Below are 42,107 nucleotides of genomic sequence, written 5' to 3'. Positions count from 1 at the left end.
GCGCCGGAGTACGCCCACGGCCTGCCGGAGGCCGTGGCGCCCCTGGTGGCGCGGCTGGCCGGGGAGGGCTACGGCCATGTGCTGGCCGCCGCCACCAGCTACGGCAAGAACCTGCTGCCGCGCGCCGCGGCGCTGCTGGACGTGGCGGCCATCTCCGACATCCTCAGCGTGGAGGGTGAGGACACCTTCACCCGGCCGATCTACGCCGGCAACGCCATCGCCACGGTGCGCTCGTCCGACCCGGTGAAGGTGATCACCGTGCGCACCACCGCCTTCGAGGCGGCAGCGGCGCAGGGCGGTTCGGCGTCCATCGAGACGGTGGACGGCACGGGCGACGCCGGCACGGCGCGCTTCGTCGGCCAGGAGCTGACGACGTCGGAGCGGCCGGAGCTGACGCAGGCGCGCGTGGTGGTGTCGGGCGGGCGCGGTATGGGTTCGGGCGAGAACTTCGCGCTGCTGGAGGCGCTGGCGGACACGCTGGGGGCGGCGGTGGGGGCGAGCCGGGCCGCGGTGGACGCGGGGTTCGTGCCCAACGACTATCAGGTCGGGCAGACCGGCAAGATCGTGGCGCCGGAGCTGTACATCGCCGTGGGCATCTCCGGCGCCATCCAGCACCTGGCCGGCATGAAGGACAGCAAGGTCATCGTTGCCATCAACAAAGATGAGGAAGCGCCCATCTTCCAGATCGCCGACTACGGCCTCGTCGCCGACCTTTTCAAGGCGGTGCCGGAGCTGACGGAAGCCCTGGACAAGGTGCGTTAAGCAAAGCCAATAACCCACCAAACGATCTGCGGGAAAAGCTCCATGTCCACGATCACGAAGATTGGCATCATCGGCGCCGGCCAGATGGGCAGCGGTATCGCCCATGTCTGCGCCCAGGCCGGCTACTCCATTGTTCTCAACGACATCAGCGAGGACGTGCTGACCAAGTCGGTTTCCCTCATCGCCAAGAACATGGACCGGCAGGTCCAGAAGGGCAAGATGAGCGAAGCCGACAAGACCGCGTCGCTCGATCGCATCAAGACCGGCACCGACATGGCGCTGTTCGGCGATTGCGACCTGGTGATCGAAGCAGCGACCGAGAACGAGTCGCTCAAGCGCGACATCTTCAAGAAGCTGGTGCCGAACCTGAAGCCCGAGGCTCTGATCGCCACCAACACCTCCTCGATTTCGATCACCCGCCTGGCGGCGTCGACCGATCGCCCCGCCAAGTTCATGGGCATGCACTTCATGAACCCGGTGCCGGTGATGCAGCTGGTCGAGCTGATCCGCGGCATCGCCACCGATGAGGAGACGTTCTCCGCGGTGCGTGAGCTGACGGCGAAGATCGGTAAGACCGCGGCCGTCGCCGAGGATTTCCCCGCCTTCATCGTCAACCGCATCCTGCTGCCGATGATCAACGAAGCGGTCTACACCCTGTATGAGGGCGTGGGCGGCGTGGAGGCCATCGACACCGCGCTGAAGCTGGGGGCCAATCACCCGATGGGCCCGCTGGAACTGGCGGACTTCATCGGCCTCGACACCTGCCTGGCCGTCATGCAGGTGCTCTACGAGGGTCTGGCCGACTCCAAGTACCGCCCCTGCCCGCTGCTGGTGAAGTACGTCGAAGCCGGCTGGGTCGGCCGCAAGGCGGGCCGCGGCTTTTACGACTATTCCAAGAACCCGCCTGTCCCCACCCGCTGAGCGGAGCGGACCACCGACGGACCTCTTCGGAACCCGCCGCGGCACGGCCGCGGCGGGCTTCGTCGTTCGGGAACAAGCCCCGGCGAATGCTGTTCGCGCTGGCAGATACCGCACTGCCAACGGAGCGTCTTCATGCGCCGACTCCTTGCCGCGGCCTGCGCCGTGGCACTGATCGCCGGACCGGTTCTCGCTCGGCCGGGGGATGCATCAGGGGGCAACCTCGCGCTCCAGGATCGCAACTTCCTGAGAGAAGCCGCGGTCCTTCACATGACCGGCATCCGCAGCGGGAAGATGGCGCAGGACCGGGCGGCGGACGAGCGTGTCCGAACGTTCGGGCGCGCCCTTGCCGACACGCACGCCAGGGCCATAGACGACTTGCAGACCCTGGCGGCCGATGCGGGCGCCACCCTGCCCGATGAGGTGGACCGCGTCACCCGGGGGCGCCTGGAGGCGCTGGCGGAACAGGACGGCGACCGCTTCGACCGCCGCTTCATGGATTTCCAGGACGAGATCCATGCCGCCGCGATCAAGCTGTACGAAGCGAAGGCGGACGGTGCCGACGACGACCGGGTGCGGCGCTACGCCCGCACCACCCTGCCCGACCTTCACGCCCATCACGACCGGGTCCGGGCCACCATGACCGCCCTGACCCGCAGCGCCACCGGCACCCCGCCCCCAGCCCCGGACGCCTCCATCCGCTGATCGCTTCCCCCCAAAAAAAACCGGCGCCCCCGCGAAGGGGCGCCGGTCCGGATGGTATCAGTAGGCGTTCGCCCGTCAGGTGCCCTGCGGCTCCGGATCGAGACCACCCGCTTCCTTGCCGCCGGTGGTCGGCGGGACCGACGCGCGGCGGCCGGGGCCGGCGGGCGCCTTCGGGGTCTGCACCGTCTCCTTGCGGCCGCCGTCCTCGTCGCGGATCAGCGGCTCACCACGCAGCAGCGTGTTGATGTCCTCGCCGCTCAGGGTCTCATACTCCAGCAGGCCCTTGGCCAGCGTGTGGAGCTGATCGATGTTCTCCGTCAGGATGCGCTTCGCCTCGCCGTAGGAGTCGTCGACGATCCGGCGGATCTCCTCGTCCACCACCTGGGCGGTGTGATCGGACATGTTCTTGTGCTGGGTGACGGAGTGGCCGAGGAAGACCTCCTGCGTCGGCTCGCCGTACAGCAGCGGGCCCAGCTTGTCGCTCATGCCCCACTCGGTGACCATACGGCGTGCCATGTCCGTGGCCATCTTGATGTCGCCCGAGGCGCCGGTGGTGACCCGCTCGCGACCGAAGATCAGCTCCTCGGCGATGCGGCCGCCCATGGCGACGCGCAGGTCCGCCTGCAGCTTCGCCTGGCTCAGCGAGATGCGGTCACCCTCCGGCAGGCGCATCACCATGCCCAGCGCACGGCCGCGCGGGATGATGGTGGCCTTGTGGACCGGATCGCTGTCGGGCTGATGGATGGCGACGATGGCGTGGCCGGCCTCGTGATAGGCGGTCAGCTTCTTCTCGTCCTCGGTCATGACCATGGAGCGGCGCTCCGCCCCCATCATGACCTTGTCCTTGGCGCCCTCGAACTCCGCCATGCCGACCACGCGCTTGCCCATGCGGGCGGCGAGCAGGGCCGCTTCGTTCACCAGGTTGGCGAGATCGGCGCCGGAGAAGCCGGGCGTGCCGCGGGCGATGATCTTCGCGTCCACGTCCGGGGCCAGCGGCACCTTGCGCATGTGGACCTTGAGGATCTTCTCGCGGCCCAGCACGTCGGGGTTGGGCACCACCACCTGCCGGTCGAAGCGGCCCGGACGCAGCAGCGCGGGGTCGAGCACGTCGGGCCGGTTGGTCGCGGCGATGAGGATGACGCCCTCGTTCGCCTCGAAGCCGTCCATCTCGACCAGGAGCTGGTTGAGGGTCTGCTCACGCTCGTCGTTGCCGCCACCGAGTCCGGCGCCGCGGTGGCGACCCACCGCGTCGATCTCGTCGATGAAGATGATGCACGGCGCGTTCTTCTTGCCCTGCTCGAACATGTCGCGCACGCGGCTGGCGCCGACGCCCACGAACATCTCCACGAAGTCGGAGCCGGAGATCGTGAAGAACGGCACGTTGGCCTCGCCCGCCACGGCACGTGCCGTCAGCGTCTTACCGGTACCCGGCGGACCCACGAGCAGCACGCCCTTCGGGATCTTGCCGCCCAGGCGCTGGAACTTCTGCGGGTCCTTCAGGAACTCCACGATTTCCTGAAGCTCCTGCTTGGCCTCGTCGATGCCGGCCACGTCGTCGAAGGTGACGCGGCCGACCTTCTCGGTGAGCAGACGCGCCCGGCTCTTGCCGAAGCCCATAGCCTTGCCGCCGCCCGACTGCATCTGGCGCATGAAGAAGATCCAGACGCCGATGAGCAGCAGCATCGGGAACCAGGACAGCAGCACGCTGAACAGCGAGGGGACGTTGCTGTCGTCCGGAACGGCGCTGATGCGCACGTTGCGCTCCGCCAGACGCTCCACCAGGTTGGCGTTCGGCGGGACATAGGTGCTGAACGACCGGCCATCGGTGAAGTGCCCGGTCACCTGGTCGCCCTTGATGGTCACGTCGGCCACCTGCCCGCGATTCACCTCGGCGAGAAGCTCGCTGAACGGCACCGTGGTCTGCGGGCTGCGGGTGGAGGAACTCTGGAACAGGTTGAACAACGCCACCAGCAGGAGGCCGATGATGATCCAGAGCGCGAGATTTTTGCCGAAGTTGTTCACGTTACACGCCTTTCTGCGAACCCTGCTCCGATCGGATTTCGGACCCGGAGGCCCACCCCCAATCCCACGGGCACGTCCACGAGATTAGATAATGCCGGACCCGTCTTTAACAACCGGAAAAGCTGGCCCTCCCAGGGGCATCCGCGGAGTGAACGCTACGTGTGCGGTCCAGTTCAACGGACCGCGGCGAACCCCTACCGACGGGACCGCCACCACCCCTTCGGCGTCCCACAGAGCGGGTAGCGTGACCCGCACGGCACCCGGCAGGGCAAGACGCTCCACCTCCGGCCGGAGAGCCCGCGCAGCCCGCCACCCGGCGGTACCGGAGCACGCCACCGTCAGCCCCGGCGGCGCGTCGGGCGACAGGACGACGCGGAAGCGGTCATCCCACAGGACGACCTCCCCCGGCCGTGCCGGAACGGCCCCCGCCGTGGCCCGCGGCTCCCGGGCGATCACAGTTTTTCCACGGTGGGACAGGACGATGCAGCCGGCCAGGGTGCGCCCGGCGGGAAGGCCGCCGGCGATCTCCGCGTACAGCCGTTCCAGCCGTTCGGCGCGGGGCGGGTACGGAGCGCCGCCGACACAGGCGACGGCGGCGGAGAGCGCGCGCAACCCCACCTCGTCCGGTGCCGCGGCCAGGGTGGCGGTATCGAGGCGCAGCCAGCCTTCCGGGAACACCTCCGCCGCATCGGCGAGCAGCACGGCCGTCGCCTCCTCCAGCGCCCGGCGGGCGCGGGCGGCGCGGCGGGCGGTGTCGCACAACCGATCGGCGCTCAGCCCCTCCGCCGACAGCAGCGGGGCAACGGCGCGCAGACGGCCCCGCGCATAGGCCGCGGAGCGGTTGGACGGATCCTCGATCCAGGGCTGGCCGAACGCCCGGCATGTGGCCTCCAGGGACGTCCGGGGCACGTCCAGCAGCGGGCGCACCACGCGCACCGGCCCCTCCCAGCGCAGCGGCGCCATGCCGGCCAGACCGTCGATGCCGCTGCCGCGCGACAGGCGCAGCAGCACCGTTTCGGCCTGGTCGTCCCGGTGGTGGGCCAGCAGCAGGTGCAGGATGCCCTCATCCCGGCAGCGCTCGGTCAGCAGGCGCCGCCGCGCCGTCCGGGCGGCGTCCTGGATGCCCGCGGCGGGCTTGCCGCCCTGCCAGCGCAGGGTGGCGTGGGCAATGCCATGCGCCGCCATCCAGCCGGCGACCCGAACGGCCTCCTCCGCTGACCCGGCGCGCAGGCCGTGGTCGACGGTCAGCGCCAGCACGGCGCCGCCGCGCGCCGCTGCCCAGCGCTGGGCGAGCACCGTCAGGGCCAGACTGTCGGCGCCGCCGGAGACGCCGACGGCAAGGCGCGGCCGCGCCTCGAAGCCGCCGATCCGGGCGAGCCGGTCGGCGAACCCGGCGTCGGAGAGGGGGGAAACCGTCGGCGCTGCGGCGTTCACGCCGCGATCAGCCCGGACAGTTGAGCTTCTTGCGCTCCTGGTCGGCGCGGCGCTTGACGCTGGCCGCCGCCTCCGGGAATCGGGTGACGAGCTGGGTGAAGGCGGTGCACGCCTCCTGCTTCTTGTTCAGCTTCGTCAGCGACATGCCCAGCTTGAGAAGGCTGTCGGGAGCCTTGCTCGACTTCGGGTACTTCTGGAACGCCTCGGCGAAGGCGACGGCCGCTTCCGCATGCTTGTCGCGCACGTAATAGGTTTCGCCCAGCCAGTATTGGGCGTTGGCGGCGTACTGGTGGGACTTGTTCTTCGCCAGGAACTGGGTGAAGGCGGCCTCCGCCTTGGCGTATTCGGACTGGCGAAGCAGTTCGAAGGCGTGCTCGTACTGCCGCACCGGGTCGGCGTTGGCGGGCAGGGATTGGGTCTGGGCCACCTGCGGGCCGGCCGGCTTCTGCCCCGGCGGCGGTCCCCCCGCAGCGGGAGGCGACGCGGGAGCAGCCGCGGCCGGGGGTGCTGCGGGCGCCGGAGCGGCGCCGGCGCCGCCACCCGACGAACCGCCACGGCCGCTTTCGATCTGCTGCAGGCGGAAGTCGATGTCGCCGTTCATGCGGTCCAGCCGGTCCCGGAGCTGGGAGAGCTGGTAGGTCGCCTCTTCATACTTGCCGGTCAGTTCCGACAGGGCGCGCTCCAGGCGCTGCAGGCGGATCTCGAAATCGGCGGCCAGCGACGGCGGAATGGCGGCACCGCCCTGCGCCACATCGAAAGCCTGTGCCACCTCCATCCGCACGCCCGCCGCGGCGACGCCGGCCTCCAGCCGGTCCAACCGGTGGGCAAGGGAGTCCGAGTCCTGAGCCGACGCGGGCGCGGCCAGCAGAAGGCCGCCCAGCAGCAGCGCGGCAAACGACGTCGACGTCTTCGATCCGGATCTCATGACCACCGTTTCCCCTGCACGCTCCGCCGGCGCGAACCGCTCCGCCGGCGACCCTGCGCGACCACGGGGGCGAAAATATGGCGCCGCCGCCGCGAAGGAAAGCGGCATTTTGGCGGTGCGGTCCGGCACCCCTCTCATGCGAAACGCCGCCCCGGGTTGCCCCGGAGCGGCGTTTGCAACACGGTCCCGTCGGGACGCGGCCGGTCGTCAGTCGACGACGGTCACGCCGCGGCGGTTCTGGGCCCAGGCCGCCTCGTTCGAGCCGAGGACCGCCGGGCGCTCCTTGCCGTAGGAGATGGTCTTGACGCGGGCCGGGTTGATGCCCTGCGCGACCATGTAGTTCTTCACGGAGTTGGCGCGACGCTCACCGAGCGCCAGGTTGTACTCGCGCGTGCCGCGCTCGTCCGCATGGCCTTCGACGGTCACGGTGACGTTCGGGTAGGTCTTCAGCCACTGGGACTGGCGCTCCAGGGTGGCGCGGGCCTCCGGCGACAGGTCGTAGCGGTCGAAACCGAAGAACACGCGGTCGCCGACGTTGACGACCAGATCCTCCTGCGAGCCCGGACGGATCTGGCTCGTCTGGGCGGTGCCGGTGCCGGTCGCAGCCCCGGAATCCTGCGGCGCGGTTTCGCACGCGGCGACGAGGGCGACGGCGGCGATCAGGCTCAGATACTTCATACGCATGTGATGGACCCCCTTGTGCGAAACACTGATAGCTTCGCGGTAGAACATTCGCGCTGGACGCTGACTTTCTCGCGCTGCGCCGCCAGACCCCGACGGCTCAGCGTATTTACTTCCGAGCTTGGTAACCGCGTCGTCACGCGGCGCGGAAAATAGTGCTACTCCTTTAGGGAATCAAGGGCGACCAAGCGGGATCCGAAGCATCCAGCGGCGTCGACACCCGCCGTTCATTAATGCCTGTGACATCAATGGAATGAAGCTTCGCGACGCGCCCGCGGCCGTCGCCCGACGGGGTCTCCTTGAAGTACATCAGCACGCGGCCGTTGGGGGCCCAGGTCGGTCCCTCCACATGGAAGGCCTCGGTCAGGATGCGCTCACCCGTGCCGTCGGGCCGGATGACGCCGACCGCGAACGAGCCGCCGCGCTGGCGCGTGAAGGCGATGAGGTCACCGCGCGGCGACCACACCGGCGTGCCGTACCGGCCGTCGCCGAAGGTCAGCCGCTTCACGCCGGAACCGTCGGCGCCCATGACGTAGAGCTGCTGGCTGCCGCCGCGGTCCGATTCGAAGACGATGCGGCTGCCATCGGGAGAATAGCTGGGGGCGGTGTCGATGCCGGGGCTGTCGGTCAACTGCGTCTGGCGGCGGGTGCGCAGGTCCAGCGTGTAGATGTCGGTGTTGCCGTTCTGCGCCATGCTCATGACGACGCGGTTGCCGTCGGGCGAGAAGCGCGGTGCGAAGGTCATGCCGGGGAAGTCGCCCAGCACCTCCTGCTTGCCGGTGTCGATGTTGAACAGGTACACGCGCGGCCGCTTGTTGAAGTACGACATGTACGTGATTTCCTGGGCCGTCGGCGAGAAGCGCGGCGTCAGCACCAGGGTTTGGCCGTCGGTGAGGAACTGATGGTTCTCGCCGTCCTGGTCCATGATGGCCAGGCGCTTCTGGCGGGCGTTGGCGGGACCCGACTCGGCGATGTAGACGATGCGCGTGTCGAAATAGCCGTCCTCGCCGGTCAGCCGCTTGTAGATGGCGTCGGCGATGATGTGGGCGATGCGGCGCCAGCTGTCGTGGGTGGCGGTGTAGGACAGGCCCGCCATGTACTGGCCGGCCACCACGTCCCACAGGCGGAAGTCCACCTTCATGCGGCCGTCGCCTGTGGTCTGGACGCTGCCGGCCACCAGGGCCTGGGCACCGATGGCGCGCCAGTCGGCATAGCGCGGCTCACCCGCCTGCAACTGCTCGGGCGATTGCAGGAACGCCTGGGGGTTGACCGGCCGGAACAGGCCGGAACGCTCCAGGTCGGCGGCGATGACGCCGGACATGTCGCGCCCGACCTGCACCTCCCGCCCGCCGGCGCCGTGGAAGCTCGTCACCGCGATGGGCAACGGCTCGGTCACGCCGCGGGTGATGTCGATGCGCAGCTCGGCGCGCGCCGGTTGCGGTGCCGCCACGCCGAGGGCGAGCAGCAGGGCCGCGGCGACGCCGGCGAGCCGCAGCAGAGGCCTGAATGTCGTCTTCATGGTCAGAACATGTCCCTCGGGTCGAACTTGAACACGATGGTGCGCCACTTGTCGTACGTATCCGGCGTGAACTCGCCGGGCAGCAGGTCGAGCGGGCTGGACCGCATGATCGCCCGCACCGCCGCATCGGCGGAGGCACGGAACGCCGCGTCGGAGCGGTAGCGGGGCAGGTACTGGGGATCGATCTCGGCCCGCACGACCGTGCGGTCGCGCGCCACCTCGATGCGGATCTCCACCACCATGCTCGCCGAATCCCGGCGGCCCGGGTCGAAGTTCCAGTTCTTGCTCACCTGGCCGCGGATGGCGTCGATCGCCCGGCCGGACGGCTGGAACGGCTTGTCGGGACCGGCCGCCGCCACCCTCGCACCGGACGGCGCCGGAGCGGGAGCGGGCTGCGACGACGGCTTGGGAAGGTCCTTCTTCAGGTCGTCGACGCTCGCCAGCAGGCTCGCCAAAGGATCCTCGGGCTTCTTCGGCTCGGGCTTCTTCGGCTCCGGCTTGGCAGGCTCAGGCTTCTTCGGTTCCGGCTTCGGCGGTTCGGGCTTCTTCGGTTCCGGTTTGGGCGGCTCGGGCCTGGCAGGCTCGGGCTTCGGCGGCTCCGGTTTGGGAGGCTCCGGCTTCGGTGGCTCGGGCTTCGGCGGCTCGGGCCTGGGCGGCTCGGGCTTGCGCGGCTCCGGCCGCGGTGTCGGCACGGGCGACGGTTCCGGTGTCGGAGGCGGCGGCGGCGGGGGTGGCGGCTCGGGTGCGCGGCGCGGCGGCTCCGGCTCGCGCGGCGGCGGCGGAAGCTGGGCGAGCTTGGGCGGCTCCGGCGCCTTGGGCGGCGGCGGGGGCGGCGGCGGGGCCTCGGCCACCGGCTCGGGCGGCGGCGGGGCCGGCTTGCTCTCCGGCACCACCGGGCGCGGCGGCTGCGGGCGCGGCTCGCCGCGGTCCACCCGCGCCGCCTGCGTCACCTCGCCCAGGTCCACGATCTCGATCGGGATCGACGGCGGGATGTCAAGGGTGCGATCGCTGGGCGGCAGGCCGAGCACGACCAGCGCGATCAGCGCCCCGTGCAGCACCGCCGATGCGATCAGGTGTTGGCGCATGTGCGATCCCGTCGTCTCAGCGCACCGGTTTGGCCGCCGGCGTGCCGACCACCGGGCCCTGCGGCCCGGCAACGGCGTTCGGCAGCTCGGCCACCAGGCCGACCTTCTTGAATCCGGCGGCGCTCATGGTGCCCATGACCTCCAGCATCTTGCCGTAGGCGATGGCGCCGTCCCCGCGCACGAGGATGCGGGCTTCGGGGTTGGAGCCGGTGATCGCCACCAGCAGCGGCACCATGGCGCCGATCTCCACCCGCTGCTCCTGCACGAACACGGTGCCGTCGCGCTGCACGGTGACGAACAGCGGGTCCTTCTGCGCCTCCAGCGGGGCGGCGTTGGTCTTGGGCAGATCGACCGGGACGCCGACCGTCAGCAGCGGCGCCGCCACCATGAAGACGATCAGCAGCACCAGCATGACGTCGATGAAGGGCGTCATGTTGATGTCGGACATGGCGCGGTAGGCGCGCCGGCGTCCGCGGCCGTGGCTGCCCCTGGCTGCGAGCTGGGCTCCCATCTCAGGCGGCCCCCCGTTCCTCGAGGTAGCGCGACAGGATGGACGAGAACTCGCCGGAGAACGCCTCCAGGCGGTCGGCGTAGCGCGCCAGGTCGGTGGTGAACTTGTTGTAGGCGACGACCGCGGGAATGGCCGCCAGCAGGCCCATGGCGGTGGCGAACAGCGCCTCGGCGATGCCCGGCGCCACCACGGCGAGGCTGGTGTTGTTGGACGCGGCGATCGAGGTGAAGGAGTTCATGATGCCCCACACCGTGCCGAACAGGCCGATGAAGGGCGCCACCGAACCGACCGAGGCGAGGAAGGTCATATAGCGCTCGGCGCGCGCCATCTCGCGGCCGATCGTCACCGACATCACCCGCTCCACCCGCTGCTGCAGCGACGCCTTCATGGCGCTGCCGAAGCCGCGGTCGGCGGCGTGCCGCCATTCCCGCATGCCCGCGGCGAAGGTCGCGGACATGGGGTCCTCCGGCCGCTGGCCGATGCGGTCGTAGAGCTGGTCCAGCGAACCGCCGGACCAGAAGCTCTCCTCGAACGCGTCGGCCTGGGCGTTGAGACGGCGGATGCGCATCACCTTCTCGATGACGATCGCCCAGCACCAGACCGAGGCGAGCAGCAGCAGCACCATCACCGACTTGACCACCAGGTCGGCCTGCATGAACAGGCCCCACATGGTGATATCGTGAACCTGGGCAACCGCGCCCGCGGCATTCATGGCTTGCTCCATCGCTGTCAGTCTCGTGTCTGGCGTTGGTACAGGTCGAAAAGCGCCTCGCGCACGGCCGCCGGCAAGCGGGCCGGCCGTCCGGTGCGATTGATCATCGCGATCGTCAGATCCGCCCGCGCGAGGAGATGCCCGTCGCGACGGACCGATTGTGCTACTGCGAAGGAGGCGCCGCCGATATCGGTGATCCTCGTCTCCACTTCAAGCGTGTCTTCGAGCCGGGCGGGAGCGACAAAATCGATCTTCACCCTGCGTACCGCAAATGACACACCCGCCTCCCCGGCGAGCGCGCCGTGGCTGAGGCCCAGCCGGCGCAGCATCTCCGAGCGTGCCCGTTCGACGAAGCGCAGATAGTTGGCGTGATAGACGATGCCCCCGGCATCCGTGTCCTCGTAATAGACGCGCAAGGGGAAGCGGTGCGTCCCGTCCGGGGCGAAGAATCCCGACAGATCAGGCATCGTCGCCTCCCCCGTCCCGATCTCCGTCCCCGTCCGCCGGCGGCAGCCGGTCCAGCAGGTCGAACTGGCGCGCCGGCGCGGCCGGCGGGTTGAGGCCGAGATAGCGGAATCCCTGGTCGGTCAGCATGCGCCCGCGCGGCGTGCGCTGCAGGAATCCCTGCTGGATCAGGTAGGGTTCCACCACCTCCTCCAGCACGTCGCGCTGCTCGCCCAGCGCCGCCCCCAGCGTCTCCACGCCCACCGGGCCGCCGCCGTAGTTCTGCGCGATGATGCCGAGATAGCGGCGGTCCATGCTGTCGAGCCCCAGGGGATCGACCTCCAGCCGGGTCAGCGCGGCGTCGGCCGCCCGCTTGTCCACCTCCTCCACACCGGCCACCGAGGCGAAATCGCGCACCCGGCGCAACAGGCGCCCGGCCACGCGCGGCGTCCCGCGCGAGCGGTTGGCGATCTCCCGCGCCCCCTCGGGCGTGATGGCCATGCCGAACACCCCGGCGGCGCGGCGCACGATCAGCTCCAGCTCGTCCGGCTCGTAGAATTGCAGGCGCACGGGGATGCCGAAGCGTTCGCGCAGCGGCCGGGTGATGAGGCCGGAGCGGGTGGTGGCCCCCACCAGGGTGAAGGGCGGCAGGTCGATGCGGATGGAGCGCGCCGACGGCCCCTCGCCGATGATCAGGTCGAGCTGGAAATCCTCCATCGCCGGGTACAGCACCTCCTCGACCGCGGGGTTGAGGCGGTGGATCTCGTCGATGAACAGCACGTCGTGGGGTTGCAGGTTGGTCAGCAGCGCCGCGAGGTCGCCGGCCCGCGCGATCATCGGGCCGGAGGTGGCGCGGAACCCGACGCCGAGTTCGCGGGCGACGATCTGCGCCAGCGTCGTCTTGCCCAGCCCCGGCGGGCCGAACAGCAGCACATGGTCCAACGCCTCGCCGCGGCCGCGGGCGGCCCGGATGAACACCGACAGGTTCTCGCGCGCCTGGCGCTGGCCGATGAACTCCGCCAGGGACAACGGGCGGATCGACGCCTCCGCGGCGTCGCCGCTGCCGGCGCCGGTCTGCACCAGCCGGTCGTTCCCGGGGCCGGCGGTCATTGGCTCAGTTCCTTCAGGGCGATGCGGATCAGGTCGCCGACCGCGGCATCGTCACCGGCGGTGCGCAGGGCAGCCACCGCGGCGCCGTACGCCTCGGACCGGCCGTAGCCCAGGTTGACCAGCGCCGACACCGCGTCGGCCATGGCGCCGCCGCCGGCCGCCGCGGCCGGCGGCGCCCCTTTGGCCGCCGCACCCGCCGGGGCGGCGGCTCCGGCGGCGATGGTGCCCACCTTGTCCTTGAGTTCGTTGATGATGCGCGCCGCCAGCTTCGGCCCGACGCCGTCGGCCCGGCTGAGCGCCGTCTTGTCCTGCGCCGCGATGGCGTGGGAGAGCTGGTCGGCGTCGAGCACCGACAGGATCGCCAGCGCCGAGCGCGCCCCCACCCCCTGGATGGCGGTGAGCATGCGGAACCAGTCCCGCTCGCCCGCGTCGGCGAAGCCGTAGAGCACGATGCGGTCGTCGCGCACGAACGTCTCGACCACCAGCGCCGCCCGCCCGCCGCGCTCCAGCCGCGCCAGCGTGCGGCCGGAGCAGGTCAGCAGGTACCCCACCCCGTTGACGTCCAGCACCACCCAGTCGGCCCCGGACGAGTCCACGCTGCCCGTGAGTTTGGCGATCACGAAGAACCTCCCTGCAAGCCGTTACCCTCCCGCCGCCACACGGCCCAGGTGTTGCGGTGATGGGCGTGGCAGATGGCCACGGCCAGCGCGTCCGCGGCGTCGGGGCTGGTGATGGCGCAGCCGGGCAGCAGGGCCCGCACCATGGTCTGCACCTGCGCCTTGGCGGCGCGTCCGGCGCCCACCACGGCCTTCTTCACCATGTTGTTGGGGTATTCGGCCACCGCCAGCCCGGCCTGCGCCGGCACCAGCAGGGCCACGGCGCGGGCCTGGCCCAGCTTGAGGGTGGAGACGGCGTTGGTGTTGACGAAGGTTTCCTCCACCGCCGCCTCGTCGGGCCGGTAGTGCGCCACCACGGCGCTCAGCGCCTCGTGGAGCTGGCACAGCCGCTGCGCCAGCGGACAGCGGTCGTCGGAATGGACGGCACCGTCGGCCACGTGGCGCAGGCGGTTGCCCGCCACGTCCACGATGCCCCAGCCGGTGTGCCGCAGCCCCGGGTCGATTCCCAGGAGCCGCAGCGCGGGCGTTTCCGCCATGGCCGCACCTCTGCCCTGCCCCACCGGCGGCTCCTTCGGATCAGGCGGTCAGCCGCTCCATGACGTCGGCCGGGATGTCGAAGTTGCCTTCGACCGTCTGCACGTCGTCGTTGTCTTCCAGCACGTCCAGCAGCTTCAGCAGGCTGGCGGCGGCCTCCTCCGACGGGGCGACGGTGTTGAGCGGCTTCCACGTCAGGCGGGCGCTCTCGGCGCCGGAGAACTTCTCCTCCAGCGCGTCGCGCACGGCGGCGAAGTTTTCCACGGTGGTCGTGACCTCGTGGCCGTTCTCATCGGATTCCACATTGTCGGCGCCCGCCTCCAGCGCCGCCTCGAACATGGCGTCGGCGGAGGCGGCGGAGGCGGGGTAATAGACCGCACCGACGCGCGAGAACATGAAGCTGACCGAGTTGGTCTCGCCCAGGGACCCGCCGTACTTGGTGAAGGCGGAGCGCACCTCGGCGGCGGTGCGGTTGCGGTTGTCGGTCAGCGCCTCGACGATCAGCGCGACGCCGCCCGGACCGTAGCCCTCGTAGCGGACCTCTTCATAGTTGGCGTCGTCGCCGCCGCCGGGCGTGCCCTGCTTGATGGCGCGGTCGATGCGGTCGCGCGGCATGTTCTGCGCCCGCGCGGCCAGGATGGCGGCGCGCAGGCGCGGGTTCGCGGCCGGATCGGGCAGGCCCCCCTTCGCGGCGACGGTGATCTCGCGCGCCAGCTTGTTGAAGATCTTGGACCGCTTGGCGTCCTGCGCGCCCTTGCGGTGCATGATGTTCTTGAACTGTGAATGACCGGCCATGCGTCGGACGAGCCTCGATCAAGGTATTGAAAGAAATGCCGGACGGGGCACGCGCCGGACACTGCATGTGGTGGACGCCCCCGCCCCTTCGGGGGCGACACGAACACCCTCCGGCTTAGAAAGTCAATATGGCGAGATTGCGGCCGTCCGGCCCCGTTCGCGGTAGGCCCCACCCGAAAGCGGCACGCCGCCCGTGACGGTGCCGCGGCCCTACGCCACCCCGTGCCGGTTGGCCGGCCACCAGTCCTCGTCCAGGATCTGCCCGATGGTGTAGGGGCAATCGGCAGGGACGGCGTCGTCGCTAATGGTGTCGGTCTTCAGACTGCCGGTGGCATCCTTGCGCCCGCGCGCCCATGCCGGATCCAGGATTTCGTCGAGCTTGGCCCGCAGGCTCGGGCTGTCGTTCAGGATATCGATGGCGGCACGCCGGCCGTCGACGACCGACAGCTTCCAGCCCCGGCGCGGGAGGCGCGCCGGCGAGTGCTCCAGCTTCAGCAGGTGTTCGAGCACCCGCGCCAACTGGTTGCCAAGCGCCCGCCGGTCGCTGCGCCCCATGCTTTCCACCTCCTCGGCCAGATTCTCCCAGTCCACGGGGAGGTTGGCCCCCGACGACGCCGCCTCGCGCAGACGCGCCGCCTGGTCGACGGTCCAGGCGTAGAAATCCTCGTCGTACCGGGCGGTGTGGCCCATGGGGACCTCCGGGGGCTTGTCAGCGTCGCGACGGCATATGCTGGCTCAACCGGCCGCCCAGGCGCAACGGTTCGATATGGGTGGCCAGGCCGGTCCGATCGTCGGTTTCCACATAGACGCCGCACACGGTGGCCTCGCCCTCGGCCGGGCTCAGCCGCTCGGTCGGCAGCTTGCGGATCAGCTTGGCCATGGCGACCTGCTTCTTCATGCCGATGGCGCTGTCGTAGTCGCCGCACATGCCGGCGTCGGTCATGTAGGCGGTGCCGCCCGGCAGGATGGTGTGGTCGGCGGTGGGCACGTGGCTGTGGGTGCCGACCACCAGGGACACGCGGCCGTCCAGGTGATGGCCCATGATCATCTTCTCGCTGGTCGCCTCGCCGTGGAAGTCCAGCACCACCGCGTCCACCCCGCCCGGCCCCATGCGGTGGGTGCGCAGCACCCGGTCCACCGCCGCGAAGGGGTCGTCCAGCGGGTCCATGAACAGGCGCGCCATGGCGTTCATCACCAGCACCGAGCGCCGGCCGCGGGTTTGCAGCAGCACATAGCCCCGCCCCGGGGTGCCCTCCGGATAGTTCAGCGGCCGCAGGATGCGCGGGTGCTGGTCGATGGTCGACACCAGTTCCTTCTGGTCCCAGGCATGGTTGCCGGTGGTGACGACGTCGACGCCCGCCTCGAAGAAGTCCGTGGCGATGCGGACGGTGATGCCGAAGCCGCCGGCGGCGTTCTCGCCGTTGACCACCAGAAGGTCGGGGTCGAGCGTCTCACGGATGCGCGGCACCGCCGCGATCACCGCATCGCGCCCGCTGCGCCCGACCACATCACCCAGGAACACCAGTCTCATCACACCGCCTTGCATCTCAATCCGTCGTCGTCCCGCCGATCCGCAGCGCCTCGCGCTCGGTCACGATCCAGTCCAGGGGCTCGTCGTGGGGGCCGTGCGGCACCTGCCCCACCTCCTGCGCCGCGAAGCCCACGCCCACCGCCAGCGCCGGCCGCCCCGCCGCGCGGAGCCCGGCCAGGGTGCGGTCGTAATAACCGGCGCCATAGCCCAGCCGGTGCCCGCTGCGGTCGAACGCCAGGAACGGCACCAGCAGCACCGCCGGCACCACCTCCGGCACGCACTCCGCCGGTTCGCGGATGCCATAGCGGCCGTCGTGCATGGGGGTGTCCGGCCCCTGCCAGGCCCGGAAGCGCAGCGGCGTCCCGCGCGGGCCGGACACCGGCAGCGCCGCCGTGCGCCCGCCCTCCACAAGATGCAGCAGCAGCGGCCGCACGTCGAGTTCGGAACCGAGCGGCCAGTACCCCGCCACCGGCCCGTCGGGCAGCGGCACCTCGGCCGCCACCCGGTCGCGCACGGCGCGGGCCAGGCGGCTGCACGTTTCGGGGTCGGTGATGGCGTCGCGCAGCACCCGGGCGCGCAGCCGGGCCGCGGCCTTGGCCTCGCCGGGGTCGCTCATGGCGTGCCGGGGGCAGCGGGGGGAAAAGGGCGGAAGGTGCCGCCTCGGCCGTTGGTCATGTGCCTATCCTCCACGGCCTGCCTGAGCAGGTGGGCGCCGTATTACCGAGACCACGGCCTCGGCAGGGACAGCTCCCGGGACTTTAGGGTTATCGGCCCTGGGGATTAATGCGACCTGACGCACCAGGCAGCGAGCCTTCCTGTCCCAATACCTAGGCGCGTTCGAGCCGCGCTGCAACCTCTTCGATGCGCCGGGTGATGCCATCGACCGCTTCGACCATCTCCGCCTCCTCCGACGGGCGCAGCAGGGCGGACGGCGCCACGGCGCGGCCGGCCAGCAGATCCTGCAGCTCGTCGGCCAGCACCAGGCAGGTCATCACCAGCATCGGCGCCTCCGCGGCGGAGCGCCCGCCCCCCGTCAGCTCCTTCAGGCGCCGGTCCACATAGGCTGCCAGCTCGCGCAGCCGATCCTCCTGGCCCGGTTCGCAGGCCAGCAGGTAGGCCCGGCCGTTCACCTCGATCTCGACGCGCTTCATGGGGTTTCGTTCTCCAGAACCGCTTCCAGCCGGCCGATGGCGGCCTCCAGGCGGTGCGACACCGCTTCGGCGTTGGCCCGGGCCGCGTCCCGCTCGCTGCGCGCTTCCCGCAACGCCTCGCTCAACTCCGCCTCGCGGCGCCCGGCCCGGCCCTCGCGCGCCGCGGCCGCATTCTCCAGCCGGTCCACGGCCTTGCCGAGACGGAACAGCGCGTCCTTCAGGGCGTCCATGCGGGATCCGGGCCTTTCGCAGTTGCACAATAAGGGGACCCCCTACAGTTGGGACGGTTCGCGGGCGGCGTCAACCGGAAAAGGGGTGCTTGCCCGACGGCCGGAGGAACCCGACCCACCCGTTCGTGCATGGCATTTCCTGCCCATTCGCGTGTTGACCACGGTGCCGCGTATCTGCATGGTGCGGCCATCCGGCGGGGTCCCGGCGCGGCCCCGGCGGGAACGTCGTGTGAAAACGCCGTCGCGCCGTTCTCGGGAACCCAGAAAACATGACCGCACCCACCGCAGACGTATCCCTGGAGACCATGGCCAGCGCCATCCGCGCCCTCGCCATGGACGCCGTCGAGGCCGCGAAATCCGGCCATCCGGGCATGCCCATGGGCATGGCCGACGTCGCCACGGTGCTGTTCTCGCGGTTCCTGAAGTTCGATCCCGCCCACCCCACCTGGCCCGACCGCGACCGCTTCGTCCTGTCGGCCGGCCACGGCTCGATGCTGATCTACGCGCTGGCCCACCTGACGGGCTACGAGCGCATGACCATCGACCAGCTCAAGGCGTTCCGTCAGCTCGGCAGCCTGACCCCCGGCCACCCCGAGGTGGACCCGGAGATCGGCGTGGAGATGACCACCGGACCGCTCGGCCAGGGCATCTCGACCGCGGTCGGCATGGCGCTGGCCGAGCGGATCGCCAACGCCCGCTTCGGCGGCGACCTGGTCGATCACTTCACCTACGTCATCGCGTCGGACGGCGACCTGATGGAGGGCGTGAGCCACGAGGCGTGCTCGCTGGCCGGCCACCTGAAGCTGAACCGGCTGATCGTGCTGTGGGACGACAACCACATCTCCATCGACGGCTCCACCGACCTCAGCTTCACTGACGACACGCAGGCGCGCTTCCGCGCCTACGGCTGGGACGTCCGGGCCGTGGACGGCCACGACATCGCCGCCGTCGCCGATGCCATCGCGGCGGCGCAGGCCAGCGACAAGCCGTCGTTCATCGCCTGCCGCACCATCATCGGCAAGGGCGCGCCCAACAAGCAGAACACCCACGGCTGCCACGGCTCGCCGCTGGGCCTGGACGAGGTGAAGGCGACCCGCGACAACATCGGCTGGCCGCACGAGCCGTTCGTGATTCCGCAGGAGGTCGTGGACGCCTGGCGCGCCGCCGGCCGCCGCTCCGCCGACGCCTACGCCGCGTGGGAGGGCCGCCATGGCGCCCTCGACCCGGCCGCCCGCTCGGCCTTCGACGCGGCCATGAGCGGCGGCGCCCCGGCGGCTCTGCCGGAGGCGATCGAGTCGTTCAAGGCGAAGGTGTCGGCCGAGAAGCCGAGCTGGGCCACCCGCGTGGCGTCGGGCAACGTGCTGGAGGTGCTGGTCCCGGCGGTGCCGGAGCTGGTCGGCGGCTCCGCCGACCTCACGCCGTCCAACAACACGAAGGTGAAGAACACCGCCGACGTGCAGGCCGGCAGCTACGGCGGCCGCTATGTGCGCTACGGCGTGCGCGAGCACGGCATGGCCACCGTCATGAACGGCATGGCGCTGCACCGCGGCGTCATCCCCTACGGCGGCACCTTCATGCAGTTCGCCGACTATTGCCGCCCCGCCATCCGCCTGGCCGCGCTGATGAAGCAGCGCGTCGTCTTCGTGATGACCCACGACAGCATCGGCCTGGGCGAGGACGGCCCCACCCACCAGCCGGTGGAGCATCTGGCCGCCCTGCGCGCCATCCCCAACCTGCTGGTGATGCGCCCCGCCGACGCGGTGGAAACCGCCGAGTGCTGGCAGATCGCGCTGGAAAGCACGGACGCCCCGTCGGTGCTGGCGCTGACCCGCCAGAACCTGCCGACCCTGCGCACGGAGCACACGGCCGAGAACCGCAGCGCGAAGGGCGCCTACGTCCTGGCCGAGGCGGAGGGGACGCGCGCCGTCACCCTGCTCGCCACGGGGTCGGAGGTGTCCATCGCCATGGACGCCCGCCGCACCCTGCAGGCCGAAGGCATCGGCACCGCCGTCGTCTCCATGCCCTGCTGGGAGCTGTTCGAGCGCCAGCCGGAGTCCTACCGGGCCGAGGTGCTGGGCAACGGCGTCACAGTGGCGATCGAAGCGGCGGTGCGCCAGGGCTGGGACCGCTGGATCGGCCGCGACGGCGCTTTCGTCGGCATGGCCGGGTTCGGCGAATCCGCCCCCTATCAGGACCTGTACCGCCACTTCGGCATCACCGCCGAGGCCGCGGTCGCCGCCGCAAAGGCGCGCCTGTAACCGCAATCGCCCATCCATTCATGGGATAACCGGCCGGGAAACGGTCCGCGGCCGGGCAATGACGGAGGATCAGTCATGGCTGTTCGGGTTGCCATCAACGGGTTCGGTCGTATCGGCCGTCTGGTGCTGCGGGCCATCTACGAGTCGGGCCGCACCGATGTCGAGGTCGTGGCCATCAACGACCTCGCCGACCTTGCCACCAATGTCCATCTGCTGAAGTACGACAGCGTCCACGGCCGCTTCCCCGGCACCGTCGAGGCGAAGGACGGCAATCTCGTCGTCAACGGCCACGCCATCAAGGTCGTGCAGGAGCGCGAGCCTGCCAAGCTGCCGTGGAAGGACCTGGGCGTCCAGGTCGCCATGGAGTGCTCGGGCATCTTCACCTCGCGCGAGAAGGCGTCGCTGCACCTGGAGGCGGGTGCGGAGAAGGTGCTGATCTCCGCCCCGGCCACCGACGAGGACATCACCGTCGTCTACGGCGTCAACCACGACAAGCTGACGGCCGATCACCGCATCGTCTCCAACGCGTCGTGCACCACCAACTGCCTGGCGCCGGTCGCCTTCGTGCTGAACAACACGATCGGCATCGACCACGGCTTCATGACCACCATCCATTCCTACACCGGCGACCAGCGCGTCGTGGATACCATGCACAAGGACCTGCACCGCGCGCGCGCGGCGGCCCTGAACATGATCCCGACCTCCACCGGCGCCGCCAAGGCGGTGGGCAAGGTGCTGCCGGATCTGAAGGGCAAGCTGGACGGCACCGCCATCCGCGTGCCGACGCCGAACGTCTCGGTCGTCGACTTCAAGTTCGTCGCCAAGCGCGCCACCTCGGTGGAAGAGATCCAGAAGGCGATCCGCGAGGCCGCCGAGGGCCCGCTGAAGGGCGTGCTCGGCTGCTACGACGAGCCGCTGGTGTCGAGCGACTTCAACCATGACGCCCACTCCTCGATCTTCGCCCTGAAGGAGACCAAGGTGATCGACGGCACCTTCGTGCGCGTCATGACCTGGTACGACAACGAGTGGGGCTTCTCCTGCCGCATGAGCGACACCGCCGTCGCCATGGTGAACGCGAAGTAAGCCTCGCCGCGCACTGTCGAACCCGAACGGAAAGGGGCGCCTCCGCAGGGAGGCGCCCCGTTTTGTTGCGTGGCATGAATACCGCCGGCTGTGAAAAAGCACCCGTTAACCTAACATAGGTTAGTGCGAGCAACAGTCTTGCGCGATAGGCTTCCGATCCCAATCGTTCGCCCGCCCGGGAGTGTCGGCATCCATGGAAAACCTGCCCCTCCCGGAGGCCGTGCGCGTCGCCCCGGTGCCCATGGCACTCTGCGCACACGGACGGGAGGGAGTGTCGTTCGTCTGCGTCAACGACGCGATGGTCCGCCTCACCGGCCATTCCGCCGCGGAGCTGCTAACCGACGGCTGGGCGCTGCTCGGAAACGAGACCGACTCCCCGGGAGCGGATGCGGTGCGCGACGTGGTGCTGCGGCACCGCAACGGCGGCGCCCTGCCCTGCCGGCTGCACGCCGCGCCGGTTCCCGGCTCCGACCTGCTGGTCGTGCAACTGGTGGAGACGCCCCACGCTCCGGCCCCCGACGCCACGCTGCTGCGCGACTTCCGGCACCGGGTGATGAACCACCTTCAGTTCATCCAGAGCGTCATTCACATGCAGTCCCTGCGCATAGAGTCCGAACCGACGCAGGACGCGCTGCGGGACCTGGGGGCACGAATCGACGCGCTGGCCGTGGTTTATCGCCAGCTCTACGCCACCGGCACCGACGGCCGCATCGAACTGGCGGAGTACCTCGGCCAGCTCGTCGCCAACCTGTCCTCCTTCTACGACCGCGAAGGGCGGATCACGGTCAGCGTCGACGCCCCCGACTCTTCCCTGCTGCTGCCGGTCGAACGGGCGTTTCCGCTGGGGCTGATCGTTACGGAACTGGTGGTGAACAGCTTCAAGCACGCCTTCCGGGGGCGCTCCGGCGGCACCATTCGCATCGCCCTGTCCGGTCCGGGCGCCGGTCCGATCGTGGTGCTGGTGGAGGACGACGGGCCGGGTGTGGCCGACGCCGCCCCCACCGTCGGCAAGCGCCTGGGGCTGACGCTGATCCGGTCCCTGGCCAATCAGATCGGAGGCACGGTCGCGCCGGAGCCGGGGCGGGGTGCGCGGTTCGTGATCACGGTGCCCCTCGCCTGACCGTCACGACGACAGGCGGCTCTGCACGCCCTTGGGCATGCGGCGGACATAGAGGTACAGGTCGTCGAAATCGGCGGTGGCGGACAGTTCCGGCATCCGCCGGACATGGATGACCGGCCCGTCGATCTCGATCAGGCCGTCCGCCCGCAAGCGGCCCAGCGTGCGGTTGACGTGGACCGTGCTCAGGCCCAGCGTGTCGGCGATCTGCTCCTGCGTCACCGGAAAGACGAACCGGTCGTCCTGTGCCATCTGCACCATCTGCAAACGGCGCAGCAGTTCCAGCAGCAGGTGCGCCAGACGCTCCTGCGCCGTGCGCCGGCCCAGGCTGGCGGCCTTCTCCGCCAGCACCGCCTCCTCCCGCGCCCCCGACCAGGCGAAGGCGATCGCCAGCTTGGGGTGATGGCGGAACAGGTCGGTGACCGCCTCGGGGGGGAACTCGGCGATCTCCGCCTCGGTCAGGGTGACCGCGGAGTGATCGGCCACCTCCAGCAGGTTTGCGTAAAGGCCGATGATGTCGCCGGGAATCGCGTAGTTGGTGATCTGGCGGCGGCCGTCCGACAGAGTCTTGAACCGCATGGCCCAGCCGCGGCGCACCACCACCACCGGGCCGAAGGTCTCCCCCTGCACCGCAAGTTCGGTACCCGCAGGAACCCGGCGAGTCGTCGCCTCCAGCCGGTTCAGCCAGGACAACTCCTCACCGCTCAGGCGGACCAGGATTTCCAGCTTGCGAATCAACGGGCTCTTCACGGACGTCTTGGACATCTCTCCATCGCCACTTGCCGTTACCGTCATGGGAAACACCGGCCAAGAGGTTTTTATTCAGAACCCAATCGGGTTAGTCTCGTCGATCGGGTAACACCCCTTGCCCGGGCGGCGTGCGGCCCCAAGAGTTGCAAACGATCCACCATCAGCAGGGAACGCCCTCATGCCTCTGTTCCGATCGATCCCGCAGCCGCTCCGCCCCGTCGGCGCGCCCGCCGCGATCCTCCTCGCGCTCCTGGCCATTCCGGCCGTCACCGGTGCGGTCGCCGCCGACCCTCCGGACCGCTTCGAGGGGATCGTCGCCGCTCACAACGCGGTCCGCGCGGAGGTCGGCGTGCCACCGCTGGAATGGTCGCAGGATCTGGCCGACCGGGCGCAGGGCTGGGCCGACACGCTCGGGCGGCGCGGGTGCGCCATGGAGCATTCGAGCGGCAGCGGCTACGGCGAGAACCTCGCGTGGGCGTCCGGCGCGACGATGTCCCCCCGCGAGGTGGTGGAACGCTGGGCAGCGGAAAGACGCCACTACGACTACGCCGCCAACGCCTGCGCGCCGGGCGAGGTCTGCGGCCATTACACCCAGGTGGTGTGGGACAGCACGCGGCGTGTCGGCTGCGGCAAGGCCACATGCGGCCGGGAGGAGGTCTGGGTCTGCAACTACGATCCGCCGGGCAACATCATCGGCCGCAAGCCCTATTGATCAGCCTGTCTATCCGGCCTTGCGGTCGACGCCGGCCGCCTCGCTCAGCCGGTCGGCGACCCAGGCGGAGACACTCTTGCCCTCGCGCCGGGCGCAGATGGCGATGGCGCGGTGGAGCATGGGATTGACGCGGACCGCGATCTTCCCGGAATAGGGCTGGCCGGCCGATGTCGCCATGTCGCTGGATAAGGCGATGTACTCCTCCACCGCCCGCCGGAAGGCGTCGCGCAGTTCCTCCACCGAACGGCCGGAGAAGGTGATGCCGTCGCGCGTGTTGATCACTTCGCCGACGAAGATGCCGGCGTCGTCGTCGAAGTCGATCTGGGCCTTATAGCCCTTGTAGTCCATCATCGGCGGCGTCCTCGGGTAAGGCGGTGGAGCGAAGATACCCGTGCGCCGGGTGCGACGGTTTGACCTGCCTCAATTCTCGCAGACGCGTTAGGGCTATGCGGCATTATGCGCGATCCTCGCGGTCGATCCGGCCGTCCACCAGGTGGATGCGGCGGCCGGCCTGCGCCGCCAGATGCTCGTCGTGGGTCACCGTCACCACCGCCGTTCCCGTGTCGCGGGCCAGCCCGGCGAAGATGTCGAACACGGTGCGGGCGTTGTGGGTGTCCAGGTTTCCCGTGGGCTCGTCGGCCAGGATCACCCGCGGCGCGTTGGCCAGCGCCCGGGCGATGGCCACCCGCTGGCGCTGCCCGCCCGACAACTGATCGGGCCGCTTGCGGGCCTGGTCGCCCAGCCCCAGCCGCTCCAGCAGCTCCTCCGCCCGCCGGTGCATGTCCGCGTCCGACAGGGCCGCCAGCTTGCGCATGGGAATCAGCACGTTGCCGAGCACGGTGAACTCCGGCAGCAGGAAATGGAACTGGAAGACGAAGCCCAGCCGGGTCAGGCGCAGGCGCGCGCGGTCGTTCTCCGGCAGGCCGGCGGCGTCGCGCCCGTCCAGCAGCACGCTGCCCTCACTCGGCCGGTCGAGCAGCCCCAGCAGGTACAGCAGCGACGACTTGCCCGACCCCGAGGGGCCGGTGATGGCGATGAACTCCCCGGGGGCGATCGCCAGGTCGATGCCGCGCACCAGCGTCACCGGCATCGGGCCGGGCAGCACGCGGCCGAGGCCCCGCGCCTCGATGACCGGCGCCGCACTCACGCCGCCCCCCGGACGATCTCCACCGGGTTGAGGCGGGCGGCCCGGCGCGCCGGAATATAGGCGGCCAGCGTCGCCGCGGTGACCGAGAAGGCGCCGCCCACCGCGTAATGAACGAAAGAATAGGCGAGATGGAACCGGTCGTTCTGGATGGTGCCGCCGCCGAAGTTGAAGCGCAGGCTGCCGAGCAGCGACACCAGGGCGTAGCCGATCACCCAGCCGAGCAGCGCCCCGATCACCCCGACCAGCAGCCCTTCGAGAATGAAGATGCGGTGGATGTCTCCTTCCGCGAATCCCAGGGACTTCATGATGGCGATGTCGCGGCTCTTCTCGTACACCACGGTGGAGATGATGTTGAAGATGCCGAAGGCGGCAACGACCATGATCGCCCCGACGGTGGAGTACATGACGGCGCTCTGGATGCGGAAGACGCTGAAGACGCCCTGGTTCGCCTCCTGCCAGCTTTCCGCCTTGTAGGCGTAGCGGGCCTCCAGCCGGGCCGCGAGGTCGCCGGCGGCGTCGATGTCGTCCATGCGGATGCGGATGCGGTTGATGACGTTGGGCCGGTCCTGGAGGATCTGCACCTCCTTCAGCAGCATGATCGCCTGCCCGTCGTCGAAGGAGCTGACGCCCGTCCGGTAGATCCCCACCACCGTGACCCGCCGGATCACCCCGGCCGGCGAGATGGCGGTCAACCGGTCGCTCATGCCGGCCCCCAGCCGCTTGGCCAGACCCGCCCCCAGCACGACGCCGTCGGGACGCGTCTGCAGATCGCGCAGGCTGCCCGCCAGCATGTCCTTCTCCAGGCGGGTGATGCGCAGCTCCTGGCTCGGCTCGATGCCGCTGAGGGTGGCGTTCCGTTCGGCCGCGCCGTAACGCAGGAACACCTGCCCCGACAGGGACGGTGCCGCCTCGACACCGGGCAGGCGGCGGATGGCCTCGACGATCCCCGGCCCGCCCTTGATTCCGCGCACCTGATCGCGCGGCTTGACACCCTCCACCCGCACGGCACCGTCGGGAAATGCGGTCACCGCCGGCTGGCGCTCGGGTTCGCGGAACTCATCGCTGATGGTGATGTGGGGGGCCACGTCGACCACGGTGGAAATGAAGAACCCCTGGAAGCCTTGCATCATCGCGGTCATGGCGATGAAGAACCCGACCCCCAGCGCCACCCCCAGCACCGACACCAGCGTCTGGCGCTTGCGCCCGCGCAGGTGGGTGACGGCGACGTCGACGGCCAGCGGCAACGCCATGGCTCACGACTCCCGCAGGCGCACGGGCATGCCGTCCGCCAGACCGGCCGGCGGGGCCGCCACCACCCGTTCGTCGCCGCTGAGCCCGGCGCGGATCTCGGCCCGGCCGTTGCCCACCACGCCGACCTCCACCGACCGCGCCCGGGCGACGCCGTCTTCGATCACGAAGACGCGGCCGGCCGCCACCGCCCCCTCCGGCACCAGAAGGGCGTCGTCGGCGCGGCGGGTGATGATGTTGGCCTCCACCGTCATGCCGATCAGCAGCGGCGTGTCGTCGGGAAGGGCGATGCGCACGCGGTAGCTCTTGTTCACCGGATCGCCCATGGGCGTGAACTCCCCCACCCGCCCGTCCAGCGCCCGGCCGGGAAAGGCGTCGGCCTTGATCAGGGCGGTCAGCCCGGTGCGGACGCGGGGCATGTCCTCCTCGTCCACCTCCACCACCGCCCACAGGGGCACGGTGCGGCCCACCGTGAACAGCACCCTGGACGCGGCCGTGCGGACGATGTCGCCGATCTCCGCGTCGCGGCGCAGCACCACCCCGTCGATGGGGGCCACCAGTTCGTAGCGGGCCAGCGCCTCGCGCTGGGCGCCGATGGCGGCGCGCACCTGGGCCAGCTCGCTGACCGCGCGTTCATAGGCGGCGGCGCTGGCCACGCCGCGGCGGGACAGCTCCTGCTGACGATCAACCTCGGATTGCAGGAAACGGGCCCGCGCCTCCAGCTCCCGCAGGTGGGCCTGCGCCTCGGCATCGTCCAGGCGGGCCAGGAGCTGGCCGCGGCGCACCGCCTCGCCGTCGCGCACCAGCACCTCCTCGATGCGGGCCGAGACCAGGGACTCCACGCGCGCCCAGTGCACCGGCTCCACCGTCCCGGTGGCATACACCGCCTCCACCGCCGGCCCCCGCTCCACGCCGGCCAGACGCACGACCGGCGGCAGCGCGCTCCACCACAGGGCCGTGCCTCCCGCGGCCGCGGCCGCCAGCAGGATCACGAGGGGAAACAGGATTCGGACGGGTCGGGCCATGCGGGATGCGTCGTCGGGAACGGGCTGCCTCGGGAGGCCCGGATAGGGTAGCATGCCCGCCACCGCCATGACGGACATCAACGCCATCCTTTTTTCGCGCCCCGTGCGCATCCACGGACCGGACGACGCCCGCGCCGCGCTGGCCGCCGCCCGAGCGCTCGGCATGGGGGTCGCCCTGTGCGCGCCACCGGGTGCGGGTGCCCTGTGGCTGCGCCGCGTCGCGGAACGGGCGGCGTCCGGCTACCCGGACGTTCCGGTCGCGGCCGTGCTGGATTGCGGCGACCGGGCCGGCGAGGCGCAGGGGGCGCTGGCGGCGGGCGTGCGCCACCTGCTGTTCCGCGGCTCCCCCGCCGCCGCCGACCGGCTGGCCGACATCGCGGCGGCATCGGGAGCGGTGGTGCTGCGCGCCCTGCCCGAACCGCTCGACCTGCGCGGCGCGCGCGACCCGGTGGCGGCGTGCACCGCCTGGCTCGCCGGAGGCACCGGCGGCGGCGGGATGCGTACGGATTAGCGAACCGCATGCAAATCCAATTCCTTTATTGTACGGGTGCCCGTGCTTGTCTATGGTAGCGATGCGACATGCCGCGATTCGCCAATGCGCGCCGTGAGCGGTCCCGAAGGGGAACGGTCAAGGGGCGGGGGGCGTCGAGCACGGGATGGGGCGGGCCGCGAACAGCCTTTCCGACCCTCGTCACGTGTTTGGCGCCGACGGATTCCGCGGCGGAAGAGGAGAAACCTTGAAGCTGATCCCGGTTGATGAGGCCGGGGTCCGGCGATCGAACCCGGGACGTCCTGGCAGCTCGCGACAGCGCCGTTCGATGCCCCGTTGCCGGCGCCGCACGCTTCGCCAGAGCGATGACGCTTCGCCCCGTCCGTCGGTCGCGCGGACTGGCCGGGCGCGTCATGGGGATCTTGAATGACAAAACGAATGCTGATTGACGCGACGCACCCGGAAGAAACCCGGGTCGCCGTGCTCAATGGAAACAAGCTCGAAGACCTAGACTTCGAAATCGCCTCCAGGAAGCAGCTCAAGGGTAACATCTACCTCGCCAAGGTGACACGGGTCGAACCGTCACTGCAGGCGGCCTTCGTGGAGTACGGCGGGAACCGCCACGGCTTCCTGGCCTTCTCGGAAATCCACCCCGACTACTACCGCATCCCGATGGCCGACCGGCAGGCGCTGCTGGCCGAGGAGCGGCGGTTGAGCGAGCAGGCGGAGGCCCGCGCCGAGCGCGAGGCCGACGAGTCCCCCGACGAGGCGGACGAGCGCGGCCGCGACACCACCGGCGAGGGTGAAGGCGAGAGCGACTTCGCCGACGCCGGGTCGGCTTCCGGTGACGACAGCGAGGTGGGCGGCAGCGGCAGCGCCACCCTGGCCGACGCGATCCAGCCCGACGAGCTGAGCGAGCGCGTCTCTCCCATGCCGTCGCCCATCGCCGGCCCCGACGGCGACGACGACGAAACCGGCGCGGCCCCGACCCCCGGTGCCGGCGAGAACCTGGACGTGGTCGGCGGCGACGACGCCGAGGATGCGCGCCGCCGCCGCGCCCGCCCCTTGCGCTCCTACAAGATCCAGGAAGTGATCAAGCGCCGGCAGATCATGCTGGTCCAGGTCACCAAGGAGGAGCGCGGCAACAAGGGTGCGGCCCTCACCACCTACCTGTCGCTGCCCGGCCGCTTCTGCGTGCTGATGCCCAACACCGGGCGCGGCGGCGGCATCAGCCGCAAGATCACCAACCCGGCGGATCGCAAGCGGCTGAAGGAGATCCTCTCCGACCTCGACATTCCCGACGGCATGGCGGTCATCCTGCGCACCGCCGGCCTGGAGCGCTCCCGCCAGGAGATCAAGCGCGATCTGGAATACCTGCTGCGTCTGTGGGACGACATCCGCGAGCAGACGCTGAAGTCCAGCGCGCCCTGCCTCATCTATGAAGAGGCAAACCTGATCAAGCGCGCCATCCGCGACCTCTACGCCGACGACATCGACGAGATGTGGGTGGAGGGCGAGACCGGCTTCAACACCGCGCGCGACTTCATGCGCATGCTGATGCCGACCCACACCAAGCGGGTGCAGCTCTATCGGAACGAACAGATCCCGCTGTTCCACCGCTATCAGGTGGAAGGCCAGATCGACGCGATCCACAGCCCGGTGGTGCAGCTCCGCTCGGGCGGCTACATCGTCATCAACCCGACCGAGGCGCTGGTCGCCATCGACGTCAACTCCGGCAAGTCGACGCGCGAGCGCAACATCGAGGAGACGGCGTTCAAGACCAACCTGGAAGCGGCGGAGGAGGTGGCGCGCCAGCTCCGCCTGCGCGACCTGGCGGGTCTGATCGTCATCGACTTCATTGACATGGAGGAGTCGCGCAACAACGCCGCGGTCGAACGCCGCCTGAAGGAGGCGATGAAGACCGACCGGGCGCGCATCCAGCTCGGCCGCATCTCGCCGTTCGGCCTGATGGAGCTGTCGCGCCAGCGCCTGCGCCCGTCGCTGCTGGAAACCAACTTCGAGCGCTGCCCGCACTGCTCCGGCACCGGCGTCATCCGCTCGGTGGAATCCTCGTCCCTGCACGTGCTGCGCGCCATCGAGGAGGAGGGCATCCGCAAGCGCTCCGCCGAGATCACGGTGGCCGTGCCGACGGCGATCGCGCTGTACATCCTCAACCAGAAGCGCAACGACCTCATCCGCATCGAAGCCAAGTACGGCTTCCGCGTGCAGGTCCAGGCCGACGACACGCTGATCGCGCCGGAACTGCGGCTCGAACGCGTCAAGGCGCGCCAGGCCGGTGACGAGGGTGGGCCGCTGGTCAGCGCCGATCGCGTCATGGCCGAGACCGACCGCCAACTCGCCGCCGAGGCCGAGGAGGCCGAAACGGAGGCCCGCGAGGAGGCCGAGACCGCCGAGGAGCCGGGCGAGGCGACCGCCGAAGCCGGTGAGACCGGCGATCAGGAGCGCCGCCGCCGCCGCCGGCGCCGCCGTGGCCGCAACCGCGACCGCGAGGGGCCGGAGACCCGGACCGGCATGCCCGGCGAGGGCGAGGCCGCCGAAGCCGCCGGAGAAGGCGAGTTCGTCGACGCGCCGGGCGAAGCCGAAGCCGCCGCTCCGGACGAGGCTGCGACCGGCGACGGGGAGGAGGGCGAGTCCGCCGAATTCGCCGGTGAGGACGACGCCGAGGGTGACGCCGCACGCAAGAAGCGCCGCCGCGGCAAGCGGGGCGGCCGGCGCCGGGCCCGCCGTGAAGAGGGGCTGCCCGGCGAGACCGCCGGCGAAGGGGAAGAGGCGGAGGCTGCCGGTGGCGTGCCGCAGCCGGCTAACCCGGAACCCGCCCCGGCCGCAAACCTGGAGCCGATCGACTTCGATTGGATACTGACCGGCGAGTCCCCGGCCGCTGACGAACCCACCGCCCCGGCGCAGGACAACGCGCCGGTGGAGGCGGACGTCGCCGAAGAGGCGAACGTGGCGGCGGCAGACGCGGAGGCTGAACCCGAGGCGGCCGCCGAAACGCCGCCCGTCGCCGCCGCGGAGGCCAAGCCGAAGGCGCGCCGCAAGGCTCCGGCCAAGGCCGCTGCCGCGAAGGCGGCCCCGGCGGAGGCCAAGGCGGAGGCCAAGCCGGTCAAGGCGGCCAAGGCTCCGGCCCGCTCGCGCAAGAAGGCAGCGGAGCCGGTCGAGGCCCCGCAGGCCGACCTGCCGGTGACCGAGCCCGCCGCCGCCGAGGAGGCGCCGAAGCCGAAGAAGGCCCCGGCCCGCTCGCGCAAGAAGGCAGCCGCCGCGGCGGAAGCACCGCAGGCCACGCTGCCGGCGGAATCCGCCGCACCCGCCGAGGAGGCGCCGAAGCCGAAGAAGGCCCCGGCCCGCTCACGCAAAAAGGCAGCCGCGGCCGCGGAAGCCCCGCAGGCCACGCTGCCGGCGGAACCGGCGACGCCGGATGCCGGCGACACGGCGGCGCCCGAGCCGGAAGCGGCCGCGGCCGACTCCGGCGACACCACCCCCCAGCGGCCCCGCCGCGGCTGGTGGGCACGCTGAGCCCGGGCAACGACGCTCCGAGACGACAAAGGGAGGCACCGCAAGGTGCCTCCCGTCGTCGTTCCGAGGCACCGCAAGGTGCCTCCCGTCGTCGTTCCGAGGCACCGCAGGATGCCTCCCGTCTTCGTTCCGGTACGCCTGTCCCCGGGTGGCTCAGGCCGCGGCGGCGGCGGACGCCCCGGGGGAGCGGACCAGGGCGTCGTAGTCCCTGATCAGTGCCTCGCACACCCGACCGGGGGTGAACCGGTGCTCGCCGATCCCACCAACCGGCGTCACCTCGGCGGCGGTGCCGGTGATGAACACCTCCTGCGCGTCCGCCAGCTCCTCCGGGCGGATGGCGCGTTCGATCACCTCCAGGCCGCGGGCCCGGGCCAGGCCGATGACCGTGCGCCGGGTGATGCCGTCCAGGAAGCAGTCGGGCGTCGGCGTGTGGATCTTCCCGTCGATGACCAGGAACAGGTTGGCTCCCGTGGCCTCCGCCAGCAGGCCGCGGTAGTCCAGCATCAGGGCGTCCTGGTACCCCTGCTGCTCGGCCGCGTGCTTTGACAGGGTACAGATCATGTAAAGGCCGGCCGCCTTGGAGGCGACCGGGGCGGTGTCGGGGGCCGGCCGGCGCCAGGGCGCCCACATCAGGCGGATGCCCGCCATCTTCGATTCGGGGGTGAAGTAGCTGGGCCACTCCCACGCGGCGATCGCCAGATGGATCTTGTTGTTCTGGGCGGACACGCCCATCATCTCGCTGCCACGCCACGCCACGGGACGGACATAGGCGTCGCTGAGACCCGTCGAACGCACCACCGCCTCGGTCGCCGCGTCGATGTCGGCCACGCTCCAGGGAATGTGAAAGCCGAGAATCTCCGCCGACCGGACCAAACGTTCGCTGTGTTCGGTCAGTTTGAAGACGGTGCCGTTGTAAACCCGCTCGCCTTCGAATACACAGCTTGCGTAATGCAGGCCGTGTGACAGCACGTGCAGCTTCGCCTCGCGCCAGGGAACCAGCGCGCCGTCATACCAGATCGTGCCGTCACGGTCGTCGAAGGGGATGATGGCCATGGGTGCTTTTCCTCACAGTGCTCCGGGCCGGCGCGCGGTTGTGTGTTGCCGGAACCAGCTTGTTCGATTATGTCTCAACCGCCGCCTCACTGGTAACATTCCATACCGATCACGTCAACATGGCTGACATAAAAGCAGGGGTGAATCAGCTATTCCTTCGCGAGGAGGAACTGCGCACGGGCATGGAACTGCTGTTCTATGCGTATCGGGAGTTCACCGCCGAACCCGACGAGATCCTGGCCAAGCTCGGCTTCGGCCGGGCGCACCACCGTGTCATCTACTTTGTCGGCCGCCATCCGCGGATCACCGTCTCGGACCTGCTGGCGATCCTGCGGATCACCAAACAGAGCCTGTCGCGCGTGCTGGGGGAGCTGGTCCGCCAGGGCTACATCAACCAGACCACGGGTGTGCGCGACCGCCGCCAGCGCCTGCTGGAGCTGACCGACAAGGGTGTGGACCTGGAACGGGAGCTGTCGGAGACCCAGCGCCAGCGCATCGCCCGCGCCTACCGCATGGCCGGGGCCGAGGCGGTGGAGGGCTTCCGCAAGGTGATGCTGGGCATGCTGGATGAGGAGGACCGGACCCGCTTCGCGACGCCCGCGGCGGCGGCCCGGCTGGCCGCCGTCAAGCGATCGGGGTGAGGCGCTAAGCAGGTTTTCCGAACTCCGCCCACGGATAGGCGGGCTCGGAAAACCTGCAAAACCATAGAGTCCGCAGGTTTTTCCCGGCCGGGCCCGAGGCCCGAACTGGAAAAACCTGCTTAGAGCGGCATGCGCGCGCGCTATAGTCGCGCCATGACCGACGATCTGCCTCACATCCTGGTGGTGGACGACGATACGCGGCTGCGAGAACTCCTGCGCCGCTATCTCTCGTCGAACGGGTTCCTCGCCACCACCGCGTGCGACGCGGCGGACGCGCGGGCCAAGCTTGCCGGGCTCGCCTTCGATCTGCTGGTGCTCGACATCATGATGCCCGGCGAATCCGGCCTGGAGCTGACGGAGTCGCTGCGCAAGGCGAGCGACGTTCCCATCCTGCTGCTGACCGCCCGCGGCGAGCCGGACGACCGCATCGCCGGCCTTGAGGCCGGGGCCGACGATTATCTGGCCAAACCCTTCCAGCCGCGCGAGCTGGTGCTGCGCATCAACTCCATCCTGCGCCGCCAGGCCCCCCGCCCGGCCGACCCGCCGGCGCAACCGGTCCGCCTGGGGCGGCTGGTCTTCCACCCCGACCGGGACGAACTGCGCAACGGCGAGGAGGTGATCCGCCTCACCACGGCCGAGGCCAGCCTGCTGCGGGTCTTCGCCGCCGCTCCCGGCGTCGTCTTCACCCGCGAGGAGCTGACGGAGCGCAGCAAGGTCGCGGGCAACGTGCGCACCATCGACGTCCAGGTGACCCGCCTGCGCCGCAAGATCGAGCCCGACCCGCGCGAGCCGCGCTTCCTGCACACCGTGCGCGGCGAGGGCTACGTGCTGAGGCCGGAGGGATGACGGCGCTGCGCGACGCCGATGCCGCACCGCAGCGCCTGCGCGATCTCGCCGGCCCGCCGCCGCGCGGCCTGAAGCGCTATCTGCCGCGCACCCTGTTCGGCCGGTCGCTGCTGATCATCGTCACCCCGGTGATCCTGGCCCAGGCGGTGGCGACCTGGATCTTCTACGACCGCCACTGGGACACCATGACCAACCGCCTGGCCTTCGCGGTGGCCGGCGACATCGCCATGATCATCGAGCAGATCGAGCGCGACCCTACCCCGCCGGGCATCGAGCGCACCCTGACCATGGCCGCCCGCACCACCGACCTGGTGGTCACCGTGGAACCCGGCGTCATCCTGGACCCGGAGTACGAAGTCTACGCCTTCCGCGCCCGGCGCCGCTGGCCCAGCCTGGGGCTGCTGGAAGCGACGCTGGCCCAGGCCATGGCGGAGCGGGTCGGGCGTCCCTTCTCCATCGATTCGCGGGTGGCGCGGGAGTGGTACGAGATCCGCGTCCAGCTCCCGTCGGGCGTGCTGTCGGTGATGTCGCCGGAACGGCGGCTGTTCAGCCCGACCAGCTACATCTTCATTCTCTGGATGGTCGGCTCGGCCCTGGTGCTGTTTGCCGTCGCCATCGTCTTCATGCGCAACCAGATCCGCCCCATCCGCCGCCTGGCCGTCGCCGCCGATGGGTTCGGCAAGGGCCGCGACGTGCCCAACTTCAAGCCCGAGGGGGCGCTGGAGGTCCGCCAGGCCGCCGCCGCCTTCCTGCTGATGCGCGAGCGCATCCAGCGTCAGATCACCCAGCGCACCGAGATGCTGGCCGGCGTCAGCCACGACCTGCGCACGCCGCTGACCCGCATGAAGCTGGCCCTGGACATGCTGGGCGACAGCCCGGAGGTGGAGGAGCTGAAGGATGACGTCGCCGAGATGGAGGCGATGATCGAAGGCTATCTCGCCTTCGCCCGCGGCGAGGGGACGGAGGCGGTGCAGCCGACCGACCTCACCCGTCTGCTGACCGAAGTGGTCAACGGCGCCCGGCGTGAGGGCATCGCGGTGACACTCGCGGTGGACGGCCGCCTGTCGCTGCCGCTGCGCCCCAACGCCATGCGCCGCTGTCTGACCAACCTGCTGGTCAACGCCCGCCGCCACGCCGACCATGTGTGGGTGGCGGCGCAGCGGCAGGGCAACGTGATGGAGATCACCGTCGACGACGACGGCCCCGGCATTCCGGCACCGCTGCGCGAAGACGTCTTCAAGCCGTTCTTCCGGGTGGACGCGTCGCGCAACAAGGCGACCGGCGGGGCCGGGCTGGGGCTGACCATCGCCCGCGACGTGGTGCGCGGTCACGGCGGGGACATCCTGCTGGGCGACAGCCCGCACGGCGGGCTGCGTGCCCGGATCTGCCTGCCGGTGTAAACGCTGATAGTGAAGGAGGGTGGCATGAAGATCGGCATCATCGGGGCGGGGTTCGTCGGCAGCACGGCCGCGTTCGCCATGGTCATGGCCGGTTCGGCCAGCGAGATCGTGCTGGTCGACGCGAACGAGGCGCTGGCGCGGGCGCAGGCGCACGACATCGCCCACGCCATCCCCTTCGCCCGTCCCACCGTGGTCCGCCACGGGGATTACCCGGAGCTGGCCGGGGCGGGCGTGGTGGTGCTGTCGGCGGGCGTGGCGCAGCGGCCGGGGGAAACGCGGCTGCAACTGCTGGAGCGCAACGCCCGCGTCTTCGGGGCCATCATTCCCCGGGCGCTGGCCGCCGCCCCCGACGCCATCCTGCTGGTGGCCAGCAACCCCGTGGACGTGATGACGCAGGTGGCGACCCGCATCTCCGGCCTGCCGCGGTCGCGCGTGCTGGGGTCGGGCACGGTGCTGGACACCGCGCGGTTCCGCGCCCTGCTCGGCGAACGTCTGGGCGTGACGCCCAAGTCGGTGCACGCCCACGTGGTGGGTGAACATGGCGATTCGGAAGTTCTGCTGTGGTCGGGCGCCGATGCCGCGGGCATGCCCATCGACACCTTCGCCGCCCAGACCGGCCGGCCGCTGACCGACGACGACCGCGCCGCCATCGACCGGGGCGTGCGCCGCGCCGCCTACACGATCATCGAAGGCAAGGGCCACACCGCCTTCGGCATCGCCGGCGGGCTGGCCCGTCTGGTGGACGCCATCGCCGGGGATGAGCGGACGGTGCTGACCTGCTCCATCCTCAACGACAACGTGCTGGGGGTGCCGGAGGTGGCGCTGTCCCTGCCGCGGGTGCTGGGCGCCGGCGGCGTGCAGCAGACGGTCATGCCGCACCTGTCGGACGCGGAGGCCGCGGCGCTGCGGCGCAGCGCCGAGATCCTGAAGGAGGCCGCGGCGTCGGTGGAAGCGACGCTCTAGGCTCTCCCGTCCGTCGTCACCGCAGCGTGCGCAGCACCAGGACGCGCACGCTCGCGGCCACCACCAGGAACAGCGTCGCCAGGGGCAACAGGCTGGCGACCTGCAGAGAACTCGCCCCGATCATCACCACCGCCGCGCACAGCATAAGCGAGAACCCCAGGAGCGAGCTGGTCAGGCCGGCCATGGCGGGAAACAGGCCGACGCCGATGGCCATCAGGTTGGGGTACATGACGCCGGTGAAAAACACCATCACCAGGGTGGGAAGCACCAGCACCCACAGGTTCAGGTCGAACGGCACGGCCAGCCCCGCCATCGCCGCCGCCGCCACCACGTTGACGGTGGACGCCACGGCGAAGCGGGTGCGCACGGTGATCCGGCGCGGCAGCAGGCGGTTGCTGAAGCCGCCCAGGAAGTACATGGCCCCCATCAGCAGGGCGATGTGCCCATAGGCCGACGGCGACAGGCCCAGCACGGTCTGGACGATGAACGGCGCCACCAGGTTGAAGGTGAGCAGCACCGCATAGCTCAGCCCCATGGACAGGAAGACGAACAGGAACGTGCGGTCGGTGTAAATGGCGCGGCTGTTGCGTAGCACGTCGGGCAACCGGAAGGGCCGCGGTTCGGGATTGGTCTCCCGGTACAGCACCACCACCACCAGCAGCAGCACCGCCGCGTAGGCGATGAGGAAGTAGAGGCTGTACTCCCAGCCGTAGAGCGTCTGCAGCCACGCGCCGATGACCGGGGCGACGATCGGCCCCATGCCCCAGGCCACCACCATCCAGGTCATGACGTTGGCCAGGTCCTCGCCGCGGAAACGGTCGGCGGCGATGGCCTTCATCACTACCGACGCGGCGGTGATGCCCAGTCCCTGGACGATGCGGGCGGCGATGAACCCTTCGATGGAGCCGGCGAAGGCCGCCAGGATGCCACCCGCCAGGAACAGGCCGATGCCGGCCAGCAGCGCCACCCGGCGGCCCAGCGCGTCGGCCAGCGGGCCGTAGATGAGCTGTCCGATGGCGAACGCCACCAGGTACAGCGAGACGCTGAGCTGCACCATCGGCCGGGTGGTGCCGAAATGCTCCACCATCACCGGCAGGGACGGTACGTAGATGTCGATGGCCATCTGGCCGATGGGCGCCAGCGCCACGATCAGGAACACCAGGAACAGGTCGGCGCCGCCGCGCCGTGCGTCGGTGTGCAGGGCCACGCTCATGCGGGCCGCTCCTTCAATCCAGGACAATTCGGACCGGTGGTGTGCCTGCGCGTCGGCAGGACTCCGCCGCGAACGCCTTGTCGGACAGGGCGCGGGCGGTGTCGAAGACGGTCATGTCCTCGAAGAAGTAGCTGAAGAAGCCGCGCTGCACCGGGATCTCCACCGGCACCAGCGTGACCTCGCGGAAGGGCTCGCCCAGCTTGCCATGGCGGACCAGCCGGTTGACGAAGTCGATCGCGGCCACCTGCTGGGCATAGGGGCCGTTGAACCACAGCTCGGTTTCCAGGTCCTTGACCTCGAACTGGTTCTGCGGCAGCCGGCCGCGGAACCCGTAGGCCTGCGGACGCGCCATGTAGATCGTATCGGCGTCGCACAACTCGCTCAGCATGAACTGGCGGACATAGGCGCCGTCGATGCGCCGCCCCTCGGCGGAGGCCGGATCGGGGGCATCGAATCCGTAGGAGGTGAGCCACAGGGCATCGCGCACCGCCTGCGGGGTGATATCGGCCTCCTCCGTCCTGGGCAGGCTGTCGTGCAGCCGCGCCTTTTCCTCCGTGGTACGGTCCGCCGTCAGCTCCGAGCGGGCCTTGCGCCGGGCATCGAGCATGGCGCGCCCGGCGGGGTTGGCGTGCACGTACTCGATCCCCGCGGCGGGGTCGTAGCTGTTGAACAGGATGGGGATCGACGCCTCGTTGAAGCAGTCGGCGATCGCCGCGAAATGCGCCGGCGGACGGGCGGGCACGAAGGTCTGCGCCGGCAGCAGCCGGTCCAGCAGGGCCTGCGGCGTCGCCGGCGGCGGCAGCGCGACGAGACGGCGCATGTAGTCCGCCCACGCCGGTTCCAGCACCCCCTCAAGGCCGTGCATGGCGACCAGCCAATAGTTCAGCGGCAGCAGGGCGCCGCGGTAGGGCGTGGCGTCCACCGCCTGCTGCACCAGGGCGCCGAGATCGACCCGGGCGGCCGTTCCGGCCTCGACCCGCTTCTTCTGCGTCAGCCACTCCCACGTCCAGTGGATCATCCCGGACGTGCAGGAGATCATGTCCGGCTCGACGCCACGATCGCTGGCCGCCTGCAGGAATCCGACTCCATGCGCGTTCGAGCCGCCGATCCCGCCCAGCGCGAATGCAACCTTATGTTCTTTATCAGACGCCATGTCGCACCCCAACGTCGATGCTGCACCGCCGTTGTATAACTCATGGCATGTGCGGCTGCAACGATTGCTCAGGGTATGGGGTGCGACAAGACCGTTTGGCGTATGTGGATGCGGCCCTTTGGCCTATCCCTGCGACAGCGGTTTCAGCGCCGCCAGCGCGTGCGACTTGCGGTCGTCGAACAGGCGAGCGAGTTCGCGGGCGCGCTCCGCGTCGATGGCCTCGCGGGCCTCCTCGAACAGTTCCTCCTCCTCCTCGTCCAGATGGTGGCGGACCAGTTCGCCCAGCACCTGCAGCTTGGCCCGGAACGCCATGTCGCGGGTCGTCATGGCGTTCAGCTCGTCGAGCAGGCCGTTGATCATGTGGTGCTCGTTCAGCCCCTCGACGGTCTCCTCGCGGGCGGAACGGCTCTTTTCCAGGGCGGCGTAGAAGATGGTCTCCTCCGCCTTGCCGTGGGCCCACAGCTCGCGCTGCAACTCGTCGTAGGCACCGTCCGGCTCGCCCTTCCCGGCGCGCTCCAGCAGGCTGCGCAGGGTGTCGTGGTCCTTCTTGATGCGCTCGAAGATGTCCATGGTCGGGGGCTCCGCTCGGTTCACCGGGGCGGGCGTCGCTGCACCCGCCCCTTCCCCGGTGTGAACCCCGGTCCCCGCCGCCGGTTCCGGTCTACGGCGCCCGCGTCACGTGGACGACGCCGGGATCCTCCGGCAGACAGCGGCGCGCGAAGCCCAGGGCCTGGCAGAGGCGCAGCATCGCCCGGTTCTCCATCAGCACTTCGCCGAACACCTCCTTGACGCCGCGCGCACGGGCGTGGTCCAGGATGCGGCGCATCAGCACCGGCCCGAACCCCAGTCCGCCCGCGTCGTGGGCCACCATGATGGCGAACTCCCCCCGCTCCCCGTCGGCATCGACCGACAGGTGGACGACGCCGTGCAGGGCGGCGGCACCGGGCGGGCCGGGCTCGGCCACCGCCAGCCCCATCTCCCGGTCGTAGTCGAGCTGGGTCATGCGGGCAGCGGTGGCGTGGCTGAGCTCCGCCTTCGGCGCAAAGAAGCGCAGGCGGATCTCGTCGGCCGTCAGGCGGGCGAACAGGCCGCGCAGCGCCGGCTCGTCCTCCGGCACCAGCGGGCGCACCAGGAAACGGCGGCCGTCGGCCAGCGCCAGCGGCGCCTCCAGCTCCCGCGGGTAGGGGCGGATCGCCGGCGGCATCCGCACCGCGCCGGGCGGCAGCCGGCGCAGCGACGCACCGCCCACCCACACCCCGCACGGTCCGATACGTACGGGCGCCAGCACGAGGTCCGCCACACTCTCCCGCTCCAGGACGAGTTGGGACAGGCGGACCAGCAGCAGCGCCGCCGCATCCACCGCCGCGCCCCGTTCCTCCTCCGCCGCCGCCCGCAGGGCCGGCACGCGGAGCAAGGTCTCGCGGGCCAGCGCGGGGTTGAGCGGCGGCAGAACCGCCACGGTGCCGGCCCACAGGACCGGGCCGAACAGCGGGTCCACGGCGGCGCGCAGGGTCAGCTCGACGCCGGGCGGCGGCGGGCCTCCGACGGTGACCCCGTACGCCCCCAGCAGCCGCACCGCGTCCTGCGCCGCCAGCGCCGCCCGGGCGGCCGCGTCATCGGCCGGCGGCGCATCGGGAACGGAGGGTGGCGTCTCGGTCAGCAGGTCGAGATTGCGGCGCTGGCGGACGCGGTGGAGAAAGGCGCGTACGGCCCGGTCGGGCGTCTCGTACACCGGCACATGGTGGTGGGCGAGGTCGGACGCCGCTCGTTCGCCGTCCCGTTCGCCCAGCCAGCTCGTCAGCACCGGGGTGCGCACCTCCGGCAGGACGGCGGCGATGCCGCGCGCCACGTCGCCGGCCCCGGTCAGCGCGGTGGGGGCGTGCAGCAGCAGCACCGCATCGACCCCGGGGTCGCCGGCCAGCCGCGTCAGCGCACCGGCGTAGGCCGCGCCATCGGCTCCCTCGTCGAGGTCGAGGGGGTTGGACAGCCCCGCCGGCTGCGCCAGTCGCCCGATGCCGCCGGCGTACACCTGGTCGCCCAGGGCGTCCGCGGCGAGCCGGCCGATGCCCCGGCCGTTGGCCACGATGGCCAGCCGGTCGCCGCGGATCGGCACGCCCGACGCCAGGGTGCCCAGCGCATCGAACAGCGTCTCCAGGGTGCGCACGCGCAGCAGGCCGCTGCGGCGGAAGGCAGCGTCGAACACCGCGTCGGGGGTGACGCCGTCCCCATCCTCATGGCGGCCGGTGCGCAGCACGATCACCGGCTTCAGCCGCGCCGCCGCGCGCGCCGCCGACAGGAACCGCCGCGCGTCGGTCAGCCGGTCGATCGCCAGCAGGATGGACCGGCACTCCGCCTGCCCCGCCAGATAGTCGATGACGTCGGCGAACCCCACGTCCGCCTGGTCGCCCAGCACCGCCACATGGGAGAAGCCCGCGTCCCGGCGGATGGCCCAGTCCACCACCGCCCCGGCCAGTGTGGCCGACTGGGCCACCAGCGCCACCGACCCGGCGGGCGGCGGCCGGTGGAAGGCGCCGGCAATCAGGCGCCGCGCCGGCACGGCGATCCCCGAACTGGCCGGCCCCACGACCCGCACCCCGGCACCGCGCGCCGCCGTCCGCAGCGCCGCACAGGCCGCCGCGTCCGGTGCATGGCCGCCCGCCAGGATCACGGCGCGCGCACCGCGCCGGCCGGCCTCGGCCAGCAGCCCCGGCAGGCGGTCGGGCGCCGCAACCAGCACGCACAGCTCCGGCAGGGCCGTCAGTTCGTCCAGCCGTTCCACCGCCACCACCAGGCGGCCGTCGGCCGGCGCCAGGTTGCGGCGCACGGCGCGCACCAGAGGATCGTCCGGCGCCCCCGCGACGACCAGGCCGCCGGGCCGGAACAGCGCCTGAAGTTCGCGCACCGACATGGGTGTCCTCCCCCTGGCGTCTTGCTTTTGTGCGCCGATCCGGCGACGGTCGGCGCAGAGTCAGCATGCATCGTCGCCACCGCCAACGGAAGAGACCCCGCATGGCCGCCGTCCCCTCCCCCTTCGATCCCGCCATCCTGGATGCGCTGGGCTCCGTGGCGCCCGACGCCGATCTGTCGGCCCTCGACCCCGACCAGCCGTTCCGCGACCAGTTCGAGTTCGACTCGGTCGACTTCCTCAACTTCATCCTGAAGCTGGAAACCCGCTTCGACCTGCATGCGGAGGAACTGGACTATCCCCGCCTGACGACGCTCGCCGGCTGCCGCGCCTACCTGGCGGAGCACGCGGCGCAGGACTGAGGGCCACGGCCGCGACGGCGCGTTGCCCGATCACGGGGAAAGGTGCTATCTCACGCCGCGCCCGAAACCAGGAGCGAGACCAGGAGATTGCCCATGGCCGCCATCAGGATCGCCCCGTCCATCCTGTCCGCCGACTTCGCCCGGCTGGGGGAGGAGGTGCGCGCCATCGACGCGGCCGGGGCCGACTACATCCACATCGACGTGATGGACGGCCATTACGTGCCCAACATCACCATCGGCCCCGGCGTGGTGAAGGCCCTGCGCCCGCACACCGCGCGCGTCTTCGACGTCCACCTGATGATCGCGCCGGTGGACCCGTACGTGCCCGACTTCGTCAGGGCCGGCGCCGACATCGTCACCGTCCACGCCGAGGCCGGGCCGCACCTGCACCGCACCATCCAGCTCATCAAGAGCCTGGGGGCGAAGGCCGGCGTCTCGCTCAACCCCTCCACCCCCCTGTCGGCCCTGGATTACGTCCTGGACGACCTGGACCTGGTGCTGATCATGACGGTCAACCCCGG

The 42,107-nt window shown here is 70.6% G+C and carries 43 protein-coding genes and 1 other RNA gene; 15 read left to right on the top strand and 29 right to left on the bottom strand.

The genetic code is table 11. The annotated features are described in order from the left end of the window. From G472_RS0123800 to G472_RS0123790, 3 genes are all read left to right on the top strand, one after another. Positions 1-762 (top strand): electron transfer flavoprotein subunit alpha/FixB family protein (locus G472_RS0123800; protein ID WP_029010385.1); only part of this gene is annotated, 762 nt, incomplete at its 5' end. Positions 763-804: 42 nt separating this feature from the next. Further along, positions 805-1,683: a 3-hydroxybutyryl-CoA dehydrogenase gene (locus G472_RS0123795; RefSeq protein WP_029010384.1), complete on the top strand. Its 879-nt coding sequence runs from the start codon at positions 805-807 to the stop codon at positions 1,681-1,683. Between the two features lie 132 nt (positions 1,684-1,815). Next, positions 1,816-2,385 carry a DUF4142 domain-containing protein gene (locus G472_RS0123790; protein WP_084536881.1) on the top strand — a complete coding sequence of 190 codons (570 nt, stop codon included), beginning with the start codon at positions 1,816-1,818 and terminating at the stop codon, positions 2,383-2,385. 75 nt (positions 2,386-2,460) lie between these two features. Here G472_RS0123790 and ftsH read toward each other — a convergent pair whose 3' ends face one another. The 19 genes from ftsH to G472_RS0123700 form a co-directional block, all read right to left on the bottom strand. Next, positions 2,461-4,407, bottom strand: coding sequence for an ATP-dependent zinc metalloprotease FtsH (gene ftsH, locus G472_RS0123785; RefSeq protein WP_029010382.1), 1,947 nt, complete (start codon positions 4,405-4,407; stop codon positions 2,461-2,463). Positions 4,408-4,491: 84 nt separating this feature from the next. After that, positions 4,492-5,841 (bottom strand): tRNA lysidine(34) synthetase TilS, encoded by a 1,350-nt coding sequence (gene tilS, locus G472_RS0123780; RefSeq protein WP_029010381.1) that lies wholly within the window; start codon positions 5,839-5,841, stop codon positions 4,492-4,494. A 7-nt stretch (positions 5,842-5,848) separates the two neighbouring features. Continuing rightward, on the bottom strand, positions 5,849-6,766 hold the full coding sequence (gene ybgF / locus G472_RS0123775) for a tol-pal system protein YbgF (protein WP_029010380.1): 918 nt from the start codon (positions 6,764-6,766) through the stop codon (positions 5,849-5,851). A gap of 207 nt (positions 6,767-6,973) precedes the next feature. Next, entirely contained in the window at positions 6,974-7,450 is a 477-nt protein-coding gene (gene pal / locus G472_RS0123770; RefSeq protein WP_029010379.1) for a peptidoglycan-associated lipoprotein Pal, read from the bottom strand. A gap of 163 nt (positions 7,451-7,613) precedes the next feature. Further along, positions 7,614-8,966 carry a Tol-Pal system beta propeller repeat protein TolB gene (gene tolB / locus G472_RS0123765; protein WP_029010378.1) on the bottom strand — a complete coding sequence of 451 codons (1,353 nt, stop codon included), beginning with the start codon at positions 8,964-8,966 and terminating at the stop codon, positions 7,614-7,616. Between the two features lie 2 nt (positions 8,967-8,968). Further along, positions 8,969-10,051 (bottom strand): membrane protein, encoded by a 1,083-nt coding sequence (locus G472_RS0123760; RefSeq protein WP_029010377.1) that lies wholly within the window; start codon positions 10,049-10,051, stop codon positions 8,969-8,971. A 16-nt stretch (positions 10,052-10,067) separates the two neighbouring features. Further along, entirely contained in the window at positions 10,068-10,562 is a 495-nt protein-coding gene (locus tag G472_RS0123755; RefSeq protein WP_029010376.1) for an ExbD/TolR family protein, read from the bottom strand. Between the two features lies 1 nt (position 10,563). After that, positions 10,564-11,274, bottom strand: a complete 711-nt coding sequence (gene tolQ / locus G472_RS0123750) for a protein TolQ (protein WP_245593567.1) — start codon at positions 11,272-11,274, stop codon at positions 10,564-10,566. A 17-nt stretch (positions 11,275-11,291) separates the two neighbouring features. After that, positions 11,292-11,741, bottom strand: a complete 450-nt coding sequence (gene ybgC, locus G472_RS0123745) for a tol-pal system-associated acyl-CoA thioesterase (RefSeq protein WP_029010374.1) — start codon at positions 11,739-11,741, stop codon at positions 11,292-11,294. Next, positions 11,734-12,828, bottom strand: coding sequence for a Holliday junction branch migration DNA helicase RuvB (ruvB, locus tag G472_RS0123740; protein WP_029010373.1), 1,095 nt, complete (start codon positions 12,826-12,828; stop codon positions 11,734-11,736). The genes ybgC and ruvB overlap by 8 nt, the downstream gene beginning before the upstream one ends. After that, complete coding sequence (gene ruvA, locus G472_RS0123735) at positions 12,825-13,448, bottom strand: Holliday junction branch migration protein RuvA (protein ID WP_029010372.1); 624 nt, start codon at positions 13,446-13,448, stop codon at positions 12,825-12,827. The genes ruvB and ruvA overlap by 4 nt, the downstream gene beginning before the upstream one ends. Continuing rightward, complete coding sequence (ruvC, locus tag G472_RS0123730) at positions 13,445-13,981, bottom strand: crossover junction endodeoxyribonuclease RuvC (protein ID WP_029010371.1); 537 nt, start codon at positions 13,979-13,981, stop codon at positions 13,445-13,447. Before ruvC ends, ruvA begins: the two co-directional genes overlap by 4 nt. A gap of 40 nt (positions 13,982-14,021) precedes the next feature. Further along, positions 14,022-14,774, bottom strand: a complete 753-nt coding sequence (locus G472_RS0123725) for a YebC/PmpR family DNA-binding transcriptional regulator (protein WP_029010370.1) — start codon at positions 14,772-14,774, stop codon at positions 14,022-14,024. 210 nt (positions 14,775-14,984) lie between these two features. Next, entirely contained in the window at positions 14,985-15,464 is a 480-nt protein-coding gene (locus G472_RS0123720; RefSeq protein WP_029010369.1) for a DUF29 domain-containing protein, read from the bottom strand. Between the two features lie 19 nt (positions 15,465-15,483). Further along, complete coding sequence (locus G472_RS0123715) at positions 15,484-16,305, bottom strand: TIGR00282 family metallophosphoesterase (protein WP_029010368.1); 822 nt, start codon at positions 16,303-16,305, stop codon at positions 15,484-15,486. A 16-nt stretch (positions 16,306-16,321) separates the two neighbouring features. Further along, on the bottom strand, positions 16,322-16,921 hold the full coding sequence (locus G472_RS35245) for a 5-formyltetrahydrofolate cyclo-ligase (protein WP_035693561.1): 600 nt from the start codon (positions 16,919-16,921) through the stop codon (positions 16,322-16,324). A gap of 32 nt (positions 16,922-16,953) precedes the next feature. Continuing rightward, a non-coding RNA gene (gene ssrS, locus G472_RS38360) (6S RNA) lies at positions 16,954-17,117 on the bottom strand. Positions 17,118-17,132: 15 nt separating this feature from the next. After that, a complete protein-coding gene (locus G472_RS0123705) occupies positions 17,133-17,456 on the bottom strand; it encodes a cell division protein ZapA (protein ID WP_029010367.1) in 324 nt (107 codons plus the stop codon). Then, entirely contained in the window at positions 17,453-17,686 is a 234-nt protein-coding gene (locus G472_RS0123700; protein WP_029010366.1) for a hypothetical protein, read from the bottom strand. Before G472_RS0123700 ends, G472_RS0123705 begins: the two co-directional genes overlap by 4 nt. Before the next feature lie 269 nt (positions 17,687-17,955). Here G472_RS0123700 and tkt point away from each other — a divergent pair, with 269 nt between their 5' ends. From tkt to G472_RS0123685, 3 genes are all read left to right on the top strand, one after another. Next, on the top strand, positions 17,956-19,944 hold the full coding sequence (tkt, locus tag G472_RS0123695) for a transketolase (RefSeq protein ID WP_029010365.1): 1,989 nt from the start codon (positions 17,956-17,958) through the stop codon (positions 19,942-19,944). 75 nt (positions 19,945-20,019) lie between these two features. Next, a complete protein-coding gene (gap, locus tag G472_RS0123690) occupies positions 20,020-21,027 on the top strand; it encodes a type I glyceraldehyde-3-phosphate dehydrogenase (protein WP_029010364.1) in 1,008 nt (335 codons plus the stop codon). Between the two features lie 193 nt (positions 21,028-21,220). Further along, positions 21,221-22,147, top strand: coding sequence for a sensor histidine kinase (locus G472_RS0123685; protein ID WP_029010363.1), 927 nt, complete (start codon positions 21,221-21,223; stop codon positions 22,145-22,147). Positions 22,148-22,150: 3 nt separating this feature from the next. Here G472_RS0123685 and G472_RS0123680 read toward each other — a convergent pair whose 3' ends face one another. Further along, entirely contained in the window at positions 22,151-22,909 is a 759-nt protein-coding gene (locus G472_RS0123680; protein ID WP_051341193.1) for a Crp/Fnr family transcriptional regulator, read from the bottom strand. A 163-nt stretch (positions 22,910-23,072) separates the two neighbouring features. Between G472_RS0123680 and G472_RS35240 the strand changes: the two genes are divergently transcribed. Beyond that, entirely contained in the window at positions 23,073-23,606 is a 534-nt protein-coding gene (locus G472_RS35240) for a pathogenesis-related family 1 protein (RefSeq protein WP_051341192.1), read from the top strand. A gap of 9 nt (positions 23,607-23,615) precedes the next feature. On the opposite strand, the gene G472_RS0123670 is transcribed toward G472_RS35240, so the two are convergent. The 4 genes from G472_RS0123670 to G472_RS0123655 all read right to left on the bottom strand — a co-directional run bounded on the left by G472_RS0123670 (position 23,616) and on the right by G472_RS0123655 (position 27,026). After that, entirely contained in the window at positions 23,616-23,957 is a 342-nt protein-coding gene (locus G472_RS0123670) for a type II toxin-antitoxin system HicB family antitoxin (protein ID WP_029010361.1), read from the bottom strand. A gap of 103 nt (positions 23,958-24,060) precedes the next feature. Then, positions 24,061-24,753: an ABC transporter ATP-binding protein gene (locus tag G472_RS0123665; protein WP_029010360.1), complete on the bottom strand. Its 693-nt coding sequence runs from the start codon at positions 24,751-24,753 to the stop codon at positions 24,061-24,063. Next, positions 24,750-26,003 carry an ABC transporter permease gene (locus tag G472_RS0123660; protein WP_035693560.1) on the bottom strand — a complete coding sequence of 418 codons (1,254 nt, stop codon included), beginning with the start codon at positions 26,001-26,003 and terminating at the stop codon, positions 24,750-24,752. Before G472_RS0123660 ends, G472_RS0123665 begins: the two co-directional genes overlap by 4 nt. Positions 26,004-26,006: 3 nt before the next feature. After that, entirely contained in the window at positions 26,007-27,026 is a 1,020-nt protein-coding gene (locus G472_RS0123655) for an efflux RND transporter periplasmic adaptor subunit (protein WP_029010358.1), read from the bottom strand. 52 nt (positions 27,027-27,078) lie between these two features. Here G472_RS0123655 and G472_RS35235 point away from each other — a divergent pair, with 52 nt between their 5' ends. Beyond that, positions 27,079-27,537, top strand: coding sequence for a hypothetical protein (locus G472_RS35235; RefSeq protein WP_051341191.1), 459 nt, complete (start codon positions 27,079-27,081; stop codon positions 27,535-27,537). 405 nt (positions 27,538-27,942) lie between these two features. Then, positions 27,943-31,050 carry an Rne/Rng family ribonuclease gene (locus G472_RS0123645; RefSeq protein ID WP_029010357.1) on the top strand — a complete coding sequence of 1,036 codons (3,108 nt, stop codon included), beginning with the start codon at positions 27,943-27,945 and terminating at the stop codon, positions 31,048-31,050. Positions 31,051-31,203: 153 nt separating this feature from the next. On the opposite strand, the gene G472_RS0123640 is transcribed toward G472_RS0123645, so the two are convergent. Beyond that, positions 31,204-32,103, bottom strand: coding sequence for a branched-chain amino acid aminotransferase (locus tag G472_RS0123640; RefSeq protein ID WP_029010356.1), 900 nt, complete (start codon positions 32,101-32,103; stop codon positions 31,204-31,206). Between the two features lie 119 nt (positions 32,104-32,222). Between G472_RS0123640 and G472_RS0123635 the strand changes: the two genes are divergently transcribed. The 4 genes from G472_RS0123635 (at position 32,223) to G472_RS0123620 (ending at position 35,953) form a co-directional block, all read left to right on the top strand. Then, positions 32,223-32,744, top strand: coding sequence for a MarR family winged helix-turn-helix transcriptional regulator (locus G472_RS0123635; RefSeq protein ID WP_029010355.1), 522 nt, complete (start codon positions 32,223-32,225; stop codon positions 32,742-32,744). Between the two features lie 153 nt (positions 32,745-32,897). Beyond that, positions 32,898-33,590, top strand: a complete 693-nt coding sequence (locus G472_RS0123630) for a response regulator (protein WP_029010354.1) — start codon at positions 32,898-32,900, stop codon at positions 33,588-33,590. Then, positions 33,587-34,990 carry an ATP-binding protein gene (locus G472_RS0123625; protein WP_029010353.1) on the top strand — a complete coding sequence of 468 codons (1,404 nt, stop codon included), beginning with the start codon at positions 33,587-33,589 and terminating at the stop codon, positions 34,988-34,990. The genes G472_RS0123630 and G472_RS0123625 overlap by 4 nt, the downstream gene beginning before the upstream one ends. Positions 34,991-35,014: 24 nt before the next feature. Next, positions 35,015-35,953 (top strand): L-lactate dehydrogenase, encoded by a 939-nt coding sequence (locus G472_RS0123620; protein WP_029010352.1) that lies wholly within the window; start codon positions 35,015-35,017, stop codon positions 35,951-35,953. Between the two features lie 16 nt (positions 35,954-35,969). Here G472_RS0123620 and G472_RS35230 read toward each other — a convergent pair whose 3' ends face one another. From G472_RS35230 to G472_RS0123600, 4 genes are all read right to left on the bottom strand, one after another. Beyond that, complete coding sequence (locus G472_RS35230; RefSeq protein ID WP_051341190.1) at positions 35,970-37,166, bottom strand: multidrug effflux MFS transporter; 1,197 nt, start codon at positions 37,164-37,166, stop codon at positions 35,970-35,972. A gap of 13 nt (positions 37,167-37,179) precedes the next feature. After that, positions 37,180-38,205 carry a hypothetical protein gene (locus G472_RS0123610; RefSeq protein ID WP_029010351.1) on the bottom strand — a complete coding sequence of 342 codons (1,026 nt, stop codon included), beginning with the start codon at positions 38,203-38,205 and terminating at the stop codon, positions 37,180-37,182. A 237-nt stretch (positions 38,206-38,442) separates the two neighbouring features. Then, positions 38,443-38,889: a hemerythrin domain-containing protein gene (locus tag G472_RS0123605; RefSeq protein WP_035693557.1), complete on the bottom strand. Its 447-nt coding sequence runs from the start codon at positions 38,887-38,889 to the stop codon at positions 38,443-38,445. Positions 38,890-38,980: 91 nt separating this feature from the next. Beyond that, entirely contained in the window at positions 38,981-41,227 is a 2,247-nt protein-coding gene (locus G472_RS0123600) for a bifunctional acetate--CoA ligase family protein/GNAT family N-acetyltransferase (RefSeq protein WP_029010349.1), read from the bottom strand. A 101-nt stretch (positions 41,228-41,328) separates the two neighbouring features. Between G472_RS0123600 and G472_RS0123595 the strand changes: the two genes are divergently transcribed. Next, positions 41,329-41,586 carry an acyl carrier protein gene (locus tag G472_RS0123595; RefSeq protein WP_035693555.1) on the top strand — a complete coding sequence of 86 codons (258 nt, stop codon included), beginning with the start codon at positions 41,329-41,331 and terminating at the stop codon, positions 41,584-41,586. A gap of 93 nt (positions 41,587-41,679) precedes the next feature. After that, positions 41,680-42,107: ribulose-phosphate 3-epimerase (locus G472_RS0123590; protein WP_029010347.1), on the top strand; the 428-nt coding region annotated here is incomplete at its 3' end.

Source organism: Azospirillum halopraeferens DSM 3675 (genome assembly GCF_000429625.1).
Taxonomy (GTDB): domain Bacteria; phylum Pseudomonadota; class Alphaproteobacteria; order Azospirillales; family Azospirillaceae; genus Azospirillum; species Azospirillum halopraeferens.
The sequence above is the reverse complement of the archived record's forward strand: the minus strand, read 5'-3'. Positions and strand labels throughout refer to the sequence as shown.

What these genes read in the sequence shown, in the direction of transcription:
- G472_RS0123760 (WP_029010377.1), bottom strand. Translation starts at nt 10,051, where the DNA reads ATGCGCCAACACCTGATCGCATCGGCGGTGCTGCACGGGGCGCTGATC.
- G472_RS0123640 (WP_029010356.1), bottom strand. Translation starts at nt 32,103, where the DNA reads ATGGCCATCATCCCCTTCGACGACCGTGACGGCACGATCTGGTATGAC.
- G472_RS0123795 (WP_029010384.1), top strand. Translation starts at nt 805, where the DNA reads ATGTCCACGATCACGAAGATTGGCATCATCGGCGCCGGCCAGATGGGC.
- G472_RS0123600 (WP_029010349.1), bottom strand. Translation starts at nt 41,227, where the DNA reads ATGTCGGTGCGCGAACTTCAGGCGCTGTTCCGGCCCGGCGGCCTGGTC.
- G472_RS0123705 (WP_029010367.1), bottom strand. Translation starts at nt 17,456, where the DNA reads ATGAAGCGCGTCGAGATCGAGGTGAACGGCCGGGCCTACCTGCTGGCC.
- G472_RS0123610 (WP_029010351.1), bottom strand. Translation starts at nt 38,205, where the DNA reads ATGATCTCCTGCACGTCCGGGATGATCCACTGGACGTGGGAGTGGCTG.
- ybgF (WP_029010380.1), bottom strand. Translation starts at nt 6,766, where the DNA reads ATGAGATCCGGATCGAAGACGTCGACGTCGTTTGCCGCGCTGCTGCTG.
- G472_RS35235 (WP_051341191.1), top strand. Translation starts at nt 27,079, where the DNA reads ATGCCCGCCACCGCCATGACGGACATCAACGCCATCCTTTTTTCGCGC.
- G472_RS0123625 (WP_029010353.1), top strand. Translation starts at nt 33,587, where the DNA reads ATGACGGCGCTGCGCGACGCCGATGCCGCACCGCAGCGCCTGCGCGAT.
- G472_RS0123620 (WP_029010352.1), top strand. Translation starts at nt 35,015, where the DNA reads ATGAAGATCGGCATCATCGGGGCGGGGTTCGTCGGCAGCACGGCCGCG.
- G472_RS0123790 (WP_084536881.1), top strand. Translation starts at nt 1,816, where the DNA reads ATGCGCCGACTCCTTGCCGCGGCCTGCGCCGTGGCACTGATCGCCGGA.
- G472_RS0123670 (WP_029010361.1), bottom strand. Translation starts at nt 23,957, where the DNA reads ATGATGGACTACAAGGGCTATAAGGCCCAGATCGACTTCGACGACGAC.
- G472_RS0123630 (WP_029010354.1), top strand. Translation starts at nt 32,898, where the DNA reads ATGACCGACGATCTGCCTCACATCCTGGTGGTGGACGACGATACGCGG.
- pal (WP_029010379.1), bottom strand. Translation starts at nt 7,450, where the DNA reads ATGCGTATGAAGTATCTGAGCCTGATCGCCGCCGTCGCCCTCGTCGCC.
- tolQ (WP_245593567.1), bottom strand. Translation starts at nt 11,274, where the DNA reads ATGAATGCCGCGGGCGCGGTTGCCCAGGTTCACGATATCACCATGTGG.
- G472_RS0123720 (WP_029010369.1), bottom strand. Translation starts at nt 15,464, where the DNA reads ATGGGCCACACCGCCCGGTACGACGAGGATTTCTACGCCTGGACCGTC.
- ruvB (WP_029010373.1), bottom strand. Translation starts at nt 12,828, where the DNA reads ATGACCGCCGGCCCCGGGAACGACCGGCTGGTGCAGACCGGCGCCGGC.
- G472_RS0123595 (WP_035693555.1), top strand. Translation starts at nt 41,329, where the DNA reads ATGGCCGCCGTCCCCTCCCCCTTCGATCCCGCCATCCTGGATGCGCTG.
- G472_RS0123605 (WP_035693557.1), bottom strand. Translation starts at nt 38,889, where the DNA reads ATGGACATCTTCGAGCGCATCAAGAAGGACCACGACACCCTGCGCAGC.
- gap (WP_029010364.1), top strand. Translation starts at nt 20,020, where the DNA reads ATGGCTGTTCGGGTTGCCATCAACGGGTTCGGTCGTATCGGCCGTCTG.
- G472_RS0123655 (WP_029010358.1), bottom strand. Translation starts at nt 27,026, where the DNA reads ATGGCCCGACCCGTCCGAATCCTGTTTCCCCTCGTGATCCTGCTGGCG.
- G472_RS0123755 (WP_029010376.1), bottom strand. Translation starts at nt 10,562, where the DNA reads ATGGGAGCCCAGCTCGCAGCCAGGGGCAGCCACGGCCGCGGACGCCGG.
- G472_RS0123725 (WP_029010370.1), bottom strand. Translation starts at nt 14,774, where the DNA reads ATGGCCGGTCATTCACAGTTCAAGAACATCATGCACCGCAAGGGCGCG.
- G472_RS35230 (WP_051341190.1), bottom strand. Translation starts at nt 37,166, where the DNA reads ATGAGCGTGGCCCTGCACACCGACGCACGGCGCGGCGGCGCCGACCTG.
- G472_RS0123715 (WP_029010368.1), bottom strand. Translation starts at nt 16,305, where the DNA reads ATGAGACTGGTGTTCCTGGGTGATGTGGTCGGGCGCAGCGGGCGCGAT.
- G472_RS35240 (WP_051341192.1), top strand. Translation starts at nt 23,073, where the DNA reads ATGCCTCTGTTCCGATCGATCCCGCAGCCGCTCCGCCCCGTCGGCGCG.
- tkt (WP_029010365.1), top strand. Translation starts at nt 17,956, where the DNA reads ATGACCGCACCCACCGCAGACGTATCCCTGGAGACCATGGCCAGCGCC.
- ybgC (WP_029010374.1), bottom strand. Translation starts at nt 11,741, where the DNA reads ATGCCTGATCTGTCGGGATTCTTCGCCCCGGACGGGACGCACCGCTTC.
- G472_RS0123700 (WP_029010366.1), bottom strand. Translation starts at nt 17,686, where the DNA reads ATGGACGCCCTGAAGGACGCGCTGTTCCGTCTCGGCAAGGCCGTGGAC.
- G472_RS0123645 (WP_029010357.1), top strand. Translation starts at nt 27,943, where the DNA reads ATGACAAAACGAATGCTGATTGACGCGACGCACCCGGAAGAAACCCGG.
- G472_RS0123635 (WP_029010355.1), top strand. Translation starts at nt 32,223, where the DNA reads ATGGCTGACATAAAAGCAGGGGTGAATCAGCTATTCCTTCGCGAGGAG.
- ruvC (WP_029010371.1), bottom strand. Translation starts at nt 13,981, where the DNA reads ATGGCGGAAACGCCCGCGCTGCGGCTCCTGGGAATCGACCCGGGGCTG.
- tolB (WP_029010378.1), bottom strand. Translation starts at nt 8,966, where the DNA reads ATGAAGACGACATTCAGGCCTCTGCTGCGGCTCGCCGGCGTCGCCGCG.
- G472_RS0123680 (WP_051341193.1), bottom strand. Translation starts at nt 22,909, where the DNA reads ATGTCCAAGACGTCCGTGAAGAGCCCGTTGATTCGCAAGCTGGAAATC.
- G472_RS0123685 (WP_029010363.1), top strand. Translation starts at nt 21,221, where the DNA reads ATGGAAAACCTGCCCCTCCCGGAGGCCGTGCGCGTCGCCCCGGTGCCC.
- G472_RS35245 (WP_035693561.1), bottom strand. Translation starts at nt 16,921, where the DNA reads ATGAGCGACCCCGGCGAGGCCAAGGCCGCGGCCCGGCTGCGCGCCCGG.
- G472_RS0123660 (WP_035693560.1), bottom strand. Translation starts at nt 26,003, where the DNA reads ATGGCGTTGCCGCTGGCCGTCGACGTCGCCGTCACCCACCTGCGCGGG.